This is a genomic window from Thioclava sp. PTB-PU3-1, assembly GCF_055666785.1.
The window spans coordinates 170618-224840 of sequence record NZ_JBVNVL010000005.1; the positions used below are offsets into that span (position 1 = coordinate 170618).

Below are 54223 nucleotides of genomic sequence, written 5' to 3' on the forward strand. Positions count from 1 at the left end.
AGCGACCTCGCGCAACATCGCGAATGCGAGCACCGAAGGCTATGTGCGCAAGGAATTGCCGCAGGTCACGACCGTGGGCGGCCTCGTGCAAACCGGCGAGGCGCGGCGCGAAGTCGACGCCTCGCTCAACCGCATGTATCGGCAGCATTCCTCTGCCATGGCGCGCGAGCAGGCGATCTACGAGGCGGTGGGCGAATATACGGCGACCCTCGGCCAGCCGGGCGACGGTCTGTCGCCCGCGGATCGCCTGACCGATCTGCGCAGCTCGATGATCGCGCTGGTGAACAATCCCGGCAGTAACGCGGCGCAAAATGGCGTGGCGGCCTCCGCGCAGGAGATGGTGACCTCGCTGAACCAAAGCAGCGACATGCTCGCGCGGGTCGGCGGCGAGGTCGATATGGAGATCAAATACGACGTCTCGGATTTCAACGAGACGCTGCACAAGATCACCTCGCTCAACAAGCAGATCTCGGACGCGCCGCCCGGCTCGCTCGGCGCAGCCGATCTGGGAGACCAGATGGATGTGCTGGTGGAAAAGGCGTCGAAGCTGATCGACATGCAGGTGCGTCGTTCCACCGACGCGCGCGCGACGCTCTACACGGCTGGGGGCACGCCGCTCGTCGATGGGAATCAGGCGAGCTACATCACCTATGATCAGGTGGCTGGAAAGCTGTTCGCAGGCAAGACGGAGATCACCCCGGACTCCGCCGACGCACGCGGCTTCCAGAATGGCAGCCTCGCCGGGCTGTTCGCGGTGAAGAAGGACGTTCTGCCGCGCTTCCAGCTTCAGCTCGACGAGATGGCTCGGGGGCTCGTGCAGGGCTTCGAGAGTGCGGACGCCTCGCTCGCGCCGGGGCAGGCGGGGCTCTTCACCGATGCAGGCGCAGCCTACGATCCCGCAAATCTCGAAGGGTTGGCGGGCCGGATTTCGGTCAATGCGGCGGTGGACCCCGCGCAGGGTGGGCAGCTCTCGCGCCTGCGCGACGGGATCGGCGCCACCGCGCCGGGTGCCGCAGGCGACTCGACCCAGATCGAAGCCTTCGTGTCGATGTTCGACGATCCGCTTTCGGCGGCCCCGGGCACTGGGCTGGAGCCATCGCTGTCGCTGCGCGACTATGGAAGCAACATGATCTCGGCGCAGGAGTTCGAGGGCACCCGCGCGCAGGAGCGTTTCGCCGCCGCGCGCACCGCCGCCGAGACGGTGAACGGCACGCGCCAGGGCATTCAGGGTGTGAACATCGACGATGAGATGCAGAAGCTGATAACGATTCAGCAAAGCTATGCCGCGAATTCAAAGATGATGACTGCCGTCATGAAGATGATGGATACGCTGCTCGAAGCCGTCTGAGGAGACTGAACGATGATCCCCCTAATCCGGAATTCGCTGTCGACCTTGCAGATGAGCTTGATCTCGCGGCGATCGGTCAGCCGCACCACGGCAGAGCTGCAACGGACGAGCGACGAGGTCGCGACCGGCCGCAAATCCGATGTCTATGCGGATATGGGGGCGAAATCGGCCTTCGTGCTCGCGCTGGAAGATCGCGCGACGACCAACTCGCATTTCATTACCTCGAACAAGCTCCTCGGGAGCAAGCTGGATATGATCGCATCCAGCGCGTCGACGGCGCGCGGGGCGGCGCAGGATGTGCTCGGTCTCGCCGTCGGGAACCTCGAGCGCCCCGGCGCTTCGGCGGCGACCCTGCAGCAAAGCGCGCGCGCCGCCCTCGACACCATCATGACGAGCCTGAATGTCTCGCTCGACGGGGAGCATCTGTTCTCCGGGGTGGCTTCGGACAAGGCAGCGCTGCGGGGCTATGACGCGACGAACGGTGCGACGGGTCTCTCGGCGGGGGATGTCCTGTCGGGGATCGTGGGCAGCGGCCCCGCAGATGCGACCCAGGCCGCGGCGATGCTGTCGCAGATCGACAGCGTGTTCGATGACACCAATGCCGATCCGGCCAAACGCTACAGCTCGACCTTCTTCCAGGGCGATGCGACAGCCGGGACGCCGCGCAAAACGGCGCTGATCGGGGATGGCGAGACGCTCGATTACGGGATGCAGGCGGACGATCCCGAGTTCCGCAACCTGATCAAGGGGCTTGCGTTGTTCGCTTCGACCGACGTGTCGAAGATCACTGATCAGGATGCCTATAAAAGCTGGGTGGCAGCCGGCGTCAAAGCGCTGAGCGATGGCGTCGAAGGGCTGCGCAATTCCGAGACTGCGCTGGGTGCGAAGCAGAAGCGGCTCGACATCAAACTCACGCAGCAGCAATCGATGGATTCGGTGCTGAACAGTCGTCTGTCGGATTACGTCTCGGTCGATCCCTATGAGGCCGCGACCCGGATGACCGCGCTCCAGACGCAACTCAGCGCGAGCTACAGCGTAGCCGCGCAGATGTCGAAACTGTCGATCCTGAATTATCTCTGAGCCGCGCGTTTATCGCGCGGCTACCGTGCCCCGCGCGTCGGTTTGCTCATAGGCTGCGAGCTTCACGTCTCTCGTGCTTTCCAGCTCGCTGAACTTGTAGCCACGACCGTAGACCGTCTCGATATATTGGTGGCCGCTATCGGCCGCATCGGCGATCTTCTTGCGCAGCTTGCAGATATAGACGTCGATGACCTTGTCGAAGGGCTGGTCGTCGCTCATCCCGTAGACCGCGTCATAGATCGCGCCTTTCGCAATCACCTTGTTCGCGTTAAGCGCCAGGTGCTGGAAGATCGCGTGCTCACGGTTCGACAGCTTCAGCCGCGCGCCGGAGACCAGCGGATCGCGCCCGTCGAAGAAGGCGGTGATCTCGCCGACACTGATGCTCTCGGCAGCGTGGCCATAGGAGCGGCGGATGATCGAGTTGATCCGCGACAGTGCCTCGATCCCCTTGATCGGGCTGACCATGACGTCGTCGGCCCCGGCATCGAGCGCTTCCGAGGCATCGCGTGAGTTCTTGAAATCGCGCATCACCAGAACCGGATTGCGGCAGCCGCAACTCCGGATGGCCCGGATATAGTCGGTCACTTCCGGGCAGTCGCCGATCAGGATCGCCCGCGTGTCGACGCCCTTCTGGTTCAGCGTGCTGAGATCGGACGCGAAGAAGGATGCGGGGACGAGGACGGGTTGCAGCCCAACGCTCTCCAGCTCGCTGAGCAGGCCGCGAACGCGGCCATCGCGAGGCTCAAAGACGTAAATATTCATGCAGGCCTCCATCCCGGGCAAGTTTCTCGCACAAGCGGCAAGATCACGCTAAGTTGCCACAAAGGATTAGTCAAGAATAGTACTGATTTATATTGGACACTATTTATGTTTTGCTTTAATTTAGCGGAATGTGCTGGTGATGTGAGGAAACTATGCTTGCTTCTTTGCGCCGAAAAGGTAATCGGGCGTCGTTTTCTCGCGCCGGGGTTCGTGGGGCGCTCGTCGCGCTCTCCGTCATTGCAGGGACGCTCTGCGCGATCCCGGCCGCCGCGCAGGTTCGCATCAAGGATATCGCCAGTTTCGAGGGCGTGCGTGAGAACCAGCTCGTGGGCTACGGTCTCGTGGTCGGCCTGAACGGCACCGGCGATACCCTCAACGGCAGCCCCTTCACCAAGAAGTCGATCGAGGGGATGCTCGAACGGCTCGGCGTCGGGAACCTCTCCGGCGATGCGATCAAGACGAAGAATACCGCCGCGGTGATGGTGACGGCAAAATTGCCGCCCTTCGCTCGCCGCGGCTCGACGATCGACGTGACGATCTCTTCGCTCGGCAATGCGGACAGCCTGCGCGGTGGCACGCTGATCGTGACGCCGCTCGTCGGGGCGGATGGCGAGATCTATGCCGTGGGGCAGGGGCCGATCTCGGTCGCGGGCTATAGTGCGAAGGGTAACGCGGCGAGCATCGTGGATGGAGTGCCGACCGTCGCGCGGATGGAGAACGGCGCCATCGTCGAGAAGGAAATCGCATTCGAATTGAACTCGATGAGTTCCGTGCGCCTGTCCCTCCGCGAGCCCGATTTCACGACCGCATCGCGCGTCGCCGGGGTGATCAACGACAAGCTGGGCCACAACACCGCGCAGATGCTCGACCCCTCCACCATCGAAGTGCAGGCGAAGGGCAAATACGGCGTGCCGGAGCTTTTGGCGATGATCGAAAACCTGCCCGTCACGCCCGACTCCGTTGCCAAGGTGGTGGTCGACGAGAAATCCGGGACCATCGTGATCGGCTCGAATGTTCGGATCGATCAGGTCGCGATCAGTCAGGGCGGTCTGACCGTGAAGGTCAAGGAAAGCTACGCGGTCAGCCAGCCGAAGCCGATCTCGATCGGGGAGACGGTCGTTGTGCCCGAAACGGATGTACAGGTCGAAGAGAGAAACACCCAGTTCAGCGTACTCCAAGGGGGCGATGTCAGCCTTCAGGACCTCGTGGACGGTCTGAACGCAATCGGCGTCGGCGCCCGGCAGACGATCTCGATCCTGCAGGCGATCAAGGCCGCGGGTGCGCTTCATGCCGATCTGGAGATCATCTGATGAATCCGCTCGATCCGTCGAAGGCGTCGCTCTCGGCTGCGTCGCTCAAGGCGCCTGCCGCATCCGGTGCGAAGTCGCAGGACGCGAAGGAGATCGCCAAGAATTTCGAGGCGACCTTCCTGCAGCAGGCCGTGGGCGAGATGATGAAAACCGTGAAGATGGGCGGTCTCGATGGTGGCCACGCCGAGGAGATGTGGAAGTCCTTCCTCGCACGCGGCATCGCCGACGAGATCGCCGCCTCCGGTCGGACCGGGATCGCGCAGAGCGTCGAGCGGATGATCGGCGCTTACAACTCGAACGGAGATGACTATGGCTGATGAGACCCCGTCGCGTTTTCGAAAGCGGATGCAGGCCCGGCGCGATATCGCCGCCGAAGGCCCCGTTCTGACCGACGAAGATGATGCCAACCTCGCCGCTTTCGAGGCGAATATCGATGCGACGCTCGATCTGCTGCATGAGGAAATCGCGGCGGTCGAAGCGGGGCATCTCGATCGCGTCACCGAGCTTTATGATAGCAAGGCGGACCTGCTGAAGCGGATCGAGTTGAAGATCCCCGTGATCGAGCCATTCCTCGAAGCGTCTGAGGATGCTGCGCCCGCGCTTCGCGAAAAGCTCCGCCAACTGAAGACCGCCGTGCAGGACAATAGCGTTCTACTGTCGCGGATGTCCGAGGCGACCCGCGAGATCGTGCGCGAGATCGAGAAGATCCGGAACCGGCACAGTCTCGATGGTCTCTATGGAAAGAGTGGCAAACCGGTCACAGGACAGGACGGTCCGCAGATGCATATCGATAGGGAATTCTAGGTTTCCCGCATTCGTTAACCTGCGCTTAATCTTCGGCCCAAAATTCCTCTCCACGGCTCGCGCCGTTTTTCTGTCAGAAGACGAAAACAAATATCTTTCAGAATGAGGAGTGACTAGAAATGTCGTCCATTCTTACCAATACCTCCGCGATGAATGCTCTTGCGACCCTCCGTGGGGTCAACAAGGGTCTCGAAGACACGCAGAACCGCATTTCGACCGGCAAGAAGATCAACTCGGCGAAAGACAATGCCGCATATTTCTCGATCTCGGAATCGATGAACAGCGACAGCGGCATGTACAAGTCGATCAACGAAGGTCTGACCCTGACCAAGAACTCGGTTTCGACCGCACGTCTTGGCGCAGAGTCGGTGAAGGATCTCGCCCAGCAGTTCGTCGAGCGTGTTTCGTTCGCCCAAGGCGACGCGGTGGATCATGCTGCGGTTCAGAAGGAGCTGCGCAGCATCGTCGATCAGATCGGCACCACGATCAGCCAGGCGACCTTCAACGGCGACAGCCTCGTCGACGGTTCGGCCAACGTGACGGTCGTCACAGGGATCAGCCGCGCAAGCGGTTCCTTCGCGACCACGTCGATGACCTTCCAGGCGGTCGATCTTTCTTCGCTTCAGGCGACGCTGAGCGGGATCGATATCTCTGGTGGTTCGGCGGCGGTTCTGACCAGCGCGCTGACGAGCGCCCAAAGCGCCCTGTCGACGGCCATCGACAACGCGACCTCGCTCGGTGTTGCGGAGAAGTCGCTGGAATCCCAGCAGGACTTCCTCGGCAAGCTGACCGACAAGCTCGACACCGGTGTCGGCAACATGGTCGATGCGGACATGGAGAAGGAGGCGGCTCGCCTGCAGTCCTACCAGGTCCAGCAGCAGCTCGCGACGCAGTCGCTCTCGATTGCGAACCAGGGCCCTCAGAACCTTCTGAGCCTGTTCCGCTAAATCGTAGCGATGAACTGAATGGAAAGGCCCCGTATGTTGCGGGGCCTTTTCTTTTGTCGCGCTTGGGTTGTCTTTTCTGGCAAAGTTTAAAAACGCCTTTAACCGCGTCGTGTTAAGTTCGGCGAAAGAGAAGAAAAGAATATCGAGAGGAGAGCTTGCATGAGCGTCGCCGCGTATAAGCGAACCATTTCCGAAACCGAGTCTCCGAGGCAGATCGAGCGTCGCATCCTGTCCCGCGTCACCGGAGAGCTTGAGTCCCATATGGTCGACTATGACGGCGCGCCGAAGGCCGGGCGAGGGGCGATCCTCGCGCAGGGTCTGCGCACCGCGCTCTGGGAGAATGAGCGCATCTGGACCGCGCTGCGCGACGATCTCGCGGAGCCTGCGAACCAGTTTCCCGCCGATCTGAAGGCGGCGCTGATTTCTCTCGCGCTCTGGGTCGAGCGGGAGACGCAAGTCGTGATGGGTGGCGGTGGCACGGTCTCGCCCCTCGTCGAGGTGAATCGCAACATCATCCGTGGGCTCAGCGGCGACGCTGGCGAGCCGGTGGCTGCGGAATAAGAAGGGGCGCGGATCATGGCATTACGACTGACGTTGAAACCGAACGAGCGGATCGTGGTCAATGGATGCGTGATCCGAAATGCCAACCGTCGCCAGACGCTTCAGATCGAGAACACCGCCGACGTGATCCGGGCCGAAGATTTGCTGGATGAAAACTGCGAGCCGACCCCGGTGAAGCAGGCCTACTTCCTGATTCAGACGGCGCTGATCCGCGCCGATACGCGCGACACGCTGGTGCCGGTCATTCAGGAAAAGCTTGCCGATCTTGCCACGATTTTCAGTGCCCCCGTGGTCGGCGGCGTCTTCGAGGCCGCGAATTGGGTCTCTCAGGGTGATTACTACAAGGCTTTGAGCGCGCTGCGCCCGGTCATGCGACGCGAAGAGGAACTATTCGCGCGCCTCTCCGGAGACGCGCGCCCAGCGGTGGCGCTGGAGGGGGAAGAATGCTGACGATTTCGGGCATGAGCAGCCGCCTCGCGCTGAACCTGATCGACCGGACGCAAGCCAAGCAGCTCGATCAGCTGGCGAAAGAGCCGCAACATGCCCGCGCGATCAGCCGTTTCCGCGAGAATATCGCCAATATCCACACTGCAGCCGATCTGGTGGACAATTACGACGCCTATAGCTTCGTGATGAAGGCCTTCGATCTGGAAGACCAGATGTTCGGCAAGGCGATGATGCGCGAAATCCTGTCGAGCGATTCCGCCGACAAGACCTCGCTTGTGAACAAGCTCACCGATCCGCGCTTCCGCAAGCTCTACGATGCGCTCGGGTTCACCAATGGCGGGACGGCGAATACGAATACCTCCTCGACCGCGTGGCAGGACAAGATCGTCGATCAATATGTCAGCCAGCAGTTCATCAATGGCGAGAGCGAGCAGAACGCGACCGTCGGGTCCGTGCTCGAATTCCGCCAGAAGCTCGATGGCGTCAAAACGTGGTATTCGGTTCTGAAAGACAAGGATACGGCGCAGTTTATGCGCACGGCTCTGGGCATCCCCAATGACGTCGTGAAGCTCGATGTGGAGCGGCAGAAACAGATCTTCGAGGACAAGTTCGACATCACGAAGCTCAAGGACCCTAAAGAGGTCGACAATCTGATCTCTCATTTCGTCGCCGTATCCGATGCGCAGAGTTTCGCGACGAATGGCGCGGGGAGTGCTGCGGTGACGCTGATGCAAGGCGCGGTTCAGGGCGGCTCGGGCCAGTTCGTGCCCGCGACCTTCGATCTGACCGCGATCGCGACCTTCTCGGCCTCGCGCTACCGGTAAGCCTGCCTTAGATCGCGGCTGACCTCAGTCGATAATCACGTCGTCATCGTCGAGCGGGATCCGGATCTCGTCGTCGCGCGACAGCTCTAGCGCATAGTCCACCAGCGCCGATTGCGCCTCTTGCACTTCGCGCCCGCGCACCGGGCCCATCGCGGTCATTTCCTCGTTCAGCATGTCGCGCGAGCGGGCGGGCAGGGCGCTCAGGAAGTAATCGCGCACCTCCTTCTTGGCCCCGCGCAAGGCGAGCGGAAGCGTTTGCCCTTCGACCCCACGCATGACTTTGACGAGGCTCTGCTGGTCGAGCTTGCACAGATCGTCGAAGGTGAACATCTTCGCCTTGATCGCGCCGAAGGCATCCGGGATGCGCTTCTCCAGACGCTGGGTGATGTCGTCGAACAGCTTGCTGTCGAGCTTGTTGAAAAGATCGGCCATGCGCTGCTGCGGGTCCGGCCCGGTGTTGCGCGTCGCCGAGCTCATGAACTCTTTCTGCAAGGTCTCCTCGATATTCTGGAAGACATAGCGCGGCACGGTGTCGATGCCGATCATCCGCTCGAGCACCTCCATCATGCGCTCCTCGCCCAGAAGCGGCAGCACTTTCGAGGCCACCTCGGGCTTTACCTTGCTCAGGATCGCCGCAACCGTCTGATCGTGCTCTTCCTTGAGGTAATTGGCGATGACCTGTTCGTTGAGCGCAGAGAAGTTCTCCCAGATATTGCGCCCCACCAGTGGGCCCTGGATCTCCTGCATGATGTCGCTCACCCGATCCTCGGGCAGGAAGCCTTTGAGCATGCTTTGCGCCATTTCCATCGACCCGACGATACCGCCGCCATCGCCCGCAGTTTCCATGAACTCGCTCATCACTTCTTCCACGACATCGGCGGGGATCGTGCCCAGAGACGAGATCGCGTGGGTGATCGAGTGGATGTCGTAATCGTCGAGCCTCTGCATCAGCCCGGCGCCATGCTTCTCCCCAAGGCAGAGGAAAAGGATTGCCGCCTTCTCTGGGCCGCGGAGTTTCTTGTAATCCCGGGAGGTTTTCATCGTCGGCGCTCGATCTGTTCTGAGGTCTCGGAAAGAATAGCAGTCTATCCTTGTATCCTCAATCAGGATCGCGTGCTATTCTTTGGCGTGAAGCGTTTTATAAGGATAGAGGCGGCGCCGAGGCTTAGCCGCCCCCGCCATAGGCAACATAGGATTGCATCATGCTGCCTGCGAGCATGTACCAGCCGTCGATCAGCACGAAGAAGATCACCTTGAAGGGCAGCGAGATCATCACCGGCGGCAACATCATCATGCCCGCGCTCATCAAAACCGAGGCGACGATGAGGTCGATCGCGATGAAGGGCAGGTAGATCAGGAAGCCGATCGTGAAGGCGCGCCGCAGCTCGGAGATCATGAAGGCGGGGACGAGGGTGCGCCAGCTCGCCTCCTCCGCCGTGGCAGGCGCGGGCATCTCGGGCGCGGGTTCGGCGTTTTGCCCCGCTTCGTTGTCGCGGACGAGATCGGCGAAGAGCTTCAGATCCTTCGGGCGCGTATTGGCGAACATGAAGGCCTTGAACGGCGCGCCGATCCCGACGAGCGCCTGTTCCTCGGTCACCGTGTTGTTCAGAAGCGGCCGCAGCCCGCCGGTCCAGGCATCGTCGAAGACTGGCTGCATCACGAAGAAGGTCATGAACAGCGCCATCGCGCTGAGCACCATGTTCGGCGGCGTCTGGTTCAGTCCCAGAGCGGAGCGGAGCATCGAGAAGACGATCACGAAGCGGGTGAAGCTGGTCATGACGACGAGGACGCCCGGCGCGATGCTCAGCACGGTCATCAGCGCGATCAGCTGGATGATCCGCCCGCTCAGGCTGGCGGCGGCGTCGCTGCCGGGGGCTGCATTGTTGAGCCCCTGCGCCAGATCGCTCAGCAAGCCGCCCGCCTCCTGCGCCTCGGCGCTGCCGCTGAAGGCGAGCGACGCGGCGAGGGTCAGAACGAAGAGTGGCAGGCCAGCCTTCACTGTCAAAGAACGCTTCGCGAGGGTGGTCATCGTGTCGGGACGTAGTCTTTGACGATCTCGGTCAGGGTGACGCCGAGGCGGTTCTCGCCCACCTTCACCAGATCGCCGCGCGCGACGAGCCGGTCATTGATCACCACGTCCACCGGCTCGCCGATCTTCTTCTCCAGCTCGATGACCGAGCCGCGGCTCAGGTTGAGAAGCTGCGAGATCGGGATACGGCTCTGGCCCAGCACGATCTGAACCGAGAGCCCGACATTGAGCATCGCATTGACGTTCTGCCCGTCACCGTCGTTTGCGGCCTGCTTGCTGGCGAGGCTGTGCAGCAGGGTCTCCGCCGCAGCTGCGCGGGCTTCGTCCTGCGTCGGCTGGGTTTCGGCCTCCGGCGTCTCAGGCGGTTGCGTGGATTCGGGCGTATCGTTGTCGGACATTTACACGGCTTTCCTGATTGGTGTGGCTTGGGGCGAGACGGTCTGGCGCAGAGCGATGAGGATGCTGCGGCAGACCGTCTCGAAGCTGTAATCCATCACGCCGTCATCCCAGTCGGCATGGATGTCGCCATCGGCAAGCGCCGGGTCCGCGACGATGTTCAGGGCAGGGCTGTTCGGCCCGGCGCTGGCCTCGATCACCGGTGACAACCCCGCGACATTGGCAGGGGAGAGGCGGATCGTGAGGCTCGGTTTGCGCAGCGCGATCTCCATCGCCCGCCGGATCTGCGTCTCGACCCGCGCGGTCGAGCAGCTCTCGATGAATTCGGGAAAGACCTTCTCGCAAACGCGCAGCGCGAATCCGCAAAGATGCCGCTCCAGCGCGGCCTGATGGGCCAACTGATTGCCCAGAAGCGTCGCGATCTCGGGGGAGAATTTCTCCAGCGCCTCGGTCTGGCGCGCCTCGAGCGATGCCGTGATCTCGGCGGTGGCCTCATTGCGTCCCTGCTCACGGCCCGCTTCGAAGCCTTCGGCGCGCGCAGCTGCCGCTGCCGCATCGAGATCGGCCTGGGTAAACACTTTCAGCCGTTCGGCGGCGCGGCGGGCATCTTCCGCCTGCATCTCTTCATCGAAATCGCGCTGGAAAACCGTCATCTCACGCCTCGTTCAACAGCCAGCCGCGCAGGACCTTGAGGGCCTCTTGCGGCTCGTCTTCGGCGATCTTCTGGATCGCGGAGACCTTGCGCTTCAGGATCGCACCGCTGATCGCGAAGTTGGTGATCAGCTCGTCATCCCCGGCGGGGTCGTAGCGCTCTGCACGTTGGACGGGGGCTGCGGGCTCGGCGGCCTCCTGCGTTCGGGGCGCGACGGCGTTGGCGGGCGTTGCGGGCAGGTTGTTGCTCGCCGGCGCCGCTGCTTCCGCCTCGCCCTCGGGGGCTGCGAGCGCCCCGGCGCCGGTCGCCTCGCTCAGCCGCGCGCGCTCGCGGTCGGCCCGGTTCAGCAGCGGGCGCAGGCCGAAGACCAGTACCGCGACCACGATCAGGAGGGCGAAGACCCAGCGCAGGATCGAGACGATATTGTTCGACAGGCGCTGCATCAGCGTCGGGCCAACCGGGCCGCCGACCTCCATCGAGTAATCGATGAAGCGCAGGCTATCGACGGAGACGGTATCGCCGCGGTTCTGGTCATAGCCGATCGCCGATTTCACAAGCGCGGTGAGGCGGGCGATTTCTTCCGGCGAGCGCTGTTCGTATTTCAGCGACCCGTCGTCCTGAACGTTGTAGATGCCGTTCACCAGCACCGCGACCGAGACGCGTTGCACCGCACCGGCTTCGGTCGTGGTCTCGCGCCGGGTGTTGCCGATCTCGTATTGCACCGACTCGCCGTTCTTGCTGCGGCTGTCGGTCGTGCTGCTCGCACCCGGACCGCCAAGCGCGCCGGGGATGTTGTTGCCGGTGTTCACGCCGGAATCGCCGTTCTGCACGCCCTTCTGCTGCTCGGCATTGTTCTGGGTGGAGCGCACGACCTGCTGATCGGGGTCGAAGCTTTGCTGCACCACGACTTCGCGCTGGTTGGACAGGTCGACATTCACCTGCACGCGGGCGTTCCCCGCGCCGACGCGCGCCGTCAGGATCTGCTCGATCGAGCGCGCCATCCGGTCTTCGGTCGCGGCCTTGTTCGACTGCAGCGTCGCTTGCCCGGCCGCGTCGGAATTCTCCGCGAGGATCGTCTCGCCGCTGGCCGAGAGCACCGTCACCCGGTTGCCGTCGAGATTGGGCACCGCAGCCGCGATCAGGTTGCGAATCGCCAGCGCTTCCTTGCGGCTGATCCCGCGAGAAGAGGCGGCGCGGACGATGACGCTCGCGCTCGGATCGGGGCTGGTGCGCGAGAAGGCTTCGCGTTCGGGCAGAACGAGATGGACGCGGGCGCTGCGCACCCCGTCGATGGTCTGGATCGAGCGCGCCAGCTCGCCCTCCATCGCGCGCAACCGGTTCACATGCTGCATGAAAGTGTTCATGCCGAAGCCGCTCGCATTGTCGAACAGCTCCCAGCCGGGTTCGCCATCCACGGGCAGGTTCTTCTCGGCCAATGCCATGCGGGCGCGGGCAATATCCCCTTCGGGCACCGACACCGCGCTACCGTCTGCGGAAAGCTGCGTCTTGAACCCTGCCTGTTCGAGCGTGTCGACGATTCCGGCGGCGCTGGAGGGCGAAAGCTGGCTGTAGAGCAGCTTGTAGCTCGGGGCCGTCACGACCGAGAGGCCGAAGACCAGCGCGAGAACGCTGACGACACCGACAGCCCCAAGCATCAGGAGCTTGCGTCGTCCCAAGGATTGAAGGTTCTGCAAGAATTGCTGCACGGCGAACACCAGTTATTCTTAATCGATCCTGTAGAAGCTATTCTATCTTTGTATTGCAAGTAAAGTGCGGATGTATATACTTCACAATATCCAGTTGAGATCGGATTTTATCTTTAAATTCGACGAAGAGAGGCGCGATAGCCGATGATTGATGCGGCCATTGATGAAGAAGAGGTTGCCGAGGCGCCCGAAACGCGCTGGCGGACCTTGCGCGACCATAAACGTCTCGTCATGGCCGCGGGCGCGCTCGCGGTCGTGGCGATGTTCTGCGGTGGCTTCGTGGCCTTCGGCGGCGTCTCGGCGCTCACCGGGGGAAGCGCTGCAGAATCGGCCGGGCATGGCGCCTCGGGCGCAGCCGGTGCGGATGCGCTGCTGGATTTCGACGACATCGTGGTGAACATCACCGAGACGACCGCAGACGGCACATCCGCCGCGCGCTACCTCAAGATTCACCTCGCGCTGGTCTATCCCGAATCGCATGAGGCGGACGCGGAGATGACCGCGAAGAAGCCCTTCATCCGCGACACGTTCACCGGGTTCCTGCGTCAGATGACGGTCGAGGACCTGCGCGGCAGCATCGGCCTCATCAAGCTCAAGGCGGAATTGCTCAAGCGCGCCCGCGCGGTCGTGGGCGACGACACGCCGAGCGAAATTCTCATCAGCGATCTGGTGGTGCAGTGACGATGGCGGAGCAGGCGGACATGGCGATGGCGGCCACGACGACGGCAGAGGTCGAAGACGAGATCATCCGCATGTCGATGCTCAATTACGAGCGTCTGCCGATGCTGGACGTGATCTTCGAGCGCTTCGTTCTGTCCTTCTCCAGCTCGCTCAAATCGCTGACGGGCTCGGTGCTGGACGTGACGCTGGGCGAGGTCGAATACCTGCCCTTCGCCGACGCGATGAAAAGCCTGCCCAAGCATGGTTTGATCGCGGTTGCGCAGGCCGATCCTTGGGATGACCAGTTCATTCTTTCGCAGGATCCGGTCTTCCTGTTCTCCGCGCTCGAACTGATGCTGGGCGGACAGCCGTCGGGCCGGGCGAAGGATGCCAAGCACGGCTTCACCACGATCGAGCGCCGGATGGGCGAGCAGGTCGCCGAACGTATCCTTGCCGATATGGCGGTGGGCTTCCGGCAGATTTGTGAGGTCTCGTTCCAGGTCGACCGGATGGAGAGCAATCCGCAATTCGCCAATATCGCCCAGCCCAACAGCCCCACGGTCCGCGTGCCGCTCAAGGTCAGTCTCGAAGGCTATCACGGTGAGGTCCACCTGATCCTGCCCTATGCGACGCTGGAACCGGTGCGGCCGCTGCTCACCAAGATCTTCTTCGGGGATCGGCTCGGCGCGGACAGCTCGTGGCGCACGCAGCTGAAGCAGAAGATCGAAGGGTCTTCGGTGGCGCTTACCGCGCAGCTGCACGAACTGGTGGTGCCGATGCGCGAGATTCTGGACTGGAAAGTCGGGGATACGCTCGATCTCGGGATCGACGACAGCCATCCGGTCCTGTTGCTCTGTGCCGGGAGCCCGGTTCTCGAAGGCGAAATGGGCAAGAAGCAAAACGGGTCGATGGCACTGAAAGTGAGTGCGAACCTCATGGGAAAGGACGAGTGGAGCAATGATGTCGATGCTGATTAACGCGATTATTCTCGTGTCTCTTGTCGGGCTGATGGCCTATGGCGTGGTGATCACGCGGCGGGTGAAAAAGCTCATGCTCGTTCTCGAAGAGATGGAGCCGCTGGTCGTGGCTTTCTCCGCAGCCGTGGACAAGTCGCAACTCTCCGTCGAGGAGATGAAGGACGCGGTCGCCGAGGCGCAGAAAGCGCCCGCGCTCGAACCGACACCTGCGCAAGAGCCCGCGCCGGCCCTAACCTTCAACTCGCGCCGCGCCGCGCCGAAAGCGCCGATGGGGCTGACCCGGGTGACCGGCAAGGCCGAACTGGTCAAAAGCTTCTTCGAGCAGACCCGCGTGCGCCGGGAGGCGCAGGGCCAATGGTAAAGAACCGCCCCCTTCAGGTTCTCGTGGGCGTATTGCTGCTCTCTGGTGGCGCGAAACTCGCGACCAGCCTTCCCTCCGACATGATCCCCTTCCCGGATTCGCTGTTGCAGGCCGCGCTTGCCAGCGGAGCGGAAAAGGATGCCGCCGCGACGCCGGCGACGGATGCCTCCGCCGATGCGACCGGCGGCTGCGGGCCGACGCCGGAAGAGCTGTTGATGTCCGTGCGTCAGGAGCGCGACCTCCTCGCCGAGCAGAAGAAGAAACTCGACGCCCGCAGCGCCGAGATCGAGCTTGCCAAGCAGGGGCTCGACACCCAGTCGCAGCATCTGACCGAGTTGAAGGACAAGGTGACCAAGCTGCTCGACAAGGTCGACAAATCGCATAGCGACGACGTCGATCGCCTCGTATCGATCTACAAGAACATGAAGCCCGCGGCGGCGGCGTCGATCATGAACGATCTCGATATCGAGGTGACGGTCATGGTGCTGGCCACGATGAAGGAGCGCGAGGTCGCGCCGATCATGGCCGAGATGAACCCGGTGCGCGCGCGGGCGGTCTCCAAGATCATTCTCGAACGCTCGAAGCTGCCGGGCGACCAGAAGCTGGTCAACGTCAAGCTAAACTGAACCGCGCGGGCGTCATGGTCCGTGCCGCGCGACGCAGTTGTTGCTGATTGGGGAAAGGGGGCGCGCAGCCCCCTTTTTATTCCTCATCGACCCGCAGAACCGAGCCCTTCGGCGGCGCGCGCCGGATGTTGCGGCGCAGGTCCATGACGTAGCCGATGATCTCCGCGACCGCCTGCCAATGCTCGACCGGTACCGTGTCATCCACTTCGATCGTCGCGTGAAGGGTCCGGGCGAGGGGCTTGTTCTCGACGATCGGCACCTCGTTCTCGCGCGCGATCTGGCGGATGCGCGCGGCCACCGCATCGGCCCCTTTGGCGACGCAAACAGGGGCGGCGTCGCTGCCCTGTTCGTATTTCAGCGCCACGGCGTAATGCGTCGGGTTGGTCACGATCACGCTCGCGGTCGGCACCGCCTGCGCCATGCGTTGACGGGCCCGCTGGCGCGCGATCTCGGCGCGGCGGCCCTTGATCTGCGGATCGCCCTCGGAATCCTTCATCTCGTCACGGATTTCCTTGAGCGACATGCGCAGTTTGCGCCGCCACTCGAACCGCTTCCAGATGATATCGCCGATGGTGATCGGCACGAGAAACACCATCGCCGCGCTCAGCAGCCAGCTCGCCCAATGGGCCGCGTAGCTCGGGATATGCTCGGGCAGGAAATTCTCGCCCTGCCAGATCCCGGTGACCGCGCGTTTGGCGACCCAGAGCGCGAGCGCGCCGATGACGAGAACCTTGGTGATGCTTTTCGCGAATTCGACCAGCGCGCCGGGCGAGAACATCTTCTTGAGCCCCCCTAGCGGCGAGAGCTTCGACAGTTTCGGCTTCATGCGTTCCGACGAGACCACGGTCTCGCCCTGGATCAACACGCCGAAAACCGCGGCCAGAAGCATCACGCCGAAGATCGGGGCGGCCCATCCCGCGATCTCGCCGAAAAGCAGGCTGAGGATGTCGCCGATATCGCGCGCACCCGCCGATCCCTGGCCGATCTTCACCTGGCCCGCGCCGGCGAAGACCTGACCGAGCGACGTCATCGCCCGGCCCGCGACGACCGGGAGGACGAACACCACGATCATTAGCAAGGAGAAGACCGACATCATGTTGCCGGTCTCGCGCGAGGAGGGCACATCGCCTTTCTCGCGCGCCGATTTCAGCCGCTTGTCTGTCGGCTCTTCGGTCTTGGAGGATTTGTCCTGTTCGTCGCCTTCGGCCACGGCGCGCTCCTTAGGGTATGACGAAAGTGCCGAGCCAGTCGGTGAACTGGCCGAGGAAGACATGCAGCATGCTGGGCGAGGCCGCCGCGAGGATCAGCAGGCCCGACGCGATCAACGCAGGCGCTGCGACGAAGAAGACCGGCAGCGCGGGCATCATCCGGTTCGCAAGCCCCATCCCGAGATTGAAGATCAGCCCCATGACGAAGAACGGGGCCGCGATCGCCGCCCCGATATAGAGGCTAGCCGACGCGGCTTTGACGATCTGCTTCGCCATGTCGCCCAGCAGAAGCGTGCCCGGCGGGAAAACGTCGTAGGAATAGAGCAGCGCGCGGATGATGACGTGATGCGTATTCGTGACGAAGATCAGCGCAACGCCCGAGATCAGCAGGAAGCTCGCGATCATGGTGGAGCCCTCGAAAGATCCGAGGCTGGGCGCGAAAGCATTGGCGAGGCCCGAGACCTGCCCGGCCTGATGGCCCGCGAATTGCAGCGCGCTGAACAGCACCCGCGCGGTCAGCCCGATCCAGAGGCCCGTCGTCACCTCGAGCCCGAGATAGATCGCGAAGGTCACGAGATTGTCGGGCTGCATCGGCATCACCGGCGTCGCGGGATAAAGCGCGAGGCTGAACACCACCGCCATCGCCAGACGGCTGCGGGTCGGCACCTGCATCTCGCCGAAGCCCGGCATGAACATCAGCGCGCTGCCCAGCCGGGCAAAGACGATGAGATAGCCGAAGAGCTGTCCGTCGAGAAATGCGCTCAGCCCCCCCATCGCTCAGGCCCCGATCGTCCCGACCGTCTTCATCGCGGCCTTCCGGTGCACCTCGTTATGCGAGATCACCTGCGTCATCGGGCTGACCCGCTCGAGCATCGAGCGGACATAGCCACGCACTTCCGGCGCGACCATCAGGGCGGGCCATTCGTCGCGTGCCGCGTGGCGCTGGATTTCCTGACGGGCCTCCAGCACGAATTCCTGCACGCGCTGCGGCGACATCAGGAAGGTTCGCTCCTTGCCGTTGATCTTCACTGCCTCGCCGAATTCATGCTCCCAAGCCCCCGACATGGTCAGCACCGGCACGAAGCCCGAACCATCCGCAAGCGCGCGGCAGATCTGGTTCGCAAGGCGCGCACGGACCCGCTCGGTGATCACGGCGGGGTTAGTGCTGGACGGCGCGGCCTCGGCCACCGCCTCGATGATCAGCGGCAGATTGCGGATCGAGATCCGCTCGGCCAGCAGCGATTGCAGCACCTGCTGCAGCAGGATTTCCGGCGCGGAGTTGGAAATGTCGCTCGCGAGTTTCTGGTAGTCGCGGTCCAGCTCGGCCAGAAGTTTCTTCACCGCGCCATAGGTGAGCAGTTCGGACATATGCTCCTTGATGATCTCGGTGAGGTGAGTGGTGATCACGCTCTCGGGGTCGACGACCGTATGTCCCTGCTGTTCGGCCTCGGAGGCGCGGGCTGGGTCGATCCAAACCGCACTCAGCCCGAAGGTGGGCTCCTTGATCCGTTCGCCGGGCAGCTTCACCTGATCGCCGGACGGGTCGATCACCATCACCAGATTGGGGCGCAGCTCGCCTTTCGCCGCTTCGACTCCCTGCACGAGGATCGAATAGCTGTTCGTCGGCAGCATCGGGTCGTCCTTGATGCGCACCGAGGGCAAGACGAAGCCGTAATCCTTCATGAAGAGATTGCGCAGGCTTTTGACCTTGCCGGGCAGGGCGGCATCCATGCTCGAGATGAGCGGCACCAGTCCTGCGCCGAGGCTGAGGCGCAGCTCGTCGAGCTTGAGTTGCTGCTGCGTCGTCTCTGCCGAGGTCTCTTCCATCTGGGCCGCGCGGGCTTCCGCCGCCGCCTCGTCGCTGGCGCGCAGGGCGGCCTGTTCCTGCATCACATAGCCCAGCCCGGCGAGCAGCCCGGCCAGCGCGAAAAACACCACGATCGGGAAGCCGGGCAGCAGGCCGATCCCGAATAGCAGCACCGCCGCCATGTAGAGCGCCTTGGGGAAGTTCGACAGCTGCCCCAGCACCGCCTCGTTCGCCGCGCCTTCCGTGCCGCCTTTCGTGACGATCAGGCCCGCCGCCAGCGAGACCACCAGCGCCGGGATCTGCGTCACCAGCCCGTCGCCGATCGTCAGGACCGTGTAGTTGCCCGCCGCCTGAGAGACGCTCAGCCCGTGCTGGACGACGCCAATCAGAATCCCGCCCACGACATTGATCAGCGTGATGATGATCCCCGCTACCGCATCGCCGCGCACGAATTTCGACGCACCGTCCATCGCGCCGAAGAAGCCGCTCTCGTCCTCCAGCTCCTTGCGGCGGCGCTTGGCTTCAACCTCGTCGATCAGCCCGGCACCGAGATCGGCGTCGATTGCCATCTGCTTGCCCGGCATCGCATCGAGCGAGAACCGCGCGGAGACCTCGGCGATCCGGGTCGAACCCTTGGTGATGACGACGAAGTTGATCACCACGAGGATCGCGAAGATCACGATCCCGATCACGAAATCCCCGCCGACGATAAAGCGCGAGAACCCTTCGATGACGCCGCCCGCCGCGCCGGGGCCGGTATGGCCCTGGCTGAGAATGAGCCGCGTCGAGGAGATGTTGAGCGACAGCCGCAGCATCGTGACGACCAGCAGCAGCGTCGGGAAAGAGTTGAACTCCAGCGGCTTCGGGATCCACAGCGCCACCATCAGGATCAGCACCGACAGTGACAGCGAAATCGCGAGGCCGAAATCGAGGATGATCGGTGGCAGCGGGACGAACAGCATCCCGAGGATCAGCGTCACGCCAATCGCGAAGCCGATATCGCGGTTCTTGATCCCAAGCCCTACGAGGTTCTTGCCGAAACTGGTTTGATTTTGGCTCATCCGTCGCTCAATTCGTTCGCGTGAAATTGGGAAGCACGGGTTGCAGGTCATTGGTCGAATAGATCGACAGCCGCATGTCCTGATCCGCCGTCAGGTCAGCCGACCAGAAGACGGGCAGTTTCCGGCGCGCAGGGCGCGGCGAGGGGCTCGGCGCGGGCGCATCAACGGGGGCGGCGCCTGCGAGCTGGACGAAATAATCGCCACGTTTCTGCGCTACCGCGAGATTGCGCTTGAGCGCGGTCAGGTAGGTCTGGCGCGCCTCTGGCGTGAAAGAATGATACGAGCCCGCGGCAATCCACCAATCCCCGGTGCGCCGGTGCAGATCGACCAGAAACCGCGCGGCATAATCCACATTCGCCGCCGGATCGAAGGACTGGGCCAGCGAGTCGAACGCGTCGGGGTGCCACTTGCGGTTCACCTGCATGCAGCCCGTGTCGATCGAGGTGACCCCCGCGGCCTGCTTCTGGTGAACCCACGCCATCGCCGCCTCACGGCTGTCGAAGATTCGGCCCTCACCCGCAGCGTTCACGCTCCACGGCCAGACGGTCAGGCGCCCTTCGTTGCGAAACCCAGCCTCCTGTAGGCCGATCGCGAGCAGCAGGTTATCGGGGATGCCGTAGCGGTCCTGCGCCGCGAAAATCTGGCGCAGGCATTGCTGGTCATTGCCGAAGGTGGAGGGGAGGGGCGTCGTTGCCTCGGGCACGCTGGGGCGGCTGGAGGTGTAGAACCCCGCCCAGCCTTCGGCCCGTGCGGGGGCGGTGGCGGCGAGACTCGCAATCGCAAGCGCCGCCAAGGCCCGAAACCACCTCGCCCGCGCCATCACGCGGGTCCGTTCATGATGAGATCGAAGACGGTGTCTGACAGATGCGACAGCGTTGCGTAGATGAAGGGCAGGGCGAGGACGAGCCCGACGAAGATCGCGACAATCTTCGGCACGAAGGTCAGCGTCATCTCCTGAACCTGGGTCAGCGCCTGAAAGATCGCGATGCCGAGCCCGACGATCAGCGCGAGCGCAAGAATAGGGCCGGCCCCCATAAGGATCGTCCAGATCGTGTCCGACATGATCGCATAGACATCGGCTTCTTCCATGTCGCTCCCGCCTGCCTCAGATCGGCATCCGCATGATTTCCTGATAGGCCTCGACCAGCTTGTCGCGCATCGCCACCGTGACCTTGACGGTGGATTCCATCGCCATGGTCGCCTCGACGACCTGCTGCGTGCTGGCCTGCCCGGTCAGACCTGCCTGCGCGGTCGTATCGGCCGTGCGCATGGTCTGCACCGCCTCTTCGGCGGCGCTTTTGAGCATGTGGCCGAAGCTCTGTCCGGCAGATTTTGCTTCATGTGCGGAGGCCGGGCCGCCGCTCAGGCTGCGCGAGGCGCCATAGGCGCCCCGGATCGCTGCATTGGAGAGGACTGGATCGCTCATGCTTCACCTATTTCAAGAGGTCGATCATCTCGCGGCGCATTTGGCGGCCGGTCTCGAGCATGTTCAGGTTGGCTTCATAACTGCGCGCCGCTTCGCGCATATTGCTCATCTCGATGATCGGATTGACGTTCGGCAGTTTCACGAAGCCGTCGGCATTGGCGGCCGGATGAGCAGGGTCGTATTTCAGCACGAAATCCGAAGTGTCGCGGCCGACATCGGTCACATCGACCATCGAGGCGCCCGAGGCGTCATCGACCAGCTCGCCGAAGGAGATGGTCTTGCGGCGATACGGATCTGCGCCCGGCGTCGAGCCCGTCGAATCCGCATTGGCCACGTTTTCGGAGACGACCTTCAGCCGTTCCCCTTGTGCCCGCAGCCCGCTTGCTGCAATCGCACCGATTGATTTCAGAGGGTCCATGCTCATGGTTGTCTCCTCGCGTTATTCCTTGCCGCTGGCGGCGTTGAGAAGTTGATAGGCCTTGCGATAAAGGTTCGCCGCCAGCCGGTATTGATCGGCATTCTCGCTCGCCATCACGGATTGCTGTTCCAGCGCCACGTCGTTGCCGTCGAGGCTGCTGTCCCACGCGCCGCTGCCGCCCACGGTTTCGACCGTGGTTTCGTGCAGCGGGCCGCCCGCCGAGCGGTTCGCGTCGCTCTTCTCGAGGAAGCTCTGGAAGTCGGTCACATCCCGCGCGCGATAATTCGGCGTGTCGGCATTGGCGATGTTTTCGGCCAGCACCTTCTGGCGGGCCGCAAGCCACTGCATCCGATCCGATGCGAGGTTAAAAAAGGATATCGTATCAAGTTTCACGTTGGATCGCTCCGTTTTCATGGATAGTATATCGGTATGAGAATGGATTGGTAGGGTTTATCCTTGTGAATACGATTTTTTCTTCCTTGAATTATGCGGTTGATGAGGCCGATGAGGCAAGAATTGTCGGTCATGTCCATTCGGTCACGGGCTTGTCGCTGACTGTCGTCGGGCTCGAACGCGCGATGGGAATCGGTCAGCGGTGCATCGTGCACGGGCGGCGCGGTCCGGTGCTGGCCGAGGCGGTCGGGTTGAACGAGGCCGGAACCCGCGTTCTGCCGTTCGGCAGCTGGGATGGCGTCTCGGTGGGGGATCGAGTCGAACTCGATCAGCACGGCGATCTGATCCATCCCGATGAAAGCTGGATCGGTCAGGTCGTGGATGCGCTGGGCCGCCCGGTGCGCAGCGGCACCGGCTGGACCCCGGGCGAGACGGCGCGCGACCTCAAGGCCGCGCCCCCGCGCGCCTTCGACCGCAAGAGGGTCGGCGCGAAGCTGGAGACGCAGATCAAGGTCTTCGACATCTTCACCCCGATCTGCCGCGGCCAGCGCATGGGTGTCTTCGCGGGCTCGGGCGTCGGGAAATCGACGCTGATGGCGATGCTTGCGCGCAATACCGATACGGATGTGATCGTGATCGGGCTGGTGGGCGAGCGCGGCCGCGAGGTGCAGGACTTCATCCAGAACGACCTCGGCCCCGAAGGGATGGCCCGCGCCGTCGTCGTGGTGGCGACCGGGGACGAGCCGCCCTTGCTGCGCCGTCAGGCGGCCTGGACTGCGACGGCGGTGGCCGAGCATTTCCGCGATCAGGGCAAGCAGGTGCTGCTGCTGATCGATTCCGTCACCCGCTTCGCGATGGCGCAGCGCGAGATCGGCCTGTCGGGGGGCGAGCCGCCGACCACCCGGGGCTACCCGCCGACCGTCTTCGCGGAGCTGCCGCATCTTCTGGAACGGGCCGGGCCTGGCGTCGAAGGGGCGGGCGATATCACTGGGCTCTACACGGTTCTGGTGGATGGCGATGACATGAACGAGCCCATCGCCGACACCGTGCGCGGGATCGTGGATGGCCATATCGTGCTGGATCGTCACATCGCTGAGCAGGACCGCTACCCGGCGGTGAACGTGCAGAAAAGCATCTCGCGGATGCTGCCCGACTGCCACACCGATGCCGAGTATCGCATCATGCAGGCAGCCCGGCGTGCGCTGGGGAAATATGCGGATATGGAGGATCTGATCCGGGTGGGCGCGTATCGCCCCGGCGCCGATCCCGACACCGATGCGGCAATCCGTTTCCACCAAAGCGCGACGGTGTTCTTCTCGCAGCGGAAATCGGAGCAGCTTGGGTCGATGCGGGCCTTCGCGGAAACCTACAGGCTGCTTCTGGAAGCGGGGTTCGACGTGCCGCTTCCCGAAGAGGTGGATGGCGAGGGCGCGTAAGCCCTCGGTCCTGAGCGGCGCTTAAAGCGCGGCGATCTCGGAGAGCGGACCACTCCAGTCGCCAAGCTGCGTCTGGCGATGAAGTTGCAGATTGCCATACCAGCGATCCGGGCTTCCGTGACGGCCCCAATACCACATGCATGCCGCCCCTTTCGGGATCAGCACATGGCTGTCGGGATGCCCCAACGCGCCGCAGACATGGGCGGTGGTGTTGTCGATGCTCACCACCCGGTCGAGCGCCATGATCTGCGCCGCGAACCCGTCGAGATCGGCGAGCTGGTCGATCTCTGGATCGTCGAACAGCGTCAGATCGGGGCGGGTCCGGGCCGCCTGTGCAAGTTCCGTCTGCCGGTCTCCATATTGCAGGTTCACCACCAGCGCATCCTCGGGCAGCGCCGTCAGCAGGGTCTCGAGCGCGAGGGAGCGATGCGCGCCGGTGATCGGGTCGTTGCTGTGCCAGGCGATGCCCACGACCGGGCCGCCTTGCGCCATCTCGCGGTAGCGGGCGCGGATCGCCTCGACCCGCGCGGCATCCGCGCGCAGATAGCCGCCAAGCGGCTGTTCCGCGAGCGCCTCGACGCTGAGATAGCGCACCAGATCGCCCACGAAGATCATCTCTTCCGGCGCGACGTTCATCTTGTCGACCTCGGTGGTCTCCGCAAAATCGACGTTGAGGCTGCAGCGCTCGATCAGCGGCTTCATCCGAGCCTCGCCCACGAAAGTCACCTTCGCCCCAAGGGGCAGGGGCGCACGGTCGATGATCGGCAGCAGCGCAAGCTGATCGCCGATCCCCTGCTCGTCGACCAGAAAGAGACGCTCGCGCGCGGTGAGGCGATCGGGTTCGGAGTTCTCGTAGGGAATACGGCGGCGGTTCGCCTCGGGTTGGCGTCCCGCGTAGTAAGGTGCGCCGCCAGCGAAATCGCCCTGACCCATGAGGAAAGTGCCATAGGCGCGCTTCACCCAGAGCCCGCCGCCATCGACAAGATGCAGCGCCTCCCGGAAGGCAATATGCGCCTCATGGAACTCCTCGCGGTCGAGGTGGCAATTGGCGGAAAACCCGAGGGCACGCTGAAACTGGGCCGGATCCTGGAAACGATGCGAGAGGGTCTCGAGCGCGCGCGGGATGTCACCCAGCGCCCGCAGCGCGGCCATGCGCAGAGTCACGACGTCGTCTCGATGCGCGTTCGTTTCCTCAAGTTCGGACAGCAAGGCGTCGGCTCCGGCGATGAGGCCCTGATAGTCCTGCCGGAAGAGTTTCGCCTTGAGCAGGCCGATCCGGTGGGAAAGGGGCTGCGGGGCGAGACGCGCGGCTTCCTCGTAAGCGGGTACGGCCTCGGCGTTGCTTTCGCCGGAGGCAAAGGCATCGGCGGTGATGAGCCACATCTCGGCCGTTTTCATGCGCTGAGCCATCTTGCGCAGATTTCGTCCGACCGTGGTCGACCGGTCGAGCCGCCCCATCAGATCGGCATAAAGGCGGGCCATCGGGACGTCTTCGCTGCCACGCTCGATCGCCTGCGCGAACAGATCGATGGCCGCGAAGATGTCGGCCTTCAAAACCCGCGCTTTGCCTAGCCCCGCCAAACCCATCGCATCGGTGGGCGCGATCAGCAGCGCGCGGTCGAAGAACTGCGCTGCCGCCTCGGCCTCTCGGCGATCCAGCGCGACGGTGCCCAATACGAGCCACGGGTGGCGGTTGGCCGGGTGGGTCTGGCTGACCTCATGCGCCAGTCGCGCGGCTTTCGGGCCGTCGGCTTTAGTCAGTGCCTCATAGGCTTTGTGCATTGTCAGCGCCGCGGCGCCGTCCGCGATGCCATAGTATTTCGACGCCTTGGCGGACCGGGCGCGCCGGTCCTTGCGCGAGAGGGTTGTCTGGGTCATGCGCGTTCCCTCGGAATGGCGAAGTAGTCGATCGAGTGGACGTAGAACACGCTGTCGATCAGCACGTAATCATGCGCGCGGCACCACTCCTGCGCGAAGGCGAGGAGGTTGTCGCGGCGGGTCTCGACCCAGATCAGTGGGCGGTCGCGTGCAATCAGCGCCTCTGCCCCGGCGAGCACGTCCAGCTCCATCCCCTCGGCGTCGATCTTGAGGAAATCGGCGCGGGCATCGGTCATCAGCGCGTCCAGCGTCACGACCTTCAACTCGCCCGCCTCGTCGGCGACCAGTGTCGTGGCCCCGAGGTTGTTTTCCTCCGTCGTCTCTGCGCGGAAACTGCCTTCCGCGCGTCCGACGCCGAAGCCCATCCCGCGCCGGTCGATCAGGTCTTCGATCCCGTTTGCGGCGATATTGCCGTCCAGAAGCGTCAGCGCCGCGGGGTTCGGCTCCACCGGATAGATGCGCGCCGGGTCCAGATGCTGCGCGTACCAGACGACGTGGTTGCCGATATTCGCGCCGACCTCGACGATATGCGGGTGCGCCACGCCGATCAGATCGCGCAGCTTTTCGAGCGAGCTATCCTCGAAGAACCGCCCCTGAAGATGAGTGTTCTGGATGATGTCGAGCGGGTTGGTGATCTGCATCTTCGCAGCCACGCCCCGATGTTCGAGCTGCGCCCAGACCGGATCGCGCTCGACCGCGTCGGCCCACATCCCCTCGACTTGTCGGGCCCAATCGGCCCCCGTCGCAGAGCGCGGACCGGTGGAGTGTTGATCGCGGCGATTGACGAAGAAGATCTCGGGGCGTTTCGCGCAATTCCCGGTCTGCCAGAGCTGCAGGTAGAGCTTGTAATCCTCGCCCGTATCCATCGCTTCATCGAAGCCGAAGCGCGCGACCAATTCGGTGCGGATGAAGGCGCCGATCTGAACCGCGAAGAAGGGGGGCGTGGCGAGAAACTCCGCATAGGCGGAAATCTCGGCCGGTTGACCGTCGCGCAGTTGCGGCTCGCCCGCCGCGTCGAATTCGCAGATCAGCCCCCAAAGCGCGTCGAGATCAGGCTCCGCCGCAAGGCGCGCGCCGAAGGCCTCGAAGGCATTCGGGGTCAGCACGTCGTCCGCATCGAGGAAGAAGATCCACTCGATGCCTGCCTCCTGTGCCTGCCGGATCGCGGCGTTGCGGCGCGCAGACCGGCCGTGCAACCCTTGGGTGTCATCCATCGCGTAGTGATGGATCTGATCGAACGGACCCTTGGAGAAGCCGATCGCGGTCTCGACGGAGGGCGCGCAGCTTTCCTCGAACAGCGCGCGGTGGCCGGGGCCGATGGGGGTGATGATGGCGCAATCCATGGCTCAGCGCTCCTCGCCTGTTTGGTCGTCCGCAAGCGACTGGAAGACGGATTCGCGGATCGTATCGAGCGAGACCTTCCGCGCCTCGCCATGGCTGAGCGCGGGCGTCAGGCCAAGTTGCAGCGCCAGCGCCGAGAAGAAGATCAGCGCCGCACCGCCCAGCATCGTACGCATCTGCGGCTTCGCGCCCGCGCGCTTCACCGGGAGCTTGTCGGTGGCCTCGCGCGGCGGGGCGGCGAGGGGGGCGGCCTGCGGCTTCGCGGCTTCGGGCGCGATGAAGATGAAGTGGTCGAGCGCGGTCAGTCGCGCCGAAAGCGGCGTCCGCCGCAGGGTCGCAAGAAGCGAGGCGGGAAAATGGTCTGCGGGGGCGTGAATCTGGCCGGGCATGGCGGTCGCGCCCTGTCGTGCCAGTTCGGCGACCGGAATGGCGAAGCTGTGCAGATCGTCCCGGAAATAGACGTCCCGCACCCCGAAGCTTTGCGCATCGGCACAGGCGTCTTCGATGGAAATGCGCACGGTGTCGGCGCTGAGGCTGATTTCGCAAGTCGCCATCAGCGCCTCGGCCCGGTGCGTGTCGCTCAACCGCCGGAAGCCGGGCGGACCGCCATCCTCGCCGGTCTGGCGCGCGGCCTCCGCGCTGGCACGTGGCGGGGGCGCGGCGATCTTGCTTGCGGGCGGCGTGGTCGTGGATTGCTCCGGGTTCAGCTCTGACAGAAGCCGCTCCACCTCGCGCATCGCGGGCGAGACCGAGGCCGATTTCGCATCGGTCAGCGCTTCCGGGTCGAGCCCCTCATCGGCGGCATAGGCGAAGTTGATCGCGTAATCGCGCGCGATCTCGGGAAGATCGTCGGTCTCATGCACGAGGGACAGGATCTTCTGCTCGTCGGAAAACAGCATCCGCCGGGTCCGGTAGCCCTCGACCTTCGGGATGACGGCGTACTCATCCGCCCGCCAGTTCATCGAGCGCGCAAGCCGGGGCAGGACGCGCTCGGCCTCGCTTGCGTGAAAGACCAGCATCGCGCAGCCGCCTTCCGGGTCGAGGCCGACGGCCAGACACATCTGCTGCGGCCATTGCTGGAACAGATGGCGCAGGTCCTGCTCTTCGAGCAGAAAGGCTATGGCTTCCGCGCTGGCGCTCATGAAATGCCCTGAATGCAAGATCCGTGTTGGATTGAACCTATCTATTCATGGATAATCGGTCAAGTTTCCTTGTTAAGCCTCCGAAATCTTAGATTTGTGCTTAATATTGCTCGCGATTCCGGCATTTATACTTGACTTAACGGGAGCGTCACCGGAGATTTAGCCAAGAATTTCAGGAAACGGCGGCTGTCGGTGAAAGACCGCAGGGCGCGCAACACACGGACAACGTATAATGACGATCATCCTTGGCCTGTTGGCCGTCGTGGGCCTCGTGTTCGGCGGCTTCCTTCTCTCCGGCGGCAGTATGGACGTTCTCATCCACGCTCTGCCTTTCGAAGGGATGATGATCGGCGGCGCGGCCTTGGGCTCTTTCCTGATCGCGAACTCGTTCAGCATGATCCGCCGCTCGGGGCGCGGGCTTGTGAAAGTGATGAAGGGCAGCCAGTGGAAGACGGCAGACTACACCGATCTGCTCAATCTTCTGTTCGAACTGTCGCGGCTGTATCGCAACAAGGGGATCATCGCGCTCGACTCGCATATCGAATCCCCGGAAGAGAGCGAGATCTTTGGTCGCTATCCGCGCATCCTGAAGGACCATTTCGCGATCCAGCTGATCACCGACAGCTTCCGGATGCTTGCGATGAACTTCGATGACAAATACCAGACCGAGGACGTCATCAACCGCAAGCTCAAGAAGCATCACCGCGAGGTCATGGCACCGGCCTCGGCGCTGCAGACCGTCTCTGACGCACTGCCCGCCATCGGCATCATCGCGGCCGTTCTGGGCGTGATCAAAACGATGGGGGCGATCGACCAGCCGCCGGAAATTCTGGGCGGTATGATTGGCGGCGCGCTCGTCGGCACCTTCCTCGGCGTGTTCCTTGCCTATTGCTTCGTGCAGCCGATGTCCGGGCGCCTGCGCCAGATCGAAGAAGAGGATTCCGCGTTCTATGCCGTGATCCGCGATATCTTCGTGGCGCTGGTGAGCGACCACCCGCCGAATATCTGCATCGAGATCGGTCGCGGCAGCATCCCCACCGTCTATCAGCCCGATTTCTACGCCGTCGAACAGGCGCAGAAAGAGCTGCCGCAGGCGGCGTAAGCAGGCGATGGCGCGCAACCGGATCGCGGCTCTGGAGGTGATCGGACGGCTGCGCAGACGCGAGCTCGAAGAGCAGGCTGGCGAGCTATCGAAACTGAATGCGCAGGTCGCGCGGCTGGAAGGCGAGCGCGATACGCTGACAGAGCGCGCCCGTGCCGAGCTTCACGTCACCTCGCCCGAGACCGCGCCCTATGCGGCAGGGTTTCGCGAGGCGGTGCGCGAGACGGTCTCGTGGCTCGATCAGGAAATCGGCACGCTGAACGAGCGCCGCGTGCCGCTCGAAGACCGGATGCGAGAGCTGTTTCGAGAGGCGAAGACCTACGACACGCTTCTCGACCGCGCCCGCGCCGAACGGGCGGCGGAGTTGGCAAAGCGCGAGCAGGCTCAGGCCGAGGAGCGCACGCTACAGCGCTGGCTGCGCGACAGGGACGCCGTCTGAATCTGCATTGAGGCTGGCGTCGAGAGTGACCCTGCGGCTAAGCTTTCCCTACGGCACATAAACAGAGGGAGACGCTCCGATGGAGTTCAGCGACGCAATCCGCAAATGTTTCTCGAACTACGTGACCTTCACCGGCCGCGCGGCCCGGCCCGAATTCTGGTGGTTCGTTCTGTTCATCTTTCTCGGCAACATCGTCTTCGGCATCTTGGACCGTATCCTTTTCGGTCCGATGATGATGCGGGACGATGCGTCGCTTCTTGGCGCGATCTTCTCGCTCGTCGTGTTCCTGCCCTCGCTCGCGGTGCTGGTGCGGCGGCTGCACGATATCGACCGGACCGGCTGGTGGGCTCTGATCGCGCTGATCCCGGTGATCGGGACGCTGGTCCTGCTCTTCTTTACCGTCCAGCGCGGCTCCACGGGCGGCAACCGGTTCGGGCCTCCGGCTCTGCCGCCGCATCAGATGCCGTCCTGAGGTGACATGAAAAAGGGCACCCGCGCGGGGTGCCCTTCATTCTGTCTTTGGTAGCGGTCTGCTCAGTCCAGCGCCGCGTCGCACCGTTTGCAGGTGCCGGGATGCTTATGCGTGCCGACATCGGGCAGGATCTTCCAGCAGCGTTCGCATTTCTCGCCATCCGCCTTCTCGAAGACCACCGAGATGCCCGAAACTTCGGGCAGGCGGTACGCTTCCTGTGGGGCCGGATCGGCGGTCAGCGCGATATCCGAGGTGATGCAGAGATCCTCGAAGGGCACAGATTTCAGCGCCGCAAGAACGTCCGCATCCTCGACATGCACGACAGGTGCCGCCTCGAGCGAGGCCCCGATCACCTTGGCCGAGCGCTGCACTTCCAGCGCCGCCGTCACCACGCGACGGGCGCGGCGGATGCCGTCCCATTTCGCGGCAAGGCTCGCGTCGGCCCAAGCTTCGGGCGTCTCGGGGATGTCCTGCAGGTGCACCGAGGCGTCGTCGCCCGGGAAGCGCGACAGCCACACGTCTTCCATCGTGAAGACGAGGATCGGCGCGAGCCAGGTCGTCAGGCGATGGAACAGAAGGTCCAGCACCGTGCGCGCCGCGCGGCGACGCAGGCCGTCTTCCGGGTCGCAATAGAGCGCGTCCTTGCGGATGTCGAAATAGAAGGCCGACAGGTCCACCGTGCAGAAGTTGAACAGCTGCTGGAACACGCCCTGGAAGTCGAACGCGTCATAGCCCTTGCGCACCTCGGTATCGAGCTGCGCCAGACGGTGTAGCACCCAGCGCTCCAGCTCCGGCATCTCGGCCGGATCGACGCGCTCGGCGTCGGAGAATCCGTCGAGATTGCCCAGCATGAAGCGCAGCGTGTTGCGCAGACGGCGATAGCTGTCGGCGACGCCTTTCAGGATCTCCGGGCCGATGCGCTGATCCTCGGTGAAGTCGGTCTGCGCGACCCAGAGGCGCAGGATATCCGCGCCGTATTGCTTGATGACTTCCTCGGGCACGATCGTGTTGCCCAGCGATTTGGACATCTTCATGCCCTTCTCGTCGAGCGTGAACCCGTGCGTCACCACGTTGCGATAGGGCGCGCGGCCTTTCGTGGCGCAGGCCTGAAGCAGCGAGGAGTGGAACCAGCCGCGGTGCTGGTCGGTGCCCTCAAGGTAGACATCGGCGATGCCATCCTCGGTGCCGTCTGCGCGGTCGCGCAGCACGAAAGCATGGGTGGACCCGCTGTCGAACCACACGTCGAGCACGTCGAAGACCTGCTCGTAATCATCGGGGTTCACCAAACCTTCGAGAACCTTCGCTTTGAACCCGTCCTCATACCACGCATCCGCGCCCTCGGTCTCGAAGGCGGCGATGACGCGCGCATTGGCTTCGGCATTGCGCAGCAGGAAGTCCTCGTCGGTAGGCTTGGCGCCTTTCTTGACGAAGCAGGTCAGCGGCACGCCCCAGGCGCGCTGACGGCTCAGCACCCAGTCGGGACGGTTCTCGATCATCGAATGCAGGCGGTTCTTGCCCTTCTCGGGCGTGAAGGTCACCAGCTCCTCGATCGAGGTCAGCGCGCGCTTGCGGATCGTGTCGCCATAGGTGCCCATGCCATCGTCGAGCGTGTGGTCGATCGCTGCGAACCATTGCGGCGTGTTGCGATAGATCAGCGGTGCTTTCGAGCGCCAGCTATGCGGGTAGGAGTGCTTGATCTTGCCCTTGGCGAGAAGCGCACCGGCCCAAGCGAGCTGCTTGATGTTCGACACGTTCGCGGGGCCGTCCTTGCCGTCCGCCGCGACGATCGCCTCGCCGCCGAACAGCGGCAGATCCTTGCGGTAGGTGCCGTCGGGTTCGACATTGTAGGTCATCGGCAGGCCGAACTTAAGGCCCATCTGATAGTCGTCGTCACCATGCGACGGCGCGGTGTGCACGAAGCCGGTCCCGGCGTCGTCGGTCACGTGATCGCCCGGCAGGACCGGCACGTCGAAATCCCATTCGCCATTCGCGCCGTCGACGCCGGCATAGGGGTGCGACAGCGTCAGCCCTTCCAGCTCCGCTGCCGACACGTCGCGCACGCGGGTGAAGCTCTCGACCTTCGCCTGATCCATCACCGATTGCGCCAGCGCATCGGCCATCAGAAGCAGCTCGCCTTCCTCGGCGGTCGATTTCTCGCCCAGCGTATCGACCCGGTAGAGGCCGTAGCCGATCGTCGGATGGAAGGAGACGGCGCGGTTTTGCGGGATCGTCCACGGCGTCGTGGTCCAGATCACGACGCTCGCCTCATGCAGCTGATCGGCCAGCAGCGCCTGATCGGCCGCGTCATACTCGACCGCATCTTCGGTCGGCATCGCCGCGTTGCCGCCCCGGCGCACCTTGAAGCGCACCCAGATCGTGTGGCTGGTATGGTCGTGATACTCGACCTCGGCCTCGGCCAGCGCGGTCTTCTCGACCGGCGACCACATGACGGGCTTGGAGCCCTGATAGAGCGTGCCGTTCATCAGGAACTTCATGAACTCCTCGGCGATCACCGCCTCGGCATGGTAGTTCATCGTGAGGTAAGGATCGGCCCAGTTGCCATAGACGCCCAGACGCTCGAATTCCTCGCGCTGGATGTCGACCCAGTTCTCGGCAAAGGCGCGGCATTCGCGGCGGAAGTCCACGACGTCGACCGCGTCCTTATCTAGCCCCTTGGCGCGATACTGCTCTTCGATCTTCCACTCGATCGGCAGGCCGTGGCAATCCCAGCCCGGAACGTAGCGCGCATCGCGGCCCATCATCTGCTGCGAGCGGGTGATGAAGTCCTTCAGGATCTTGTTGAGCGCGTGACCGATATGGAGATGGCCGTTCGCATAGGGAGGGCCGTCATGGAGCACGAAGCTCGGGCGGTTGTCCTTCGCGGCCTTCTCGCGCAGGCGGTCATAGACGCCGATTTTCTCCCAACGGGCCAGCCAGTCGGGCTCGCGCATGGGCAGGCCCGCGCGCATCGGGAAATCGGTTTTCGGCAGGAAGACGGTGCCACGATAATCGGGGGCGGTCGTCTCGGTGGTCTGGTCGGAACTCATGGAATTGTCGTCCTTGGGAAAGGGAAGGGCGTGTGCGCGCACGCCTCGGGGCTTGGCGCAATATCCCGGCTACCCTGACGCGTCAGAGCGCCGGGCAGGTAATTCGCGGATATGCAGCCAGCAAGAACATGCCGCCCTTATAGGCGTGCGACCGCAGGGCGGCAAGCGCAGATCAGGGAGGGCTGCCGCCCGTCACTGTGGGTGCGCAATCGACGAAGAAGAGGGGGGCGCTGCCCCCACGCCCTGTCGGGCGCTCCCCCGGGATATTTGTGCCAAGCCGAAATGCATCTGCAGGCAAGAGCCGGGGATACGCGGCAGAAGGGTTGGCCCCTTTCCCCCTCCGTCGCGATCTCTTAGGGTCAGGGCGAAGCGAGGGAGGCGGCATGTCGGAACAGGCAGAGATCACGGGCGAAATGGTGGAGCAGCTCTTCCGGCGCTCTTCCGACGAGTATCTGTTCGCGCGCTGGGGGCGTCCGGTCGTGCCGGTGGTGTTCGGGGTGGAGGCTGCGACGCTGGCGACCGTGAAGGGCGCGGTCGAGGCGGTCGTGGCACTGGCCGGGCACAAGATGGCCGAGACCGATCCTGAGCTTGGCGCGAACCTGATGATCTTCTTCTTCCGTGACTGGCAGGAATTGCTTGAGGTGCCCAATCTCGATCACCTGATCGACGGTCTGCAGGATCTGGTGATCCGGCTCGACGATCAGGGCGCGAACCAGTATCGCGTCTTCCGCTTCGACAAGGACGGCGCCATCCGGGCCTGTTTCGCCTTCGTACGGATGGATGCGGGGCTCGATGAGGTGCCCGCCGAGGTGATCGCGCTGAGCCAGGCGGTGCAGATGATCCTGCTCTGGTCGGACAAGGCTTTCGTGAAACGCTCGCCGCTTGCGGTGGCGCGCGGCGTGACCGTGCTGCGCCCCGAGATCGCGGCGATCATTGCGGCGGGCTACGATCCGACCATGCCGGCGGTTGCCAAAGATCCGAGCCACGCGCTGCGCCTTGCCGCCCGCGCAGGTCTGCGTCAGGGAGAGGCCGCAGAGGCGGTGCGGGAATTGTCGCGCGAAGTGGGCGAGGCAGAGCCGGACGATCAGGAGAACGAGAATGGCGCATGAGTTTCCGATCCGGGTCTATTACGAGGACACCGATCTTGCGGGGATCGTCTATTACGCCAATTACCTGAAGTTCATCGAGCGCGGGCGGTCCGAATTCGTCCGCGCGCTGGGCGTGGATCAGGTCGCGCTGAAGGCCGATCACGGCGTGGTCTTCGCGGTGCGCCGGGTCGAGGCCGATTACCTGCGCTCCGCGAAATTCGACGACGAGCTGGTGGTCACGACCGATCTGGTGGCCGAGACAGGCGCGCGTTTCGTGATGGAGCAGACCGTGCAGCGCGACGGCGAGGTGCTGTTCACCGCGCAGGTCACCATCGTCTGTCTCAATGAGGCGGGCGCGGCTCAGCGGCTTCCCGCCGATATTCGCCGGAAACTGGCCCCGAAACTGCATTGAAAAGCGGCGGGGTTTCGCCGGTTACATTGTTGTTATGGCGTTCCCCTTACTGCTGATATAGAATCGCTGGTAATCAGAGGCCCGATAACGTGGCCCCAACCGGCGAGCAGTACCTATGGACCAATCTTCGCTTGCGATGGCGCAGGAGATCGACTTCTCCCTGCTTGCGCTCTTTCTGCGCGCATCGCTGACCGTCAAACTCGTGATGATCATTCTCGTGGTGGCCAGCTTCTGGTCCTGGGCGATCATCATCCGCAAATTCATCGCCTATCGCGCGGCGCGCTCCGAGGCGGAAGCCTTCGACCGGGCCTTCTGGTCGGGAGAGCCGCTCGATGAGCTGTTCGACCAGATCGGCCCCGCGCCCGAGGGTGCGAGCCAGAAAATCTTCGCCGCCGGCATGCTGGAATGGCGTCGGTCGCACCGTCAGGACGGCGCGCTGATCACCGGCGCGCAGGCGCGGATCGAACGCTCGATGGATGTCGCGATCCAGAAAGCCACCGAGAACCTCAATTACGGGCTGAATTTCCTTGCGACCGTGGGCTCGATCTCGCCCTTCGTGGGCCTGTTCGGCACGGTCTGGGGGATCAAGGTCGCCTTCGAGGAGATCGCGATCTCGCAGAACACCTCGCTTGCCGTCGTGGCGCCCGGCATCTCGGAAGCGCTCGTCGCGACCGCGCTGGGCCTGCTTGCGGCAATCCCGGCGGTGATCTTCTACAACAAGCTGTCGTCCGATGCCGATCGCATCGCGGGCAACTACGAGGCCTTCGCGGACGAGTTCTCGACCATCCTGTCGCGCCAGTTGGATAGCTGATCATGGGTGCTGGTGTTGCAAAACGCGGATCGGGCGGATCGCGGCGCCGCAGGAGCGGGCGGGGCCGTCATGCCGCGATGAGCGAGATCAACGTCACGCCGATGGTCGACGTGATGCTGGTGCTCTTGGTGATCTTCATGGTCGCCGCGCCGATGATGACGGTGGGCGTGCCGCTGGAGCTGCCGAAGACGGCGGCCAAGGCCGTGCCGACAGAGCAGGAAACGCCGCTGACAATCTCGCTTCAGGCGGACGGGAAGGTCTCGCTGATGAACTCGGAAGTGCCGCAGGATCAGCTGATCGATCGTCTCAAGGCGATCTCGGCCGAGCGTAACAGCAACAAGGTGTTCCTGCGCGCGGACGGCAAGATTTCCTATTCTCAGGTGGTGCAGGTGATGGGCGCGCTCAACGGCGCGGGGTTCTCGAACATCACGCTCGTCACCGATACCGGAGGGCCGCAATTGACGGCGCCTGCGGGGAACTGAGCCCAGGGGGCAGCATCGCATGAACCGTGCGGACAAGATCGGTTACGGCCTGTCGGGCGCGCTGCATGTGGGCGTGCTCTTCTGGGTCATTGCCGGGGGGCAGTGGTTCTTCCCGAAGCCGAACAAGCCGGTGGTGATCAGCCAGGTCGCGGTGATGTCCGAGCAGGACTTCAACACGATGATGGCCTCGGCGCCGAAGGATGCGCCGCAGCCGACGCCGGATCCGGTTGCGCCCACGGCGCCCGATACACCTTCCGAGACGACACCGCCGCCCGAGACGCCCGCGCCCGAGCCGCAGGCCAAGCCGGACCCCGAGCCGCAGGCGATGCAGCAGCCCGATCCGGCCCCTGATGCGCAGCCCGACGTCTCGGCCCTACAAGAGCCGACGCCGCCCGCCGAGGTGAGCGACACGCCGCCCGAAATCGTACCGCCGGTCGAGGAGCCCTCGCCGACGGTCACGCCCGACATCTCTCCCGCGCCGAAGCCGAAACAGGCGCCGCGCGTGGCCCCGACCCCTGCGCCCGAGCCGCCGCCCGAAGCGAAGGTCGACCCGCAGGCGCAGCCGCAAGAGGCCCCCAAACCCGCCGACACGCCCGATCAGCCGGTCGAGAAGCCGAAGGAGGCGACCGCGCCGCCGGAAGCCTCGACGGAGATCGTGACCGAGGCGAACAAGACCGAAGACAAGCCGGAAAGCTCCGCGCCGCTGGCCTCGCCGCGTCCGAGCGCCAAGCCGAAACCGCCCGCGCCGAAAGAGACGCAGACGGCCGCCGCGCCTGCCGAGAAGAAGCCGGCAGAGGAAAAGCCCGCCGAGCCGAAACCGGCAGAGACCAAGCCCGCGCCGAGCGAGCCGAAGAAAGTCGACAGCGCCTCGGTGAACGATGCTCTGGCGGCAGCTTTGGGTGGCGAGGGCACGGGCGGCACCGGCTCCGCGCCGACCGGTCCGCCGATCACCGCAGGCGAGAAAGACGCGCTGATCGTCGACATTAAGCAGTGCTGGAACACCGGCGCGCTCAGCTCGGATGCGCTGCGTACCACGGTGACGCTGTCGGTCGACATGCAGCCCGACGGCCACCCGATCATCTCCTCGATCAAGCTGGTCGGGGCGACGGGCGGCACCGGCAACGCGGTCGATCAGGCCTTCGAGGCCGGGCGTCGCGCTATCGTTCTGTGCGGCTCGGACGGGTTCCCGTTGCCGCCGGAGAAATACGACCGCTGGAAAACGATCACCATCGACTTCAATCCCGAAAAAATGAGGATGAAATGACGGTGGATCGGCGAATTTCCGCGCGGTGTCATGGGGTTGTGATGCACGATCGTGCCGCAGCGCGTTACAAACCGGGCAAGACCCGGAAAGGGAGTGTGTGACATGATGCGTTTCGTTCTCAGTTTGCTGGCGGCTGTGATGCTGGCACCCATCGCCGCAACCGCGCAGGATTCCGAACCGCTGCATATCGAGATCACCGACGGTGTGATCGAGCCGATGCCGTTCGCGATCGCGGGCTTCATCCCCGAAAGTTCCGAGGCCGCCGATATGGCGAGCCAGATCACGCAGGTGATCTCGAGCGATCTGACGGGCACGGGCCTGTTCCGCGAAATCCCGAAATCCGCCTATATCCAGAACGTGTCGAGCTTCGATACGCCGGTGAAATATTCCGACTGGCAGGCGATCAACGCGCAGGCGCTGGTCGTGGGCTCGGTCGGGATGCAGGGCGGCAAGGTGGTCGTGAAGTTCCGCCTCTTCGACGTGTTCTCCGGTCAGCAGATGGGCGACGGGCAGCAACTTGCAGCCTCGCCGGCCAGCTGGCGGCGTCTGGCGCACAAGGTCTCGGACGTGATCTATTCGCGCATCACGGGCGAGGGCCCCTACTTCGATAGCCGCGTGGTCTTCGTCTCGGAAAGCGGGCCGAAGGACAACCGCCAGAAGCGGCTCGCCGTGATGGATTACGACGGCGCGAACGTGACCTATCTCACCGATGCCTCGACCATCGTGCTCGCCCCGCGCTTCTCGCGTGACGGCACCAAGGTGCTGTTCACCACCTTCGAGACCGGCTTCCCGCGCATCAAGATGCTTGACGTGGCCACCGCCTCGGCGCGGCTTCTGCCGGAAGTGCCCGGCACGATGACCTTCGCGCCGCGCTTCTCGCCAGATGGCACGAAGATCGTCTATTCGATGGAGCAGAACGGCAATACCGATCTCTGGATGATGAATATCAGCTCGGGACAGACCCAGCGCCTGACGACCTCGCCTGCGATCGAAACCTCGCCCAGCTTCTCGCCCGACGGTTCGCGGATCGTGTTCGAATCCGACCGCTCGGGCACGCAGCAGCTCTACATCATGCCCGCGGGCGGCGGTGACGCGACGCGGATCAGCTTTGGCGACGGGCGCTATTCGACCCCCGTGTGGTCGCCGCGCGGCGACATGATCGCCTTCACCAAGCAAAATCAGGGCCGTTTCCATATCGGCGTGATGCGCACCGATGGCTCGGAGGAGCGTCTGCTGACCTCGTCCTTCCTCGACGAGGGGCCGACCTGGTCGCCCAATGGCCGCGTGATCATGTTCACCCGGGAGAGCCCTGGCGCCCAAGGGTCGGCCTCGCTCTATTCGGTCGACATCTCCGGGCGCAACCTGAAGAAAGTCTCCACGCCGGGAGCCGCATCGGACCCGGCCTGGTCGCCGCTTCTGCCCTGAGGGCGGATTAACAAGCGTTAGAGAAACTGGTAGGCTCGCCCGCAATGGGCAGATCAACAAAGGCGGAACCAATGAATTTTGCAGTGAAGGCCGTGTTGGCCATCTCGATGCTGGGCCTCGCGGCCTGTTCGAACCCCGATCAATACGGCTCCGGCGCGACCGGCCCCGGCGGCGCGCTCGGCCCGGGCGGCGCTGGCATGGACGGCGTCAGCCAAGGCGGGATCAACGATCCCAACTCGCCGGCCTATTTCAGCCAGACCATCGGCGACATGGTGCATTTCCAGGTTGACCAGTCGACGCTGACCGACACCGCGCGCGGCATTCTGTCCCAGCAGGCAAGCTGGCTTGTGAGCCACCCGAGCTACACTGCGATCATCGAAGGCCATGCCGACGAGCAGGGCACCCGCGAATACAACCTCGCGCTCGGCGCACGCCGTGCCTCGGCCGTGCAGGAATACCTGATCAGCCAGGGCGTGGCCGGTAACCGTCTGCGCACGGTTTCCTACGGTAAGGAACGCCCGCTGGCGATCTGCTCCACTGAGGAGTGCTACATGAAGAACCGTCGCGCCGTGACGGTGATCTCGCAATCGGCGGTCGGGAGCTGATCGCGATGCTGAGAGCTTTGCTTCTCGGCGCGGCTGTTCTGGCAGCCGCGCCCGCGCTGGCTCAGGACGCGAACCGCGCCCAGACGCTGGCTGACATCAAGACCGAGTTGGGGCAGCTTCAGACCGAAATCGGTAGCCTGCGTCAGGAGCTGCAAGCCTCGGGCCAGGCCGGTCTGCAGAAAGCGGGCGGCGATTCCGCTCTGCAGCGGATGGATTCGATGGAGCTGTCGCTGTCGCATATGACCGACCGCGTCGAAGAGCTGGAAAACAAGATCAACCGCGTCGTCGCCGATGGCACGAAGCGGATCGGCGATCTGAACTTCCGGGTCTGCGAGATGGAAGAGAACTGCGACATCTCGCAGCTGGGCAAGGCCAAGCCGCTGGGAGGCGACGCGCCGACCAATGCGCCCTCGGTCACCGGCCCTGCGCCGGATTCCACGCCCGGCCCCGATCTCGCGATCAACGAGAAATCGGATTTCGAAGCGGGCAAGAAAGCCTTCGAGGATGGCGATTATGCCTCGGCGGCCGATCTTCTCGCGACCTTCCGGCAGACCTATCCCGGCTCGCCGTTGACCAGCGACGCGATGTATTATCGCGGCATGGCGCTGCAAAAGCAGGGCGACGAGGCGGGTGCTGCACGGGCATGGCTCGACGGGTTCTCCGCCGATCCGAAAGGGTCGCGGGCGGCGGACAACCTGCTGTCGCTCGGCAAGGCTCTGGGCCAGCTCGGTCAGCAGAGCGAGGCCTGTACCACGCTGGGGCAGGTGAGCGCACGCTTCCCGGGTTCGTCGGCGGCGGGCGAGGCGCAGGGCGCGCAGCAATCGCTGGGATGCCAGTGAGCGCGGTCCGGTGACGCTGGACGACATCGCAAGACACGGTTTTGACCCCGATGCGCCCCGGCGCGTCGGGGTTGCCGTTTCCGGGGGCTCGGATTCGATGGCGGTGCTGGTGCTGCTGGCTGCGCATTTCGAGGTTGCCGCGGTGACGGTGGATCACGGGCTGCGCCCCGAGGCCGCCGAGGAAGCCGCATTTGTCGGGCGGTTCTGCGCGGATCGCGGCACTGCGCATACCGTCCTGCGTTGGGATGGCGCCAGTGCCGAAGGCAACCTGATGGATGCTGCGCGCCGGGCGCGTCTGTGGCTGATCGGCGCTTGGGCACGCGAAAACGGGATTGCCCATGTCGCGCTGGGGCATACCGCCAACGATCAGGCCGAGACCTTCCTGATGCGGCTCGCCCGAGAGGCGGGGCTGGAGGGGTTGTCGGGCATGCGCCCGCGGTTCGAGGCCGAAGGCGTGACATGGCATCGTCCGTTTCTTGGCCAGACACGCGAGTCGTTGCGCGACCATCTGCGCGCGGAAGGCATCACGTGGATCGACGACCCCTCCAACGCGAATGACCGCTTCGACCGGGTCAAGGCGCGTCAGGCGCTCGGGGCGCTTGCGCCTTTGGGCGTCGATACGCAGGCGATCGCCGGCGTGACGGCGAACCTCTCGGCGGCGAATGCCGCGCTGAATCGGTTGCTGTCGGCGGAGGTCGCACGTCACGTCTCCGAGCCGTCGGGCGATCTGCTGATCGATGCCAAGGGCTTCGCCGCGATGGACCCAGAATTGCAACGTCGCCTGATCGTGGCTGCGTTGCGTTGGGTGTCCGGGGCGGAGTATGCGCCGCGCGCCGCCAAGGTGCAGAGCCTGCTGTCGGAGATCGCGCAGCCCGGCGACCGCACCCTGCATGGTTGCCGCATCACCTCTGGCAAAGACGCGATCCGCATTACCCGCGAGGCGCAGGCCGTGGCCGATCTGCACGTGGCTGTCGAAGCTGGCGCCGCGCTTTGGGACCGCTGGGAGGTCACCGGGCCCGCAACCGACGTCGCGGAAGTCGCGGCGCTGGGGGAGGCGGGATTGCGCCAATGCCCCGACCGGCGCGACACCGGCCTTCCGCGTGCCTCGCTTGCCGCAAGCCCCGCCATTTGGCGCGGCGAGACGCTTGTCGCGGCGCCGATCGCGGGCTTTGGCGCAGGCTGGCAGGCGCGGATTTCCCGCGACGCATTCGCCACTTGGCTAATTCGACGTTGAACCCCGGCGCGTAATGCCTATTTTCACTGAGGAAGAGGCGGCGACCGCAGGTCAGCCGCCCGATACGATTGGAGGATATTCCTTGGGTAATGCGCGCAATCTGGCCTTTTGGGCGGTGCTGTTCCTGCTGATTTTAGCCCTGTTCAACCTTTTCGGTGATGGGCAATCTTCGATGAACTCGTCCCAAGCGACCTACTCGGAGTTCATGGACGCCGTCGATAAAGGCGAGGTGAAGAACGTTCGCCTCGATGGCGAAGAGGTGCGCTACCAGCTCGCCGATGGCACAAGCTTCACCACCATCAAGCCGATGGAAGATCAGATCGCAGAGAAGCTGATCGACAAGGGCATCGCGGTGAGCGTCGTCAAACAACAGCAGTCGGGCTTCATGTCGCTGCTGGGCGTCTGGCTTCCCTTCCTCGTGCTGATCGGCATCTGGATCTTCTTCATGAACCGGATGCAGGGCGGCGGCAAAGGCGGCGCGATGGGCTTCGGCAAGTCCAAGGCGAAGCTCCTGACCGAGAAACATGGCCGCGTGACGTTTGACGACGTGGCGGGCATCGACGAAGCCAAGGAAGAACTCGAAGAGATCGTGGAATTCCTGCGCAACCCGCAGAAATTCTCGCGCCTCGGCGGCAAGATTCCGAAAGGCGCGCTGCTGGTGGGCCCTCCGGGTACCGGTAAGACGCTTCTGGCCCGCGCCATTGCGGGCGAGGCGGGCGTGCCCTTCTTCACCATTTCGGGCTCCGACTTCGTCGAGATGTTCGTGGGTGTGGGTGCATCCCGTGTCCGCGACATGTTCGAGCAGGCCAAGAAGAACGCGCCCTGCATCGTCTTCATCGACGAGATCGACGCGGTGGGTCGTGCCCGCGGTGTCGGCATCGGCGGCGGCAATGACGAGCGCGAACAGACCCTCAACCAGCTTCTGGTCGAGATGGACGGCTTCGAGGCCAATGAAGGCATTATCATCATCGCGGCGACGAACCGCAAAGACGTGCTCGACCCCGCGCTGCTGCGTCCGGGCCGCTTCGACCGTCAGATCCACGTCCCGAACCCCGACATTAAGGGCCGCGAGAAGATCCTGACGGTTCACTCGCGCAAGGTTCCGGTGGGGCCGGATGTCGACCTGCGCACCATCGCGCGTGGTACGCCGGGCTTCTCGGGCGCCGACCTGATGAACCTCGTCAACGAGGCCGCGCTGATGGCGGCCCGCGTCGGGCGTCGCTTCGTCTCGATGGAAGATTTCGAGAACGCCAAGGACAAGGTGATGCTGGGTGTCGAGCGCCGCTCGATGGTGCTCACCCCCGAGCAGAAGGAAATGACCGCCTATCACGAGGCCGGTCACGCCATCGTCGGGCTGTCGCTGCCGAAATGCGATCCGGTCTACAAGGCCACGATCATTCCGCGCGGTCAGGCCTTGGGTATGGTCGTCTCGCTGCCCGAGATGGACAAGCTCAACTACCACAAGGACGAGGCCAAGCAGAAGATCACCATGACCATGGCGGGCAAGGCAGCCGAGATCCTGAAATGGGGCGAAGAGCATGTCTCGAACGGCCCGGCAGGCGACATTCAGCAGGCGTCGGCGATTGCCCGCGCCATGGTGATGCGCTGGGGCATGTCCGAGAAGGTCGGCAATATCGACTATGCCGAGGCGCATGAGGGCTATCAGGGCAACACCGCCGGCTTCTCGGTCTCGACCAAGACGAAAGAGCTGATCGAGGAAGAGGTGCGCGGCCTGATCGAAGACGGCTACCAGGAGGCGCGCCGCATCCTTACCGAGCGGATCGAGGATTGGGAACGTCTGGCGCAAGGCCTTCTGGAATACGAAACCCTCACCGGCGACGAGATCAAGAAGGTCCTCTCCGGAGAGCCGCTGGGCGGTGACGACGATGACAGCTCCTCGGGGAGCCTGCCGTCGGTGACCGCGCTGCCCAAAACGTCCAAGAAGAAGGATCAGGGCGACGGCGGGGCGGAAACCACCCCCGAGCCTTCGGCCTGACCGCGAAGGTTCGCGAGAATGGTCACGCGTGACGCTTCAGTGCCGGGCGCAGCCGATTGGGACCCAGACGCTTATGCGCGGTTCCGCAATCTGAGGCTGCGCCCGGCACTCGACCTTCTGGCCCGGGTGCCGCAACTGCCCGAGCGCGGCAAGATCATCGATCTGGGCTGCGGCAACGGCGCGGTGGCCGAGGCGCTGAACCACCACTACCCCAAGCGCAAGATCGTGGGCGTCGACAATTCCGAGGCGATGCTGAAGCGCGCCGCGGCGATCGGCGCCTATCACCATTGCGATCTGGTCGACATTTCCGAATGGACGCCCAACAAGCCGCCGGCGATGATCTTCTCCAACGCGGCGCTGCATTGGCTCCCCGATCACGCCGCGCTGTTTCCGCGTCTGGCCGGAGAGCTGCGCGAGGGCGGCGTTCTGGCCGTGCAGATGCCCGCCCAGCATGGTGCGCCGTCGCATCGCATCCTGCGCGAGCTGTCGCAGGAGATGTTCCCCGACCGGTTCAACTTCGCGGGCTGGGTGCCGCCCGTGGCCCCGGCGGTGGATTACGCAAAAATGCTTAGCCCTCTGGGCGAGGTCGATATCTGGCACACCGAATATCTGCAGGAGTTGCAGCCCACGCCGGGGGCGCATCCGGTGCGCCGCTTCACGGAAAGCACGGCGATGCGTCCTTTCCTGCGACTCCTAGGCGACACTGAAGCGCAGGTTCTCATCGAACGCTATGAAACCGCGCTCGAGACGGTTTATCCTTTGCGGGACGACGGCAGCGTCTTTTTCCCGTTCCGTCGTCTGTTTGTCGTCTTGTCAAAGAGGGGCTGATGGCCGCGCTGAAACCCACGCAGTATCAAGGGGAGGTCGTCTGGCTCGGCCTGGTGACCACCGAGGGACAACTGACCTCGACCCCGGTCGAAGAGATCGACTTTACCTTCGACGGTCCCGTGGGAGAACTGCATGGCGGGCGCACGCGCCCTTCCTGCTCGCGCGTGACCGATCAGCATCCCAAGGGCACCGAGATCGCCAATGTTCGCCAGCTGACGATCCTCTCGGCGGAGGAACTGGCTGAGACCGCCTTCGCGATGGGCGTGCCGGAAATCGACCCTTCCTGGGTCGGCGCGACGATCGTGCTGCGCGGCCTGCCGGACCTGACCCATATCCCGCCCTCGGCGCGGCTGCAGAACGAGACCGGGCTGACCTTCGTGGTGGATATGGAGAACCGCCCCTGCGTCCTGCCGGGCCGGGTGATCGAAGAGCACTATCCCGAGAAGGGCAAGCGCTACAAACCGGCCGCCCAAGGTCGGCGCGGCGTCACCGCTTGGGTAGAGCGTCCCGGCCGTCTGGTCGTGGGCGAAACCCTGCGGCTGCATATCCCCGATCAGCGCGCCTGGGAGCTGATGGACGAGGTCCGCTGAGGCGATTTAATCCCGCAACGGTCGCTTCTTTCCCTTTCGCTGCGCCGTCAAATGGCTACCCTCCCTCAGCAGGAGGACCCGATGACGAGTGACTTAGAGATTGCCCGTGCCGCGACGCTGCGCCCGATGCCGGAAATCGCGGCGAAGCTGGATATTCCCGAAGACGCGCTGATCCCCTATGGCCGCGACAAGGCGAAGCTGGAGGCGGAGTTCATCGCGGGTCTGGACGCGCGCGAGACCGGCAAGCTGATCCTCGTCACCGCGATCTCGCCGACCCCTGCGGGCGAGGGCAAGACCACCACGACAGTTGGCCTCGGCGATGGGCTCTCCCGGATCGGCAAGCGCGCCGCGATCTGCCTGCGCGAAGCCTCGCTCGGTCCGAATTTCGGGATGAAGGGCGGGGCCGCGGGGGGCGGCTACGCGCAGGTCGTGCCGATGGAGTCGATGAACCTCCATTTCACCGGCGATTTCCACGCGGTCGGGGCGGCGCATAACCTGCTCTCGGCGATGATCGACAACCACATCCACTGGGGCAACGCGCTCGAGATCGACGCGCGCCGGATCACGTGGCGGCGCGTGCTCGACATGAACGACCGGGCGCTGCGCGATATTGTCGTCAGCCTTGGCGGCGTCTCGAACGGCTTTCCGCGCCAGACCGGCTTCGACATTACCGTGGCCTCCGAGGTCATGGCATGCCTCTGCCTCAGTCGCGATCTGACGGATCTGCAGGAGCGGCTGGGTCGGATCGTCGTAGGCTATCGCCGCGACCGCTCACCCGTCACCTGCGCGGAGATCGGGGCCGATGGCGCGATGGTGGTGCTGCTGAAAGACGCGCTGCAGCCCAATCTCGTGCAGACGCTGGAGGGCACGCCCGCCTTCGTGCATGGCGGGCCCTTCGCCAATATCGCGCATGGCTGCAACTCGGTGATCGCGACGCAAAGCGCGCTGAAGCTGGCCGATTACGTCGTGACCGAAGCGGGCTTCGGGGCCGATCTGGGGGCGGAGAAATTCTTCGACATCAAATGCCGCAAGGCCGGGCTAAGCCCGAATGCTGCGGTGGTCGTGGCGACGGTGCGGGCGCTGAAGATGAATGGCGGTGTCGCGAAAGCGGATCTCGGCGCGGAGAACGTGGCCGCCGTCGAGGCGGGGTGCGCCAATCTCGCGCGTCACATCGCGAATATGAAGAAATTCGGCGTGCCGGTCGTGGTCGCGATCAACCGCTTCACTGCCGATACCGAGGACGAGATCGCAGCGGTGCGCGCCGCCGCCGAAGCGCAGGGCGTGGAGGCGGTTCTGTGCACCCATTGGGCCGATGGCGGCGCGGGGACCGAGGCGCTGGCAGAAAAGATCGTCGCGCTGACTGAGCGCCCGTCGCAATTCGCGCCGCTCTATCCCGATGACATGCCGCTACTGGAAAAGATCGAGACCATCGCAACGCGCATCTACCACGCGAGCGATGTCTATGCCGATCAGAAGATCCTCAACCAGCTTCGCGACTGGGAGGCCGCGGGCTATGGCAACCTGCCGATCTGCGTGGCCAAGACGCAGTATTCCTTCAGCGCGGACCCGACGCTGCGCGGGGCGCCCTCGGGCCATACGCTGCCGATCCGCGAAGTGCGGCTCTCGGCGGGGGCGGGGTTCGTCGTGGTGATCTGCGGTGAAATCATGACCATGCCGGGCCTTCCCCGGCACCCGGCTGCGGAGACGATCGGCCTCGATGCCGAAGGCCGCATCACGGGTTTGTTCTAGGGGCGCGGTCTTGAGCTTGTTGGGCCAAGCTGCGATAGGGGGCGCGAGTGTTCCGGGAGCCTTGTCGATGAAATCTCCGTCAGACCTGCACACGATGGAAGAGCTGCGCGTCGCCATCGATGCGCTCGACCGGGAGCTGGTCGAGATGCTCGGTGCGCGCACCCGGCTGATCGCCCGTGCGGCGGAACTCAAACAGGGAAATGGCTGGCCCGCACGCATCCCCGACCGTGTCGAGGATGTGGTGGCAAAGGTCCGCGCCGCCGCCGGTCCTGCCGGGCTCGATCCCGATCTCGCCGACCGTCTGTGGCGCGAGATGATCGAGCATTTCATCGCGCAGGAAGAACAGGTTCTGGGCAAGGGAGACCCCGATGAGCGCCACGATCATTGACGGAAAGGCGCTTGCGCAGGTCAAGCTGGACGAGACCTATGCCGAGGCACAGAGGCTTTCGGAGGCAGGCTGGGCGCCGCGCCTCGTCTCGATCTCGGTCGGCGATGTCGCCGCCGCGGAACTCTATGTGCGCAACCAGAAGAAATACGCCGAGAAAGCCGGCGTGGCCTTCGAGGTGCGCAACTACCCCGAGACGATCAGCCTCGAACAGCTCCAGGGCGTGCTGGCCGGTCTGAACGCCGATCCCCGCGTCAATGGCATCATCATCCAGCGCCCGCTGCCCGACCATATCCCGGTCAAGGTGCTGCAGAAGGCGGTTCATCCGCTCAAGGATGTGGAGGGGATGCACCCCGCCTCGATCGGCAACATCGTCTATAACGAGCTGGAACTGGGCCCCTGCACCGCTGTCGCGGCGGTGGAGATCCTGAAATCCCTTCCGCTCCAGACCGAAGGGCTCAATGTCTGCGTAATCGGCCACTCGGAGATCGTGGGCAAGCCGATCGCCTTCCTGATGATGGGACTCGGCGCCACCGTCACCGTGTGCCACCACATGACGCGGCAGGTCTCGGTGCATTCGCGCGCCGCCGATGCCGTGTTCGTCGCGGTGGGCAAGCCGGGGCTGGTGCATGGAGAAATGCTCAAGCCCGGTGCGGCGCTGATCGATATCGGCATCAACCGGGTCGAGGGGCGCACCGTGGGCGACGCCGATTTCGACAGCTGCGCCGAAGTGGCGGGCTGGATCACGCCGGTGCCGGGCGGGGTGGGGCCGGTCACGGTCTCGACGCTAATGAACAACGCGGTCCGCGCGACCCGCATGCAGATGGACCATTACCGCACGACCTTCGCGGCGGTGGAGTGACGGAGGAATGAAATGACGGCGACGATCATCGACGGGAAGGCCTTCGCAGCGAGCGTGCGCGAGAAAGTGGCCGAGCATGTCACCCGGCTGCAAGAGGAGCACGGCATCACGCCGGGCCTCGCGGTGGTGCTGGTGGGCGAAGACCCGGCCAGCCAGGTCTATGTGCGCAACAAGGGCAAGCAGACGCTGGAAGCCGGGATGAACTCCTACGAGCACAAGCTGCCCGTGGAGACCTCCGAGGCGGATCTGCTGGCGCTGGTCGAGAAGCTCAACGCCGATCCGGCGGTGCATGGCATCCTCGTGCAGCTGCCGTTGCCCGATCACATCGACGAGGAGAAGGTGATCAACTCGATTACCCCCGCGAAAGATGTCGATGGCTTCCATATCCTCAATGTGGGCCTTCTGGGCACCGGGCAGAAATCGATGGTGCCCTGCACGCCGCTGGGCTGCCTGATGATGCTGCGCGACCAACTGGGCAGCCTCTCGGGGCTGAACGCCGTCGTGGTGGGGCGCTCCAACATCGTCGGCAAGCCGATGGCGCAACTGCTGCTGCGCGATAGCTGCACCGTCACCATCGCGCATAGCCGCACCAAGGATCTCGCCGATGTCTGCCGTGGCGCGGATATCCTCGTGGCCGCCGTGGGCCGCCCGCGCATGATCCCGGGCGACTGGGTGAAGCCCGGCGCGACCGTGATCGATGTCGGTATCAACCGGATCGACGCGCCCGAGAAGGGCGAGGGCAAGACCCGGCTGGTGGGCGATGTCGATTTCGACAGCGCCAAGGAGGTCGCGGGCGCGATCACCCCGGTGCCGGGCGGCGTCGGCCCGATGACCATCGCGTGCCTTCTGGCCAACACCGTGACCGCCTGCTGCCGCGCAAACAATCTGCCCGAACCTGAGGGTTTGACTGCCTGACAAAGGTAGGTAAGGATTTCCACAGGTTGGGTGGGGTAAGCGGCCTTTGCCGTTGTCGGAACCGTAACGCTTGCGTTACCCAAGCGTCATTGGGGCGTGACGGCAATGGCAGGTTTCTGGAAAATATATTGGCGGGCATTGAAGATCCCGGCTCTGCCGGTGATCTGGGTCGTGGCATCGCTATTCGGCATCGTGGCCGGACCATTCAACACTCTCGAATCCATGTCGCTCGGTGCGCGCGTGATTTTCTGGCCGCTCAGTGTCGCGGTCGGCATCCTGATTGGCGCGGCGATCCGCATTTTCGTGCGGCGGAAGCTGGGTTTGCGCCGGTTCCGTTACGAGGCGCCCACGCTTGCCGGCCTTTCCGCTTTGGTACTGACTGTGCCGCTTTACCTGCTCGTTCTGCTGCTTGCGGCGAAGCCCAACTTCCGGGGGTTCGAGATATTCCACATGGCTGGCTATATCCTCGGCCTCTCGATGGCAGGCTCCACCCTGCGGCACTGGATGGCGCCTCAGCAGGGGCGTCCGAAGCGGACGCAGGAGGCTTCAGCGGACGCTGCGGAGAAGCAGGCCCGCCGGGACGTTGAGGCAGCGGGTAAGGGGGCTCTCTCTTCGCCCACGCCGCGTTTGCTTTATCGGCTTGAGCCTGACCTGCGCGCACCGCTGATCCGCCTCGCGGTGAACGACCACTATGTCGACGTGGTGACCGAGGCGGGGGAGACGAGCCTGTTGATCCGGCTTGCCGATGCAATCGCCGAGACCGAGGGCGCGCCGGGCCTGCAGGTCCATCGCTCGCATTGGGTCGCGCGTGATGCGGTGCGCGGCATGCGCAAGGAGAAGGGGCGCGTCTTCCTGCAGATGGCCGATGGCGAAGAGGTGCCTGTCTCGCGCACCTATCAGCCGCAGGTCGAGGCGGCGCGGTTCCGCGCGCCCGATGCCGATGGGATGGCCGCGCAGTAACACTCTTAGTGGACGATCACCTCGTCTCTGACGAACATGTTGTCCCAGGCACGATCCACCAACTCCGGCGTCATCTGATAGGGGATGCCCTCGAATTCGCAGATCGAGATCATCTGGTCGATCAGGAAGACCGGCTGATAATTCGCGTAGATATTGTCGATGGTGGGGTACTTCACCTTGAGGAGATGCAGCAGCGCCTTTTCGTCGAGCGGCATGTTGCGCTTCTTCGCCATCATCTGGAAAATCTTGAGATAGTCGGACTGGTTCGGCCCGTCGATCTTGATCTTGAAGAAGATACGACGCAGCGCCGCCTTATCGAAGATCTCGTTCGGGTGGAAGTTGGTCGAGAAGATCACGAGCGTGTCGAAGGGCACCTCGAATTTCTCGCCCGATTGCAGCGAGAGGATATCGCGGTTCTCTTCGAGCGGCACGATCCAGCGGTTCACGAGCTTCTGCGGCGGCTCTGCCTGACGGCCAAGGTCGTCCACGATGAAGACGCCGCCTGCCGATTTGAACTGCAGCGGCGCGGTATAGGTGCGCGCGGTTGCGTTGTATTTCAGGTCGAGCATGTCGAGCGAAAGTTCACCACCGGTGATCACGGTCGGGCGCTCGCAATAGACGTAGCGCTGGTCGAACTGCATCCCGCGCTTGCGCAGCGAGGTGGGATCGTCTTCCTCGACCGGAACGGGGGTGTGTACGATCGGGTCGTAGACGGTGATGATCTGGCCCGCATATTCGATGGCGCGGGGGATGAAGATATTGTCGCCGATCGCGTCGCGGATGCCGTTCGAGATCGAGGATTTCCCGTTGCCGGGCGGGCCATACATCAGGATTGAGCGCCCCGAGGAGACCGCCGGGCCAAGCTGGCCGATCAGGTCGGGCGGCAGGATCAGGTGACCCATCGCGCCTAGAAGCTGCTGGCGGGTCAGCTGGATGTTGCGGATCGACTGGCGCTTCACCTGTTCACGATAGACGGTCAGCGGCACCGGCATCGCGCCGTAATATTCCGACTGCGCCAGCGCATCGAGCGCGCGCGCCTTGCCGGTGTCCGACAGCTGGAAGCCCATCTCGCCGCCGGAATTGGCGTGCAGCGTGCCCATCGCCTCCAACAGGCCCTGCTTGCGGCACATGTCGATCAGGTCCTGCACCATCGTTATCGGAAGGCAGACCAGCTTGGACAGCGCAGAGGCCGTGTCCGTATTGGTGCGGAACATCGTCTTGAGCAGGATGTCCCGCATCATCACGACGTTCAGCCCGGTTTCCTCCAGCGCGCGCGGCGGGGCCGGGGCGATGACATTCGAGGTCATCATGTTCATCTGGCGCGTCCTCTCGGCTGTGCACCCCGCTTTGGTCCTGCGCGGGGGCTAAGATCGGTCCGGGCCAATCTTGCCGGTGATTGTGGCCAAATGTTGGAAAAACCGGGTAATCGCCGCGATACCCGATCGCGGGGCTGAACAATCAGCCCAACGCCACGAGCAGCAGATACGCCCAGAGCGTGCCGACCAGCGCCAGCCCCATCGGGAAGTCCTTGCGCTTCCAGCTCACCCAATCGGGCGTGGCCTTCACCACGGCGGGGATTGCGCGAAAGATCCGGTGCGCGGCGAAGGCTGCAAGCAGGAAGGCGCAGAGCAGGAACATCGTCAGCTGTACGTCGAACAGCTCATGCGAGAAGAACGGCGCAGCGGCGGCTGCGAATTTCGCGTCGCCCGCACCGAAATGCGCGATCTGGTTCAGGATGTAGCCGATCACGAAGACGACCAGCGCATGGCTCCACCGCCAGGCATAGACGTCGATCGGCAAGAGGAACGGCCCCGCGAAAGCGAAGATCACCAGAAGCGCCAGCACCGCCTTGTTGCGGATTTTCATGTATTTGAGGTCGGTGAAGACCACCCAGGCGCATACCGGGGTGATCAGTACCAGAAAGATCAGCGCCGAAAGCGGCGGGGCGAGACCGAGCATCCTCTTAGCCTTTCAGCGCGCTCGACGATCCCTGATCGAGCGCCTTCAGCGCCCGGTCGGCCTCCGCGAAATACTGCGGATTGGTGTCGATCGCGTCTTGCAACAGCGTCTTGCCGATATTGACGTCGCCGCGCTTCACCGCGGCCAGACCCGCCGTATACAGAAGCTGTGCGCGCTCCGTCTGGGTCATGTCGATCACGGGCAGGTCGTATTTGCCCTGGCTGGCCCGCGCGAGCACGAGGTTGTTCTTCGTGGTGAAGCGGGTCGGATCGTAGGTGAGCGCTTCCTTGAACAGCTTCTCGGCGCCTGCGGCATCACCGCGGCTGAGCTTGGAGAAGCCCCAGTTGTTGTAGATGCCCGCGGGCTTCGTGGTCAGGCCCGCCGCGGTCTCGTAGAAGCTGTCGGCCTTCTTCCACTGTTTCTCGCTATCGGCCACCATCGCTTCGAGCCGGTAGCGGTCATAGGTCTCATGGGTCGGCGGCACGGTGTTCAGCGTGGCCTTCGCCCCGGACCAGTCATTGGAGCGGATCTGCGCCTCGGCCATTGACACGCGGTCGTCATTGGTCGCGCCCGGCATGGCGAGAACCTCTTGCCAGACCTTCACGGCCTGCACGGGCTTTTGCGCGCGCACCAGCGATTTCGCGAGGCCGCGCTTGGCGTCGATCCGGTCGGGGTGGTCGTTGGACAGCCGCGTGAAATAAGTCACGGCCTCGTTCGGGTCGGCGACCGTCAGCATGATGTCGGTGAGGTTGGTCTCATCAACGGCATTCACGCTTTTCATCGCGCGCGCGACTTCGGCGTCGCTGTTATTACCCATACAGCCGGAGAGAGTCATCGCGCAGCCAGCCAAGGCTGCCAGAAAGATCGGGTGGCGCATGTTACCTGCGTCCTTTTTGCTCGAGCCTCAGTGCTTCGTCAGCAGCAGGTAGTCACCGACCCCTTTCCTGACGAGCGTGAACTGCTTGTCCTGTGGCGCAGCGTAACCCGGCTCTTCTATTTTTGCGAGCGCCTGCTTGAGGTTTTGCTTGATCGCGTCCGATTGGCCACTGTCCAGTGCGAAGGCGAGTTTGAAGACGCGCGCGGCTTCTGCGTATTTGCCGCGCTCCATCAGAACGACCCCAAGGTTGTTCCATGCCGGCACGAAGGTCTGATCGGCCTCGGTCGCACGGCGCAGCATCTGTTCGGCTTGGTTCAGGCGCCCCAGTTTCAGGTCGGCCGAACCGATGCCCGAGAGGATTTCCGCCGTCGCGCCATGCTGGCCCGCCGCGCGGTAATAGGCCTTGAGCGCAAGCTCGTATTCGCCCGCGTCCATCAGCCGATGACCGACGAGAAGCCCGTCGACCGCCTCCGCACCGGGTTTGGTGCCAGGGGCGAAAGCGCCCCGTTTCTCAGCCGAAAGGCCGCCCGGGTTGCAGGCGGCCAGTGTGGTTACTGTCAGCGCGGCCAGTATCAGGCCGCGGCGCTCTGGGATCATGCCGTCAAATGCCCATATTCTTGAAGTTCTCAAGCATATCATGGATCGACGGGCCAACAAGAATGATCAGAAGCGGCGGCACGGTGAACATCATCGTGCCCAGCGTCATCTTGGTCGGGATCTTGTTGGCGGCTTCCTCGGCGCGCATGATCCGCTTGTCGCGCATATCGGCGGCATAGAGGCGCAGGGCTTCGGCGATCGAGGTGCCGAATTGCTGCGACTGGATCATCACGGTCACGAAGCTCGCGATATCCGGCACGCCCGAGCGTTCGCCGAAATTGCGCAGCACGGTCGACTTGTCGAGACCGGCCTTGATCTCGTGGGCGACCATCGCGAATTCCTCGGACAGGGCAGGGTAGGATTTGTTCAGCTCTTTCGAGACCCGGATGATCCCCTGATCGAGCGACTGGCCCGCCTCGACGCAGACCAGCAGCATGTCGAGCGAGTCCGGGAAGCCGTTCTGCATTTCGTCGGTGCGCGCTTTCACGCGCTTGTTCACCCAGTATTTCGGGCCGTAATAACCGACGCCGCCGGGGCCGAGCACCCAGAGCACCGTGCCCAGCATCCCCATGCTTTGCCCTTCGGGCGCGCCGGAGTTGTAGAGCACGACATAAAGCGAGCCGAGCGCGAGCAGGCCGATACCTGCCGCGAACTGGACCGCGTGGAAGGTGCGCACGGCATTCGGGCCGCGATAGCCGGCCGATTGCAGCCATTTGCGCGACTCCGACAGTTCCTCGGCGTTTTGCGGCTCGAGGAAGGCCGAATATTTCTGCAGCTTGTCGCTCTGGGTGTCGCGCAGCTTCGGGTTGGTTTTATCCGTGTTCCCACCGGTATTCTGGCGCGGCTGGCGCGGGGCTTTCCCGCGGATCTTGTCGAACGGATCCTCGCGCTTCTTCAGGAGCGCAGGGATCGCGGCGAGCACCAGAAGCCCGCCGAGCGCCGCCAGAGCGATCATCGGACCCATCGGCCCGAGCGCATCGGTCAGCATCTGGTTGATGGCAGCGAAATCCATTGGGCTCTCCTCAGACCTTGATGGTTGTCATGACCTTCATGAAGATCACGTTGGCGCCGAGCAGCAGGAACACCACGATGGCGGCCGGAATGAAGGCGGCGGTTGTCTTCACCTCGTCGTAATAGTCGGGCGAAACGACCTGAATGATCACCATCACCACGACGGGGAAGGCCGACAGGAAGATGCCCGACCAGCGCGGCTCTGCAGTGATCGCCTTCACGCGGCGGAACAGCCGGAAGCGCGAGCGGATGACTTTCGACAGGCCTTCGAGAACTTCGGCGAGGTTGCCGCCCGAGGTCTGCTGGATCGACACGGCGACCGCGAGGAAGCGCAGATCCTGCATATCCAGACGTTCGGCCATTTCCGAGATTGCCTCGGCCACGTTGCGCCCATAGGCGGCCTCGTCGGCGATGATGCCGAACTCGGTGCCCATCGGATCGGGGATTTCGCGTGCGACGGCCTGGATCGCGGAGGCCAGGGGGTGACCTACGCGCAAGCTGCGCACCATCAGTTCCACCGCATCGGGAAGTTGCTCCTCCATCAGCGCCATGCGCTTCTTGGCCTTCGAGCTGACCCAGAAGAACACGCCGCCCACGCCCATGAAGAGCGCGAGGAAGATACGGATGAAGAGCCCCGCCTGCGAGGCTACCGTGAGGGCGATGAAGGCGGCGAA

The 54223-nt window shown here is 64.0% G+C and carries 58 protein-coding genes (2 of these 58 cut by a window edge); 34 read left to right on the top strand and 24 right to left on the bottom strand.

From position 1 onward, the window contains the following. Positions 1-1348, top strand: partial view of a flagellar hook-associated protein FlgK gene (flgK, locus tag ACZ7GB_RS14525; protein ID WP_472159248.1) — the 3' portion only. The gene continues 65 nt to the left of window position 1, outside the view; 1348 of the gene's 1413 nt are visible here — the last part of the coding sequence; the start codon falls outside the window, past its left edge; the stop codon is at positions 1346-1348. Between the two features lie 12 nt (positions 1349-1360). Further along, entirely contained in the window at positions 1361-2428 is a 1068-nt protein-coding gene (locus tag ACZ7GB_RS14530) for a flagellin (protein WP_078604346.1), read from the top strand. A 9-nt stretch (positions 2429-2437) separates the two neighbouring features. Here the strand turns inward: ACZ7GB_RS14530 and ACZ7GB_RS14535 are convergent, their stop codons facing one another. Beyond that, positions 2438-3190: a response regulator transcription factor gene (locus ACZ7GB_RS14535; RefSeq protein ID WP_078547203.1), complete on the bottom strand. Its 753-nt coding sequence runs from the start codon at positions 3188-3190 to the stop codon at positions 2438-2440. A 152-nt stretch (positions 3191-3342) separates the two neighbouring features. Here ACZ7GB_RS14535 and ACZ7GB_RS14540 point away from each other — a divergent pair, with 152 nt between their 5' ends. The 7 genes from ACZ7GB_RS14540 to ACZ7GB_RS14570 all read left to right on the top strand — a co-directional run bounded on the left by ACZ7GB_RS14540 (position 3343) and on the right by ACZ7GB_RS14570 (position 8083). After that, on the top strand, positions 3343-4500 hold the full coding sequence (locus ACZ7GB_RS14540) for a flagellar basal body P-ring protein FlgI (RefSeq protein ID WP_472159250.1): 1158 nt from the start codon (positions 3343-3345) through the stop codon (positions 4498-4500). Continuing rightward, a complete protein-coding gene (locus tag ACZ7GB_RS14545) occupies positions 4500-4817 on the top strand; it encodes a rod-binding protein (RefSeq protein WP_472159251.1) in 318 nt (105 codons plus the stop codon). The genes ACZ7GB_RS14540 and ACZ7GB_RS14545 overlap by 1 nt, the downstream gene beginning before the upstream one ends. Continuing rightward, positions 4810-5304 (top strand): flagellar biosynthesis protein FlgI, encoded by a 495-nt coding sequence (locus ACZ7GB_RS14550; RefSeq protein WP_472159252.1) that lies wholly within the window; start codon positions 4810-4812, stop codon positions 5302-5304. Before ACZ7GB_RS14545 ends, ACZ7GB_RS14550 begins: the two co-directional genes overlap by 8 nt. Positions 5305-5423: 119 nt before the next feature. Next, positions 5424-6251, top strand: a complete 828-nt coding sequence (locus ACZ7GB_RS14555) for a flagellin N-terminal helical domain-containing protein (RefSeq protein ID WP_078521982.1) — start codon at positions 5424-5426, stop codon at positions 6249-6251. 159 nt (positions 6252-6410) lie between these two features. Continuing rightward, a complete protein-coding gene (locus ACZ7GB_RS14560) occupies positions 6411-6812 on the top strand; it encodes a flagellar biosynthesis regulator FlaF (protein ID WP_472159254.1) in 402 nt (133 codons plus the stop codon). 15 nt (positions 6813-6827) lie between these two features. Beyond that, on the top strand, positions 6828-7262 hold the full coding sequence (locus tag ACZ7GB_RS14565) for a flagellar biosynthesis repressor FlbT (RefSeq protein WP_472159256.1): 435 nt from the start codon (positions 6828-6830) through the stop codon (positions 7260-7262). Then, positions 7256-8083, top strand: coding sequence for a DUF1217 domain-containing protein (locus ACZ7GB_RS14570; RefSeq protein ID WP_472159257.1), 828 nt, complete (start codon positions 7256-7258; stop codon positions 8081-8083). The genes ACZ7GB_RS14565 and ACZ7GB_RS14570 overlap by 7 nt, the downstream gene beginning before the upstream one ends. 24 nt (positions 8084-8107) lie before the next feature. Here ACZ7GB_RS14570 and ACZ7GB_RS14575 read toward each other — a convergent pair whose 3' ends face one another. The 5 genes from ACZ7GB_RS14575 to fliF all read right to left on the bottom strand — a co-directional run bounded on the left by ACZ7GB_RS14575 (position 8108) and on the right by fliF (position 12815). Then, positions 8108-9124 carry a flagellar motor switch protein FliG gene (locus ACZ7GB_RS14575; protein WP_078521974.1) on the bottom strand — a complete coding sequence of 339 codons (1017 nt, stop codon included), beginning with the start codon at positions 9122-9124 and terminating at the stop codon, positions 8108-8110. A gap of 124 nt (positions 9125-9248) precedes the next feature. Continuing rightward, a complete protein-coding gene (fliP, locus tag ACZ7GB_RS14580; RefSeq protein WP_472159258.1) occupies positions 9249-10088 on the bottom strand; it encodes a flagellar type III secretion system pore protein FliP in 840 nt (279 codons plus the stop codon). A 20-nt stretch (positions 10089-10108) separates the two neighbouring features. Continuing rightward, positions 10109-10510, bottom strand: coding sequence for a FliM/FliN family flagellar motor switch protein (locus ACZ7GB_RS14585; protein WP_472159259.1), 402 nt, complete (start codon positions 10508-10510; stop codon positions 10109-10111). Further along, the gene (locus tag ACZ7GB_RS14590) at positions 10511-11161 is read right to left on the bottom strand and encodes a FliH/SctL family protein (protein WP_472159261.1); all 651 of its coding nucleotides are present in this window, start codon (positions 11159-11161) and stop codon (positions 10511-10513) included. It abuts the gene before it with no gap. A 1-nt stretch (position 11162) separates the two neighbouring features. Further along, positions 11163-12815: a flagellar basal-body MS-ring/collar protein FliF gene (gene fliF, locus ACZ7GB_RS14595; protein WP_472159262.1), complete on the bottom strand. Its 1653-nt coding sequence runs from the start codon at positions 12813-12815 to the stop codon at positions 11163-11165. Positions 12816-13010: 195 nt separating this feature from the next. On the opposite strand from fliF, the gene ACZ7GB_RS14600 reads away from it, so the two are divergent. Genes ACZ7GB_RS14600 through ACZ7GB_RS14615 form a run of 4 tightly spaced genes read left to right on the top strand, consistent with a single transcriptional unit; the run spans position 13011 to position 15490 of the window. After that, entirely contained in the window at positions 13011-13547 is a 537-nt protein-coding gene (locus ACZ7GB_RS14600; RefSeq protein ID WP_472159263.1) for a flagellar basal body-associated FliL family protein, read from the top strand. 2 nt (positions 13548-13549) lie between these two features. Beyond that, a complete protein-coding gene (locus ACZ7GB_RS14605) occupies positions 13550-14503 on the top strand; it encodes a flagellar motor switch protein FliM (RefSeq protein WP_472159264.1) in 954 nt (317 codons plus the stop codon). Further along, complete coding sequence (locus ACZ7GB_RS14610) at positions 14487-14864, top strand: flagellar motor switch protein (RefSeq protein ID WP_472159265.1); 378 nt, start codon at positions 14487-14489, stop codon at positions 14862-14864. The genes ACZ7GB_RS14605 and ACZ7GB_RS14610 overlap by 17 nt, the downstream gene beginning before the upstream one ends. Next, the gene (locus tag ACZ7GB_RS14615; protein WP_472159266.1) at positions 14858-15490 is read left to right on the top strand and encodes a MotE family protein; all 633 of its coding nucleotides are present in this window, start codon (positions 14858-14860) and stop codon (positions 15488-15490) included. The genes ACZ7GB_RS14610 and ACZ7GB_RS14615 overlap by 7 nt, the downstream gene beginning before the upstream one ends. A gap of 76 nt (positions 15491-15566) precedes the next feature. On the opposite strand, the gene flhB is transcribed toward ACZ7GB_RS14615, so the two are convergent. From flhB to ACZ7GB_RS14655, 8 genes are read right to left on the bottom strand one after another with little or no spacing between them, the layout of a single operon-like run. Beyond that, positions 15567-16700: a flagellar biosynthesis protein FlhB gene (flhB, locus tag ACZ7GB_RS14620; RefSeq protein WP_472159268.1), complete on the bottom strand. Its 1134-nt coding sequence runs from the start codon at positions 16698-16700 to the stop codon at positions 15567-15569. Positions 16701-16710: 10 nt separating this feature from the next. Then, entirely contained in the window at positions 16711-17472 is a 762-nt protein-coding gene (locus tag ACZ7GB_RS14625) for a flagellar biosynthetic protein FliR (protein WP_472159269.1), read from the bottom strand. A 3-nt stretch (positions 17473-17475) separates the two neighbouring features. Then, positions 17476-19566 carry a flagellar biosynthesis protein FlhA gene (gene flhA / locus ACZ7GB_RS14630; RefSeq protein WP_286789439.1) on the bottom strand — a complete coding sequence of 697 codons (2091 nt, stop codon included), beginning with the start codon at positions 19564-19566 and terminating at the stop codon, positions 17476-17478. A gap of 7 nt (positions 19567-19573) precedes the next feature. Further along, a complete protein-coding gene (locus ACZ7GB_RS14635) occupies positions 19574-20386 on the bottom strand; it encodes a transglycosylase SLT domain-containing protein (RefSeq protein WP_472159271.1) in 813 nt (270 codons plus the stop codon). Beyond that, positions 20386-20655, bottom strand: coding sequence for a flagellar biosynthesis protein FliQ (gene fliQ, locus ACZ7GB_RS14640; RefSeq protein ID WP_078521954.1), 270 nt, complete (start codon positions 20653-20655; stop codon positions 20386-20388). The genes ACZ7GB_RS14635 and fliQ overlap by 1 nt, the downstream gene beginning before the upstream one ends. A gap of 16 nt (positions 20656-20671) precedes the next feature. Continuing rightward, the gene (gene fliE, locus ACZ7GB_RS14645; RefSeq protein WP_472159273.1) at positions 20672-20992 is read right to left on the bottom strand and encodes a flagellar hook-basal body complex protein FliE; all 321 of its coding nucleotides are present in this window, start codon (positions 20990-20992) and stop codon (positions 20672-20674) included. A 7-nt stretch (positions 20993-20999) separates the two neighbouring features. Beyond that, positions 21000-21410, bottom strand: a complete 411-nt coding sequence (flgC, locus tag ACZ7GB_RS14650; protein WP_083077789.1) for a flagellar basal body rod protein FlgC — start codon at positions 21408-21410, stop codon at positions 21000-21002. Between the two features lie 21 nt (positions 21411-21431). After that, positions 21432-21758 carry a flagellar basal body rod protein FlgB gene (locus tag ACZ7GB_RS14655; protein ID WP_232621698.1) on the bottom strand — a complete coding sequence of 109 codons (327 nt, stop codon included), beginning with the start codon at positions 21756-21758 and terminating at the stop codon, positions 21432-21434. 131 nt (positions 21759-21889) lie between these two features. On the opposite strand from ACZ7GB_RS14655, the gene ACZ7GB_RS14660 reads away from it, so the two are divergent. After that, positions 21890-23239 (top strand): FliI/YscN family ATPase, encoded by a 1350-nt coding sequence (locus tag ACZ7GB_RS14660; protein ID WP_472159274.1) that lies wholly within the window; start codon positions 21890-21892, stop codon positions 23237-23239. Positions 23240-23260: 21 nt separating this feature from the next. Here ACZ7GB_RS14660 and ACZ7GB_RS14665 read toward each other — a convergent pair whose 3' ends face one another. Genes ACZ7GB_RS14665 through ACZ7GB_RS14675 form a run of 3 tightly spaced genes read right to left on the bottom strand, consistent with a single transcriptional unit; the run spans position 23261 to position 27600 of the window. Next, on the bottom strand, positions 23261-25117 hold the full coding sequence (locus tag ACZ7GB_RS14665; RefSeq protein ID WP_472159276.1) for a tetratricopeptide repeat protein: 1857 nt from the start codon (positions 25115-25117) through the stop codon (positions 23261-23263). Continuing rightward, on the bottom strand, positions 25114-26460 hold the full coding sequence (locus ACZ7GB_RS14670; RefSeq protein WP_472159277.1) for an FkbM family methyltransferase: 1347 nt from the start codon (positions 26458-26460) through the stop codon (positions 25114-25116). The genes ACZ7GB_RS14665 and ACZ7GB_RS14670 overlap by 4 nt, the downstream gene beginning before the upstream one ends. Before the next feature lie 3 nt (positions 26461-26463). Beyond that, positions 26464-27600 (bottom strand): hypothetical protein, encoded by a 1137-nt coding sequence (locus ACZ7GB_RS14675; RefSeq protein ID WP_472159279.1) that lies wholly within the window; start codon positions 27598-27600, stop codon positions 26464-26466. A 232-nt stretch (positions 27601-27832) separates the two neighbouring features. On the opposite strand from ACZ7GB_RS14675, the gene motA reads away from it, so the two are divergent. The 3 genes from motA (at position 27833) to ACZ7GB_RS14690 (ending at position 29613) form a co-directional block, all read left to right on the top strand. Further along, entirely contained in the window at positions 27833-28702 is an 870-nt protein-coding gene (motA, locus tag ACZ7GB_RS14680; protein WP_078545191.1) for a flagellar motor stator protein MotA, read from the top strand. 7 nt (positions 28703-28709) lie between these two features. Then, entirely contained in the window at positions 28710-29141 is a 432-nt protein-coding gene (locus ACZ7GB_RS14685) for a flagellar FliJ family protein (RefSeq protein WP_078521938.1), read from the top strand. Positions 29142-29220: 79 nt separating this feature from the next. Then, positions 29221-29613, top strand: a complete 393-nt coding sequence (locus tag ACZ7GB_RS14690) for a DUF805 domain-containing protein (RefSeq protein WP_078540254.1) — start codon at positions 29221-29223, stop codon at positions 29611-29613. A 62-nt stretch (positions 29614-29675) separates the two neighbouring features. On the opposite strand, the gene ileS is transcribed toward ACZ7GB_RS14690, so the two are convergent. Further along, on the bottom strand, positions 29676-32660 hold the full coding sequence (gene ileS / locus ACZ7GB_RS14695; RefSeq protein ID WP_472159281.1) for an isoleucine--tRNA ligase: 2985 nt from the start codon (positions 32658-32660) through the stop codon (positions 29676-29678). 383 nt (positions 32661-33043) lie between these two features. On the opposite strand from ileS, the gene ACZ7GB_RS14700 reads away from it, so the two are divergent. The 17 genes from ACZ7GB_RS14700 (at position 33044) to ACZ7GB_RS14780 (ending at position 49105) form a co-directional block, all read left to right on the top strand. After that, a complete protein-coding gene (locus ACZ7GB_RS14700) occupies positions 33044-33769 on the top strand; it encodes a hypothetical protein (RefSeq protein ID WP_371326886.1) in 726 nt (241 codons plus the stop codon). Beyond that, the gene (gene ybgC / locus ACZ7GB_RS14705; RefSeq protein ID WP_472159282.1) at positions 33759-34160 is read left to right on the top strand and encodes a tol-pal system-associated acyl-CoA thioesterase; all 402 of its coding nucleotides are present in this window, start codon (positions 33759-33761) and stop codon (positions 34158-34160) included. Before ACZ7GB_RS14700 ends, ybgC begins: the two co-directional genes overlap by 11 nt. Before the next feature lie 115 nt (positions 34161-34275). Beyond that, complete coding sequence (gene tolQ, locus ACZ7GB_RS14710; protein ID WP_078521931.1) at positions 34276-34971, top strand: protein TolQ; 696 nt, start codon at positions 34276-34278, stop codon at positions 34969-34971. Between the two features lie 2 nt (positions 34972-34973). Continuing rightward, the gene (gene tolR / locus ACZ7GB_RS14715) at positions 34974-35453 is read left to right on the top strand and encodes a protein TolR (RefSeq protein WP_078540251.1); all 480 of its coding nucleotides are present in this window, start codon (positions 34974-34976) and stop codon (positions 35451-35453) included. Positions 35454-35472: 19 nt separating this feature from the next. Further along, complete coding sequence (locus ACZ7GB_RS14720; RefSeq protein WP_472159283.1) at positions 35473-36717, top strand: cell envelope biogenesis protein TolA; 1245 nt, start codon at positions 35473-35475, stop codon at positions 36715-36717. A gap of 102 nt (positions 36718-36819) precedes the next feature. Beyond that, on the top strand, positions 36820-38142 hold the full coding sequence (tolB, locus tag ACZ7GB_RS14725) for a Tol-Pal system beta propeller repeat protein TolB (protein ID WP_078540249.1): 1323 nt from the start codon (positions 36820-36822) through the stop codon (positions 38140-38142). Between the two features lie 71 nt (positions 38143-38213). After that, a complete protein-coding gene (gene pal, locus ACZ7GB_RS14730; RefSeq protein ID WP_078604319.1) occupies positions 38214-38747 on the top strand; it encodes a peptidoglycan-associated lipoprotein Pal in 534 nt (177 codons plus the stop codon). A gap of 5 nt (positions 38748-38752) precedes the next feature. Then, on the top strand, positions 38753-39586 hold the full coding sequence (gene ybgF / locus ACZ7GB_RS14735; protein WP_472159285.1) for a tol-pal system protein YbgF: 834 nt from the start codon (positions 38753-38755) through the stop codon (positions 39584-39586). Positions 39587-39596: 10 nt separating this feature from the next. Then, positions 39597-40820: a tRNA lysidine(34) synthetase TilS gene (gene tilS / locus ACZ7GB_RS14740; RefSeq protein ID WP_472159286.1), complete on the top strand. Its 1224-nt coding sequence runs from the start codon at positions 39597-39599 to the stop codon at positions 40818-40820. Positions 40821-40902: 82 nt separating this feature from the next. Next, entirely contained in the window at positions 40903-42816 is a 1914-nt protein-coding gene (ftsH, locus tag ACZ7GB_RS14745) for an ATP-dependent zinc metalloprotease FtsH (protein ID WP_078521918.1), read from the top strand. An 18-nt stretch (positions 42817-42834) separates the two neighbouring features. Continuing rightward, positions 42835-43644, top strand: a complete 810-nt coding sequence (locus ACZ7GB_RS14750; protein ID WP_078521916.1) for a methyltransferase domain-containing protein — start codon at positions 42835-42837, stop codon at positions 43642-43644. After that, entirely contained in the window at positions 43644-44234 is a 591-nt protein-coding gene (locus ACZ7GB_RS14755; RefSeq protein WP_078521914.1) for an MOSC domain-containing protein, read from the top strand. Before ACZ7GB_RS14750 ends, ACZ7GB_RS14755 begins: the two co-directional genes overlap by 1 nt. 81 nt (positions 44235-44315) lie before the next feature. Continuing rightward, positions 44316-45983 carry a formate--tetrahydrofolate ligase gene (locus tag ACZ7GB_RS14760; RefSeq protein WP_472159287.1) on the top strand — a complete coding sequence of 556 codons (1668 nt, stop codon included), beginning with the start codon at positions 44316-44318 and terminating at the stop codon, positions 45981-45983. 67 nt (positions 45984-46050) lie between these two features. Continuing rightward, on the top strand, positions 46051-46371 hold the full coding sequence (locus ACZ7GB_RS14765; protein ID WP_078521910.1) for a chorismate mutase: 321 nt from the start codon (positions 46051-46053) through the stop codon (positions 46369-46371). Next, positions 46352-47230 (top strand): bifunctional 5,10-methylenetetrahydrofolate dehydrogenase/5,10-methenyltetrahydrofolate cyclohydrolase, encoded by an 879-nt coding sequence (locus ACZ7GB_RS14770; RefSeq protein ID WP_472159288.1) that lies wholly within the window; start codon positions 46352-46354, stop codon positions 47228-47230. The genes ACZ7GB_RS14765 and ACZ7GB_RS14770 overlap by 20 nt, the downstream gene beginning before the upstream one ends. A gap of 12 nt (positions 47231-47242) precedes the next feature. Further along, positions 47243-48145 (top strand): bifunctional methylenetetrahydrofolate dehydrogenase/methenyltetrahydrofolate cyclohydrolase FolD, encoded by a 903-nt coding sequence (gene folD / locus ACZ7GB_RS14775; protein WP_078545214.1) that lies wholly within the window; start codon positions 47243-47245, stop codon positions 48143-48145. Positions 48146-48250: 105 nt separating this feature from the next. After that, a complete protein-coding gene (locus ACZ7GB_RS14780; protein WP_472159289.1) occupies positions 48251-49105 on the top strand; it encodes a LytTR family DNA-binding domain-containing protein in 855 nt (284 codons plus the stop codon). A 5-nt stretch (positions 49106-49110) separates the two neighbouring features. Here the strand turns inward: ACZ7GB_RS14780 and ACZ7GB_RS14785 are convergent, their stop codons facing one another. The 6 genes from ACZ7GB_RS14785 to ACZ7GB_RS14810 form a co-directional block, all read right to left on the bottom strand. After that, complete coding sequence (locus ACZ7GB_RS14785) at positions 49111-50421, bottom strand: ATPase (protein WP_078602082.1); 1311 nt, start codon at positions 50419-50421, stop codon at positions 49111-49113. 142 nt (positions 50422-50563) lie between these two features. Then, positions 50564-51064, bottom strand: coding sequence for a prepilin peptidase (locus ACZ7GB_RS14790; RefSeq protein WP_078540242.1), 501 nt, complete (start codon positions 51062-51064; stop codon positions 50564-50566). 4 nt (positions 51065-51068) lie between these two features. Next, positions 51069-51941, bottom strand: a complete 873-nt coding sequence (locus ACZ7GB_RS14795; protein ID WP_472159291.1) for a tetratricopeptide repeat protein — start codon at positions 51939-51941, stop codon at positions 51069-51071. 27 nt (positions 51942-51968) lie between these two features. Further along, positions 51969-52538, bottom strand: coding sequence for a tetratricopeptide repeat protein (locus tag ACZ7GB_RS14800; RefSeq protein WP_472159292.1), 570 nt, complete (start codon positions 52536-52538; stop codon positions 51969-51971). Positions 52539-52542: 4 nt separating this feature from the next. After that, positions 52543-53550, bottom strand: coding sequence for a type II secretion system F family protein (locus ACZ7GB_RS14805; RefSeq protein ID WP_472159293.1), 1008 nt, complete (start codon positions 53548-53550; stop codon positions 52543-52545). 10 nt (positions 53551-53560) lie between these two features. Then, a protein-coding gene (locus ACZ7GB_RS14810) for a type II secretion system F family protein (protein ID WP_078521894.1) crosses the window boundary here: on the bottom strand, positions 53561-54223 show its 3' portion. It continues 297 nt past the right edge of the window; 663 of the gene's 960 nt are visible here — the last part of the coding sequence; the start codon falls outside the window, past its right edge; it ends in the stop codon at positions 53561-53563.

Excerpts from the sequence above, each read along its gene's own strand:
- ACZ7GB_RS14550 (WP_472159252.1), top strand. The coding sequence starts at position 4,810 with ATGGCTGATGAGACCCCGTCGCGTTTTCGAAAGCGGATGCAGGCCCGG.
- ACZ7GB_RS14675 (WP_472159279.1), bottom strand. The coding sequence starts at position 27,600 with ATGAGCGCCAGCGCGGAAGCCATAGCCTTTCTGCTCGAAGAGCAGGAC.
- ACZ7GB_RS14615 (WP_472159266.1), top strand. The coding sequence starts at position 14,858 with ATGGTAAAGAACCGCCCCCTTCAGGTTCTCGTGGGCGTATTGCTGCTC.
- ACZ7GB_RS14795 (WP_472159291.1), bottom strand. The coding sequence starts at position 51,941 with ATGCGCCACCCGATCTTTCTGGCAGCCTTGGCTGGCTGCGCGATGACT.
- ACZ7GB_RS14535 (WP_078547203.1), bottom strand. The coding sequence starts at position 3,190 with ATGAATATTTACGTCTTTGAGCCTCGCGATGGCCGCGTTCGCGGCCTG.
- ACZ7GB_RS14585 (WP_472159259.1), bottom strand. The coding sequence starts at position 10,510 with ATGTCCGACAACGATACGCCCGAATCCACGCAACCGCCTGAGACGCCG.
- ACZ7GB_RS14750 (WP_078521916.1), top strand. The coding sequence starts at position 42,835 with ATGGTCACGCGTGACGCTTCAGTGCCGGGCGCAGCCGATTGGGACCCA.
- ACZ7GB_RS14760 (WP_472159287.1), top strand. The coding sequence starts at position 44,316 with ATGACGAGTGACTTAGAGATTGCCCGTGCCGCGACGCTGCGCCCGATG.
- ACZ7GB_RS14670 (WP_472159277.1), bottom strand. The coding sequence starts at position 26,460 with ATGGATTGCGCCATCATCACCCCCATCGGCCCCGGCCACCGCGCGCTG.
- ybgC (WP_472159282.1), top strand. The coding sequence starts at position 33,759 with ATGGCGCATGAGTTTCCGATCCGGGTCTATTACGAGGACACCGATCTT.
- pal (WP_078604319.1), top strand. The coding sequence starts at position 38,214 with ATGAATTTTGCAGTGAAGGCCGTGTTGGCCATCTCGATGCTGGGCCTC.
- ACZ7GB_RS14540 (WP_472159250.1), top strand. The coding sequence starts at position 3,343 with ATGCTTGCTTCTTTGCGCCGAAAAGGTAATCGGGCGTCGTTTTCTCGC.
- ACZ7GB_RS14700 (WP_371326886.1), top strand. The coding sequence starts at position 33,044 with ATGTCGGAACAGGCAGAGATCACGGGCGAAATGGTGGAGCAGCTCTTC.
- tolR (WP_078540251.1), top strand. The coding sequence starts at position 34,974 with ATGGGTGCTGGTGTTGCAAAACGCGGATCGGGCGGATCGCGGCGCCGC.
- fliE (WP_472159273.1), bottom strand. The coding sequence starts at position 20,992 with ATGAGCGATCCAGTCCTCTCCAATGCAGCGATCCGGGGCGCCTATGGC.
- ACZ7GB_RS14605 (WP_472159264.1), top strand. The coding sequence starts at position 13,550 with ATGGCGGAGCAGGCGGACATGGCGATGGCGGCCACGACGACGGCAGAG.
- ACZ7GB_RS14555 (WP_078521982.1), top strand. The coding sequence starts at position 5,424 with ATGTCGTCCATTCTTACCAATACCTCCGCGATGAATGCTCTTGCGACC.
- ACZ7GB_RS14565 (WP_472159256.1), top strand. The coding sequence starts at position 6,828 with ATGGCATTACGACTGACGTTGAAACCGAACGAGCGGATCGTGGTCAAT.
- ACZ7GB_RS14785 (WP_078602082.1), bottom strand. The coding sequence starts at position 50,421 with ATGAACATGATGACCTCGAATGTCATCGCCCCGGCCCCGCCGCGCGCG.
- motA (WP_078545191.1), top strand. The coding sequence starts at position 27,833 with ATGACGATCATCCTTGGCCTGTTGGCCGTCGTGGGCCTCGTGTTCGGC.
- ileS (WP_472159281.1), bottom strand. The coding sequence starts at position 32,660 with ATGAGTTCCGACCAGACCACCGAGACGACCGCCCCCGATTATCGTGGC.
- ACZ7GB_RS14685 (WP_078521938.1), top strand. The coding sequence starts at position 28,710 with ATGGCGCGCAACCGGATCGCGGCTCTGGAGGTGATCGGACGGCTGCGC.
- ACZ7GB_RS14690 (WP_078540254.1), top strand. The coding sequence starts at position 29,221 with ATGGAGTTCAGCGACGCAATCCGCAAATGTTTCTCGAACTACGTGACC.
- ACZ7GB_RS14530 (WP_078604346.1), top strand. The coding sequence starts at position 1,361 with ATGATCCCCCTAATCCGGAATTCGCTGTCGACCTTGCAGATGAGCTTG.
- ACZ7GB_RS14625 (WP_472159269.1), bottom strand. The coding sequence starts at position 17,472 with ATGGGGGGGCTGAGCGCATTTCTCGACGGACAGCTCTTCGGCTATCTC.
- ACZ7GB_RS14635 (WP_472159271.1), bottom strand. The coding sequence starts at position 20,386 with ATGGCGCGGGCGAGGTGGTTTCGGGCCTTGGCGGCGCTTGCGATTGCG.
- ACZ7GB_RS14570 (WP_472159257.1), top strand. The coding sequence starts at position 7,256 with ATGCTGACGATTTCGGGCATGAGCAGCCGCCTCGCGCTGAACCTGATC.
- ACZ7GB_RS14590 (WP_472159261.1), bottom strand. The coding sequence starts at position 11,161 with ATGACGGTTTTCCAGCGCGATTTCGATGAAGAGATGCAGGCGGAAGAT.
- ACZ7GB_RS14575 (WP_078521974.1), bottom strand. The coding sequence starts at position 9,124 with ATGAAAACCTCCCGGGATTACAAGAAACTCCGCGGCCCAGAGAAGGCG.
- ACZ7GB_RS14800 (WP_472159292.1), bottom strand. The coding sequence starts at position 52,538 with ATGATCCCAGAGCGCCGCGGCCTGATACTGGCCGCGCTGACAGTAACC.
- ACZ7GB_RS14780 (WP_472159289.1), top strand. The coding sequence starts at position 48,251 with ATGGCAGGTTTCTGGAAAATATATTGGCGGGCATTGAAGATCCCGGCT.
- ACZ7GB_RS14790 (WP_078540242.1), bottom strand. The coding sequence starts at position 51,064 with ATGCTCGGTCTCGCCCCGCCGCTTTCGGCGCTGATCTTTCTGGTACTG.
- flgC (WP_083077789.1), bottom strand. The coding sequence starts at position 21,410 with ATGGACCCTCTGAAATCAATCGGTGCGATTGCAGCAAGCGGGCTGCGG.
- ACZ7GB_RS14545 (WP_472159251.1), top strand. The coding sequence starts at position 4,500 with ATGAATCCGCTCGATCCGTCGAAGGCGTCGCTCTCGGCTGCGTCGCTC.
- tolB (WP_078540249.1), top strand. The coding sequence starts at position 36,820 with ATGATGCGTTTCGTTCTCAGTTTGCTGGCGGCTGTGATGCTGGCACCC.
- fliF (WP_472159262.1), bottom strand. The coding sequence starts at position 12,815 with ATGCTTGGGGCTGTCGGTGTCGTCAGCGTTCTCGCGCTGGTCTTCGGC.
- tolQ (WP_078521931.1), top strand. The coding sequence starts at position 34,276 with ATGGACCAATCTTCGCTTGCGATGGCGCAGGAGATCGACTTCTCCCTG.
- ACZ7GB_RS14805 (WP_472159293.1), bottom strand. The coding sequence starts at position 53,550 with ATGGATTTCGCTGCCATCAACCAGATGCTGACCGATGCGCTCGGGCCG.
- ACZ7GB_RS14600 (WP_472159263.1), top strand. The coding sequence starts at position 13,011 with ATGATTGATGCGGCCATTGATGAAGAAGAGGTTGCCGAGGCGCCCGAA.
- ACZ7GB_RS14560 (WP_472159254.1), top strand. The coding sequence starts at position 6,411 with ATGAGCGTCGCCGCGTATAAGCGAACCATTTCCGAAACCGAGTCTCCG.
- ACZ7GB_RS14655 (WP_232621698.1), bottom strand. The coding sequence starts at position 21,758 with ATGCAGTGGCTTGCGGCCCGCCAGAAGGTGCTGGCCGAAAACATCGCC.
- ACZ7GB_RS14765 (WP_078521910.1), top strand. The coding sequence starts at position 46,051 with ATGAAATCTCCGTCAGACCTGCACACGATGGAAGAGCTGCGCGTCGCC.
- ybgF (WP_472159285.1), top strand. The coding sequence starts at position 38,753 with ATGCTGAGAGCTTTGCTTCTCGGCGCGGCTGTTCTGGCAGCCGCGCCC.
- fliQ (WP_078521954.1), bottom strand. The coding sequence starts at position 20,655 with ATGGAAGAAGCCGATGTCTATGCGATCATGTCGGACACGATCTGGACG.
- ACZ7GB_RS14755 (WP_078521914.1), top strand. The coding sequence starts at position 43,644 with ATGGCCGCGCTGAAACCCACGCAGTATCAAGGGGAGGTCGTCTGGCTC.
- flhA (WP_286789439.1), bottom strand. The coding sequence starts at position 19,566 with ATGAGCCAAAATCAAACCAGTTTCGGCAAGAACCTCGTAGGGCTTGGG.
- ACZ7GB_RS14665 (WP_472159276.1), bottom strand. The coding sequence starts at position 25,117 with ATGACCCAGACAACCCTCTCGCGCAAGGACCGGCGCGCCCGGTCCGCC.
- folD (WP_078545214.1), top strand. The coding sequence starts at position 47,243 with ATGACGGCGACGATCATCGACGGGAAGGCCTTCGCAGCGAGCGTGCGC.
- ACZ7GB_RS14720 (WP_472159283.1), top strand. The coding sequence starts at position 35,473 with ATGAACCGTGCGGACAAGATCGGTTACGGCCTGTCGGGCGCGCTGCAT.
- ACZ7GB_RS14610 (WP_472159265.1), top strand. The coding sequence starts at position 14,487 with ATGTCGATGCTGATTAACGCGATTATTCTCGTGTCTCTTGTCGGGCTG.
- ACZ7GB_RS14770 (WP_472159288.1), top strand. The coding sequence starts at position 46,352 with ATGAGCGCCACGATCATTGACGGAAAGGCGCTTGCGCAGGTCAAGCTG.